Raw genomic sequence first — 55,710 nt, 5'->3', positions numbered from 1 at the left:
GCCATCCGCCGCCTTCCGGACCCAGAGGAATGGGAGCGGTTTTTCTGCGCTTGGAAGCAGTGGGAGGAAGGAGCGGCCGGCCGCACGGTCGTCTGGATCGGGACAGACGTAACGCAAGGCGTCGTTCCGACTGACCGGCAAGAACGGCGCTGGCGCGACGCTGTCGGCCTGTGCTATCAACGGCTTGCCGCCGTATGCCATCGCGTCGACCGGCTTTGGTGCGGGTTGGCGGAACGATTAAAATAAAGGGGAGAAGAATTATGAAATTGTATACGCGGACTGGAGACAAAGGAAAAACAAGCTTAATCGGCGGGCTCGTCGATAAAGATCATTTGCGCGTCGAGGCGTATGGGACGATCGATGAGGCGAACTCGTTCATTGGCTGGGCGCTGGCTCTGCTCGCTGACGATGAACGGTTTCACGATCTTTGCGCCGAATTGCAAAAAATTCAGCATGAACTGTTTGACTGCGGCGGCGACTTGGCCATCGTCAACGGCAAGCTGCCGTATAAAGCGACCGAGGAGATGGTCGCCTTTTTGGAGCAGCGCATTGACGCCTATGTCCAAGAGGCGCCGCCGCTTGAAAAGTTTATTTTGCCGGGAGGGTCGAAGGCGGCTGCCGCGCTTCATCTGGCGCGCACGGTGATGAGAAGGGCGGAGCGCTGCATCGTTTCGTTGCAAAAAGCGGAGCCGATCAACGATGTTGTGCTCAAATATATGAACCGCCTGTCCGATTATTTGTTCGCCGCTGCCCGGGTCGTGAACGCGCGTTTAGGGGTGAAGGACATCGAGTATGAACGGAGCGCGATTGTGTTCCGCGACAAGGAGGAGAAGCAATGAGCCGCCGCCTGGCTTGGATGGCTGTTTGTTTGGCGCTTTCGGTCGCCGGGTCGTTCATCAAGCTGCCGACGTTTGTCGGCAGCATCGCGTTAGACAGCGCTCCGGCGCTCGTTGCCGCCGCCATTCTTGGTCCGCGCGCCGGAGCGGCGGTTGCAGGGCTGGGGCACCTTATTTCGGCGGTGGTCGGCGGGTGGCCGCTCGGCCCGTTCCATTGGCTTGTCGCATTGGAAATGGCCGGGCTTGGCGCGCTGTTCGCCGTACTGCATCAGCGGGGATGGAAAATAGGCAGCGCCGCCGCCTTTTTCATCGGCAATGCGTTGTTAGCCCCGCTGCCGCTAGTGGGTTCGTTCGGCTGGCCGTTTGTGCTTGCCGTCATTCCGCCGCTTTCCGCCGCCGCTTTGGTCAACGTGTTGATCGCGCTGGCCGTTGCCCCGGCGGTTGCCCGTTTGATGGCGAAGGCGGGGGCGCCGCATGCGTGATGTGCTCTTCCTTCCATTGACCGAAGGCAGAGAGCTCGCCATTGCCGTCGACGGCTCGGCGGCGGTCGGGGACAAGCCGGGTGATACGGTGCATGCTCCGGCGGAGACGGTCGCATATTTTGCCGCCCGCGTCGCCTTGATGGAATTGCTGAGTGTCGGGGCGGAAGCAAACGCCGTCGTCTTGCAAAACTTTATGGGGGATGACCGATGGGAAGCGCTTTGCCGCGGCATTGAACGAGTCTGCCATGAACTTTCTCTTCGCCTTCCGGTCACCGGCAGCACGGAATCGAATTTTTCCACCGTCCAGTCGGCGCTTGGCGTGATGGCGGTCGGAACGGTGGCGGCCGAACGGAAGCGGATCGGCGTCACGCCGGAGGGAGCGAAGTTTGCCGTCATCGGCCGCCCGCTCGTCGGCCCGGCCGTGCTGGCGCATCCGGAATGGGTCGCGCCGCTTTCGCTGTTTGTTGAGCTTCTCGCCTCTCCGTCTGTTTATGAGCTCGTCCCGATCGGTTCCAAAGGCATTTACTACGAATGGATGCAGCTGTCGGCCGCCAACGGCCGCCAAGGGCGGGCCTGCGCCTGCCCGCTGCCGCTCTTTGCCTCTGGTGGTCCGGCGACGTCGTTTTTGATCAGCTATGACCGGGCGGCAGAGGGCGCATTGCGGAAGCGAGCCGGCCGCCTCTTTTTTCCGCTCTTTGCCGAGCGATAGCCGGTTCGCTCGGCCTTCTTCCTTTTTCGTCCAAAAAAATGGTTCCCTTTTTGCATGAGACCCGTTATCATGAAGATAATGGAATGGTTCGGCTTTGGTCCATGGAAACGAATAGGGGGAGAGACACGATGGACCCCGTTTTTGAACAGTTGTACGAACAATATCACGATGATTTGTTTAATTTTTTATATTACATGGTGCGAAATCGAGAGCATGCCGAAGATTTAGTGCAAGAAGTGTATGTGAAAGTGCTGCGTTCGTACAAACGGTTTAAAGGGCAATGTAGTGAAAAGACGTGGCTGCTGTCCATTGCGCGCCATGTGGCGATCGATTTTTTTCGCAAGCAAAAACGACGCCAGTGGGTGAAGGCATCGGAGTGGAGCGAGGAGCAGCTCGGCGCTGACGAGCCGATGCCGGAGGAAATCGCGATTCAAAACGAGGAAATTCAACTCATGTACCGCTGCTTGGCGCGCTGCACGGTCGACCAACAGCTTGTGCTCGTCCTCCGATTCATCCAGTCGCTGTCGATTGCTGAAACGGCAGCCGCGCTCGGCTGGACGGAAAGCAAAGTGAAAACGACGCAGCACCGCGCGCTGAAGGCGCTGAAACAACATATGGAGGAAGAGGCCGAACGGGAGGAGTGGCGGCATGAAAAAATTTCCCTGGAATGAGCGATGCATCGAACATAGCCTTGAGCAGCTGCCCATGGTGAAAGACCGGTGCACAAAAGAAGATGTTTACGAACGGCTTCAGCGCACCCAGCGCAAGATGCGCTGGAGACGGCGCTGGCTTTCGGCGGCATCGATGGCCCTCTTTCTTGCGGTTGTTGCTGTCGGAATGAATGCGGCCGCTCCGGAGCGCGCGGAACAGCAGCAGCGATCCTCTACCGTCAAAACGCTAGGAGCCGAGAGCGCTCCCCCCCAAGTTGAGACGATAATGGCCGCTGATGCGGCGCCGGCGCAGGAAGATGCCGGCGTCATGGTGGTCGGCTTGCCTGATGCGGCAAACGGCCGGGTGGTGCCAGTGGCGGTTCCGCTCAGCGGCCGATTGGCCCCCGAAGAGCGGTTCACGGCAGCGCTGCGCGTGCTTGGGCGCTCTCCGCTGCGGGCGGCGTCCGCTTGGTTTGATGGAGTGGTCATTCAGCCGGCCGCCGGGGGGAAGGGGGAATGGATGGTGCACGTCCCGGCTCAGCACCGCGTGTTTTCGGCCAGCCGCAAAGAGCAGAAGCTGTTTGTCGACGCCCTCGTCGAAACAGCGCGGCAAATGGGGGAGCGGCGCCTCCGCTTTTTCACCGGAGAGAAGGAAGGGCTTGAGTTGCCGGCGCTCGGAATGGTAAAAGCGACAAAAATCAAGGAGCGGCAGCGAATGTATTATAAAAACAGCGCTTCGTTCGGCTATACAGTGCTCGTCCCGGCGCCGGGCAGCGCCCGCACGTTTTCGGAGGCGCTGAAGCAGATGAAAACATCGACGATCCGCGGGCTCGAGCCGGCCATTCCGCCGGGAGTAAACGTGGAGCTGGCTGATATGGATGCGCGGCATGCGACGGTCCGGATTCAGCTGACCGCTCAGCCACATGAAGAGGACGCGGCGCGCATGGCGGAGGCTGTGCTGCTGACAGCGAAAGAGTTTGGCTTCCGTGAGGTGACGTTTGCGGCTGACGGGTTGTCGAACTTGGGCCCGTATCCGGTTGGAATGCGAATCCGCGTGCCGGCCGGGCCGAACGCTCTGTTGATGGCGGCCGGCTGGTAGCCGCCGCCGTTTGCGTCGTTTTGTTACGATCTTCACTTTGTTGTTCTATCGGAGATGATATTGGCATAAGACATATATGGCGCAAAGAAGGCAAGGAGGGGTGGCAGATGGATGATCTCATGACACGGCTCTTGGCGGTCGCCGGCGTCGCGGTATGCGTCGGGCTGTTGTTTCTCGTCGGCGCGAACGGATGATTGGGTGATGATTCGCCAAACGGTTGTCCTTTCTTGCGGTGATGCGTTATAATGAAAAAAACAGCAGGAGGGGAGAAACACTGTGCTGACTGATTATCACAACCATTTGGAGCGGGGGACGCTGACGCTCGATTATTTGCGCCAGTTCACCGATGAAGCCGCGAAAAAAGGCATTCAGCATTTTGGCATTTCCGAGCATGCGTATCATTTTTACCAAACGAAAAACATTTTGTCCAACCCGTGGGTGGAGGCGCGCCGGTGCTACGATATGGCCGACTATGTCCGCTTGTTCCACGAAGCGTGGGATGCCGGAATCGACGTGAAAATGTCGATTGAAATGGATTACACTCCCGGCAAACATGAGGAAATGGCTGCGTTTATCCGCTCGTACGAGTTTGACTATGTCATCGGTTCGATCCATTGGGTCGACGATTTCGGCATCGACTTAGTCGAGTTCCGCCGTGAATGGGAACGGCGCGATTTGTATGATACATATCGCAAATACTTTGACCAAGTCGTAACGCTCGCCGAGTCGAACTTATTTGATATTATCGGCCATTTGGATTTGGTGAAAATTTTTAAATACGTTCCGGAAGATGAAGAGTTTTTGCTTGAGCAATACGACCGGGCGACGACAGCGCTCGCCAATTCGAAGACGTGCGTCGAGATCAGCACGGCCGGGCTGCGCAAGCCGGTCGGCGAGCTGTATCCCGATCCGCGGCTGCTGCAAATGTGCTATGACAAAGGCATTCCGATCGTGTTGTCCTCGGACGCGCACGTGCCGGGCGATGTCGGCGCCGACTTTGACAAGGCGGTTGAACTCGCCCGCAGCGTCGGCTATACCGAACTCATGACGTTCTCGAAAGGCGAGCGGAAAGCGGTGCCGCTCGGTTAAGCAGCTCACATTTCGCACCTTGAATAAAAATTCGAAATAAGCCCGATTTGACCGAATAAAAATTAGTTATTTTACAATTTTTGTATAAAAATTATTTTGATGCGAATATCCGGGGTGTTTTTTTGTATATTATGCAAAGGTTGCGAAATATGAGAAGCAGAATGGACGGCGGAAACAGGCCGCCATGCACAGAAGGCAGCCATGGGCGCCTGTTGCAAGGCGTTGCGCCGCCAACGATGAAAAAAAGCAGGCTTCCCGTTTGGGAACCCTGCTTTTTTTGTTTTCGTTACGCTTCGAGCCGTTTGACGGTTTCAATATCGTCAATTTGCGCCAGCGCTTTTAATACCGCGTCATCGACTGGTTTGTCGAGCGATAGGATCATCATGGCTTTTCCGCCCGCTTCTTGGCGGCCGACTTGCATTGTGGCGATGTTGACGTTATGCGCCCCGAGCACGTTCCCGACTTTCCCGATCATCCCCGGGCGGTCGTGGTGCTGAATGTAAAGGAGATGGCCTTCCGGCGCGAAATCGATCGTGACGCCGTCAAAATGGACGATGCGGTCGCCGTAGTTCGGCACATGCGTTCCTTTGATCGTAAACGTTTTGTTCTCGCCATGGACAGTGAGCGAAATGCAGTTTGCATAGCCGTGCGTCTCATCAGAGAATTTTTCGCCGTATGTGATGCCGCGCTCTTTGGCGACCATGGCGGCGTTTACCTCATTGACGGTGGAAGCGACGCGCGGCCGCAGGAAGCCGGCAAGCAAGCTGCGAGTGATGTACGTCGTTTCCAAATCGGCGACCGTGCCGGCGTAGGTGACCGACAGCTCTTGAACCGGAATGTTCATAAACTGCGAAGCAATTAAACCGAGCTTTCGGCCTAAATGATAGAATGCTTGAATTTTCTCATAGACGTCTTTCGACAGCGCCGGCAGGTTGATCGAGGATGTGACCGGCTGCCCTTCAAAAAAGTGGAGCAGCTCTTCAGCGACTTGGGTGGCGACGTTCAGTTGCGCTTCAACCGTCGACGCCCCTAAATGCGGCGTAACGATGACATTATCAAACGCCAGCAGCGGGTGGTCGCCCGGGGGCTCCTGTTCAAAGACGTCGAGAGCGACACCGGCGACATGGCCGCTTTCCAAAAACGGAATGAGCGCCTGCTCATCAATAATGCCGCCGCGAGCACAGTTGATTAAGTATACCCCTTTTTTCGTCTTCGCCAAATTTTCCGTGCCAAGCAAGCCTCTTGTTTCTTTCGTCAGCGGTGTATGAACGGTGATGATGTCGGCGACTGCCAGCACCTCATCAAGTGAATGGATGGAGACGCCGAGCTTCTCCGCCCGCTCTTTCGTCAAAAACGGGTCGTAGACGTGCACGGTCATGCCGAACGCCCGTGCCCGCTTTGCTACTTCTGATCCGATGCGGCCGAAGCCGATGATGCCCAATTTCTTGCCGAACAGCTCGTTGCCGACAAACGCCGAGCGGTTCCATTCCCGCGATTTGACCGAAATGTGCGCTTGCGGGATGCGGCGGACGAGCGCAGCCATCATGGCAAACGTATGCTCTGCGGCGGAAATCGTATTGCCGTTCGGCGCGTTAATGACGACAATGCCGCGTTTCGTCGCGGCGTCGACGTCAATGTTGTCGACGCCGACCCCGGCGCGGCCGACAATTTTCAGCTTCGGCATTTTCGCCAACAATTCTTCCGTCACTTTCGTTGCGCTGCGCACAAGCAAGGCGTCAAACGTGTGCAATTCGTCCTCCGCTTCGCTCACGTTTTTTTGAACGATGTCGATGTGCGCCGATGTGCGGAGCGGCGCCAAGCCTTCTTCGCTAATGGCGTCGGAAACGAGTACGCGAACCACAGCAGGTGCCCCTTTCTGTTTCGAAGATGTTAAATTTCTGATAATTTAACATAGAAAAGCGCTTTCTGTCAATGGAAAGCGAAGAAGTCATACCAATGACAACGCTTTCTGTTTTGGGGAATGTTCGTGTTTCCAAAAGAAAACCGCCTATATCCAAAGATATAGGCGGGATTGTTCGGAAATAGCTGAGGTTCGCATTGGATGTACAACGTTTTAGGCGATTATTTTTTGTTTTGTTCGTTGTAGCGGGCGATGCACTCATCGATCAGTTTTGCCGCAGCTTCCGGCCCTTCCCATGTGCCGATTTCCGTCCGCTTGCCTTGCAAGTCTTTGTACCGTTCAAAGAAGTGGGCGATTTCTTTCAGCTTGTGCTGCGGCAGGTCTTCAATCGAGCGGACTTCATCAAAGCGCGGGTCTTCGACTGGCACGCCGATGAGCTTCGCGTCCTCCTCACCGCTGTCGACCATGTTCAAAAAGCCGATGACGCGCGTATCGATGACGCAGCCCGGGAATGTCGGATTCGTTGTGATGACCAAAATGTCGAGCGGGTCGCCATCGAGCGCCAGCGTATTTTGCAAGTAGCCGTACTCAGCCGGGTAAAACATCGGGGAGTACAAGACGCGGTCGAGTTTGAAAACGCCCCGCTCTTTGTCGAACTCGTATTTGTTTTGGCTGCCGGTTGGAATTTCGATAAACGCTTCGACAATTTTATTTTCGAATGCCACAACCCGTTCCTCCTTTTTTGGTTGTTATGTACGCATGAAAACTCGCCCGCCGGCGCCCAGGGCGGGCAAGACAATCTTATTGTAGCATGTTCCCTTGCGGCGCGCCACTTGTCAAATGGCATTTTTTCACGCTTTCGTCAAAAAACCCTCTTGCCGATTCGGCAAGAGGGGAGATTTCAGTCGAATTTATTTGGATCGCCGTCAAACGGCTCGTCAGCGACTTTGATCGACTCGGTCGGGCAGCCTTCAAACGCATCCATCATATCGTCGATTAAAATGTCCGGCACTTCGACAATCCCTTGGTTGTCGTCAAGCGTGACGTAGGCAATGCCGTCCTCGTCATAATCGTAAATATCCGGAGCTGCCGCGCCGCATGCTCCGCAGGCAATACATGTTTCTTTATCGACAATCGTATACTTTGGCATAAAAATCGAACCTCCCCAATTTTTTGGAAACGGATGGGTCATCTCCGTGTTACCTGCTCGGAAATGAACTTTTCACTTTTTTATAATAAGACCGTTCGCCCCGCTTTTCAACTAAAAAATCGCTCTCCTGTATTTTTACACATATGTCCCTTGTTTATTTTTGTTCCAAAATCGTTTTTTCATTGCAAACGGCTTGTGCGATTTTTGTTACAATAGAGGCGGGGAGGAATCAAAGATGCGGCACGGTTACGCCTCGTTTTTGCTTGCCCACTGCTTGCGCCGCCTAAACGGTGAACGGACGCTGGCAGCGGTGTACCATTTGTTGTCTGGAAAAAAATCAGCCCAGACGCTGCAAGACTGCAAATGGTTTCAACTTGCGCCGTTTTTCGGCACATGGAAAGACGTGACGATGGACCGATTGGAGGAGGCGGCCCTCGTGCTCGTTCGGAAGCAGCGGGCCGCGCCCGTCCATGACCGGACATATATATTGACGGAAAAAGGGCGGCATTGGCTCGATGAACAGGCGGCATCGTTCCCCCGCTATGTGAACGGCTGGCGCTACCATGAGGTCGAGCCGCTTTTTTGGCAGCGGCTGTCGCTCATTGGGCAGACGCTGTCCAACCTCTCCCATGGACAGCGTTTTATCCCCATTTGCCGCGACGAGCGGACGCTGTTATGGGTGAAGCAGTATTTGCTGGGCAAGGGATCGCGCCAAACGTTGGCGCGGGCGCTTTATGACGAGCTCATCCGGCTGCTTGCGGCTGTTTCTGAAGAAGCGGCGACGGTGTTTGCGCTCCGGCTGACAAGCGCCCGCCGCATCGGCTGGACGGCGGAGCAAATTGCCGCTTGGCTGCAAAAGGATGTGCTGTATGTGCAGTTTCAGTTTCGCAACGCGCTTCATTATATGATGGCTGAAGCCGAAGCCGGGCGCGCCCCGGTGATGGCCGAGCTGATGGCCGGGCTGGCGCCGGTGCAGCTGACACAATCGGCGCAAAAAACGTACGAATGGCTGCAAAAAGGAAAGACAATCGACGAAATCGCCGCCCTTCGGCGCTTGAAAAAAAGTACAATCGAGGATCATGTCGTCGAGTTGGCCGCCAATGTGCCCGATTTTTCGATCGACCCGTTTGTCGCCGCTGAAAGGGCGGCGGCGATCCAGGCCGCGGCGCGGGCGCTCGGGACGCGCAAGCTGAAGCGTATTCGCGAGGCGCTTGGCGGAATAGCGAGTTATTTTGAAATTCGGCTCGTGTTGGCAAAGGAAGTGGGACGTTGGATGAATTAACGAAAACATTGCATGAGCGGTTCGGGCACGCGTCGTTTCGGCCCGGACAGCGCGATGTGATCGAAGACGTGCTCAGCGGGCGCGATGTGCTGGCGATGCTGCCGACTGGAAGCGGCAAATCGCTTTGCTATCAGCTGCCGGCGTATTTCCTCCCGGGGAGCGTGCTCATTGTCTCGCCGCTCGTCTCCTTAATGGAAGATCAAGTCGAGCAGCTGCGCCGGCGCGGTGAAAAGCGCGTTGTCGCGTTCCATAGTTTGCTCGATGCGGAAGAAAAATGGCAAGCCCTCGCCTCGCTTCCAGATTTTCGCTTTATTTATGCCTCACCGGAAATGCTGCAATCTGAAACGTTTTTGGCGGCGCTCCGGCGCGCGCGTGTTTCGTTGTTTGTCGTCGATGAGGCGCATTGCATTTCGCAGTGGGGTTATGATTTTCGCCCGGACTTTTTGAAGCTCGGAGCGGTCCGCCATGCGCTCGGTTCGCCGCCGTGTCTGGCGCTGACGGCGACGGCTACGCCGGAAGTGCAGGAGGACATCATCCGCACGCTCGGGATGGAGCGGACGCGCCGCCATATTTATTCCGTCGACCGCCCGAACATCGCCTTGGCGGTGGAACATTGCTTATCGGTTGAGGACAAAGCTGCGCGCTTGGCCGAATGCGCGAAACGGCTCCGAGGACCGGGGATCGTGTACTTTTCAAGCCGGCAGTGGGCTGAAGAAATGGCGCGCCGGCTGGCGCAAAACGGGGCGGGGCGGGTCGCCTATTACCACGCCGGCATGGATGGGGAACAACGGCTGCTTGTGCAGCAGCAGTTTTTATATGACGAGCTCGACATCGTTTGTTGCACAAGCGCGTTCGGCATGGGGGTGGACAAAGGAAACGTCCGTTTTGTGCTTCACTTTCATATGCCGGCCCAGCTTGAGGCGTATGTGCAGGAAATCGGGCGCGCCGGGCGTGATGGGGCGCCAAGCCTTGCGGTATTGTTTTACGCGGACGGCGACCGGGCGATCGCCCAGGCGGTCGCCGAAGCGGAGCTTCCCGACTCGACTGCGCTCCGCGAGTGGTGCCGGCGGCTGCCGGAAGACGCCGTCGGCGGTGGATGGCGCGCTATGGTTGATGCCGGCGGATTTACGGACATACAAAAACGGCTGTTGGCGTACTTTTTAGAATGGGGACAAACAGCGGCGCCCGAACAGCTGACGGCCGCGGCGAAGGAGCGGCTGTATGAACGGATGGCCGCTGCCATCGAGGCGCGGCGGCGTTGGAAGCGAAAAAAATTGCGCGAAATGGAGGAATGGGTGCACGCCTCTTCATGCCGGCGCGCGGCGATTGTCCGCGCGTTCGGGGAGGAGCTATCGGACAAACCGGATGCTTGCTGCGACAACTGCGGCCTGGAGACGGACCGTTTCATGGCGGACGGCCGCCGTCCCGAGCCGGCGCCCGTCCGGCCTTGGCGCGAGGAGCTATGGCATATGTTTTTTGGCGGGAGGCGGCGCGATGAGGCGGCAAAGTGAACAAATCAAACAGATGACAGACCGCGAAGTGCTCATCCATCTTTATATCACGCAAGGGTTGCTGCTGCTTTTGGCCGGCGGCAGCTCGCTGTTTTTATTTGCTCGGGAGGAGTGGCGTCGGCTTTGGCAGTTTGAGCTGCGCGATGTGCTCGTGTACGGAGCCGGCGGGGCGGCGTTCGTGCTCGCTGCCGAGTTTTTGGCGATGCGCTATTTGCCGGACGATTGGCATGATGACGGCGGCGTCAATGAAAAAATATTCCGCGGCCGCTCGATTCCGCATCTCTTTTTTTTATGTGCGCTCATTGCGGTGACGGAAGAATGGCTGTTTCGCGGCATTGTGCAGACGCATTGGGGGCTCTGGGCGGCAAGCGCCATTTTTGCCGTGCTGCACGTCCGGTATTTGGAAAAATGGTTTTTGTTTATGGTCGTCGTGCTGCTCAGTCTCTTTCTCGGCGTCCTTTACGAGCAGACTGACAGCTTATGGGCCGCCATCACCGCTCACTTTTTGATCGATTTTGTGCTTGCCTTACATGTTCGGTTCAAACGGGGGGCAGAGGAAGAAAGGGAGTGAAGCGATGGAAGAGGCATCGGGGCGCCTGGCGCGGAAAAAACGCCCGGCGTCAAGCGCGGGGGCGCCGCCATCGCGCCTAAAACGGCGGCGGCAAAAAGAGGAGCAAAAACGAAAATACATTCCCGTCCGTTTGCTCGCGTTTTTGTTTTTAACGCTGCCGGCTGCGGTGACGGCTGTTTACTATGCCCAGTCAAAGCCTGGAACGGTCACAGTCGTCCGCCATGAAGAAAGCGGCAGCCGGGAGACGGTGCGCATTATTCAAGAAGATGGCGCGAAGGCGGAACAAACATCAGAGCCGAAGCGCGCCGCGGGTGACGGGGCAAAAAGCGAATCCGACGCGCAGACCATCACCCATGTGGTGGCGGCGAACGAAACGCTCTATAGCATTGCGATGAAATATTACGGCACGCCTGCCGCCATGGAGATCATCAAAAAAGAAAACGGCTTGTCAACGAGCCGGCTCGAGCCGGGGCAAACGCTGCGCATTCCGTTCCCCGCTCAGACGGAATAAGCGGTTGCGCCCGCCGTTCCCCTTTGTTCTAATCTGTCTGTTGCCCGCATATGATGGACAATAGAATACGGACAAGGGGAGAGCGCCATGACCCGGTTTCCGGATGAATTTTCCCTCGATGAAGTGACAAAAGAAATGTTGCTTGCCGTCATTGAAAAAAAGAAAAAATGGGAGCGGCTTGAAAAGCGGTCCAGGCTTTTGCAGGCGGCCGCGTTGGCCGGCTTGGCCGCGTTCCTTCTTTATATCATTGCCAACGCTGCAGCGATCACGGCGTGGAGCGAACGATTCGCCTGGTTTTTTGCCGCCCCGGCCCACCTTTTCATCTTGCTCCTGTTATGTACGGTGTATTGGCTGGCTGTTTATTATTATAAAGGAAAAAGTGAAAAGGCGGAAGACGACTTTCATGCCCTCCGTTGCGAAATTATCCAGAAAAGCATCGATTTATGGAAAAATGAAGAACAATGGAATGGGCGTCACCGGCTGTTTGAATGGCTGAAGCGGGAGTACGACATCAACCTATATTATGAAAACAGCTGAATGGGGGCCCATCCAGCTGTGCTTTGATCACCTTTTCCCTTCGTTTCGTAAGGGCTGTAGTAAGGATCGTAAAACACTTGCCAGAGCGTTCCTTTCATCAACGCCTCGCGCAGCGGAAACTGCGGCAAATTCGGCGGTTGGAAGCCGACATACAAGTTGGGCGCGGTGACGTACGTTTTGACGCGGATCGGCGGGCACGGGTCAAACGGGCTGATGTACGGCTCATATTGTTTGCGCGTCGTAAACATAAAACCCCCCCCTTTTTTGGCAAAGTTCAGTCTATATGTATGATGGAGCCATGTCGTTCATGCCTGTTTGCCATGACGAATAATGAGGATCGGGCTAAGGAGGAAACCATGGGCCGTCTATCGATGACCGCCATGGCCGCTGTTTTGTGCACGTATTTGTTTTTTCGCTGGCTGCCGCCGCTCGAGCCGTTCTCGCTGGAGCGGTTTTTGACCGATTTGCTGTTTGCCCCGCTGCGGACATGGCTTGCGCTCGTTTGCTTTTGGTTCGGGACGGCTGCCAACGGGGCGCTCATCCGCGCGGCAGTCGGCGGGACGGTGCGCCTGTTGTCCGGCCGGCGGTTTCGTGTCGGGGAATGGGTGGCTAGTTTGGCGGCGCTCGGCCATTTTTATTGGGCGTTTCGGTTTCATTGGCCGCTGGCGGCGCTTTTTTTCGTTTTTTCCTTTTTTTATGGTATGATGACGATGAGAGACCGCCGGTTGACCAAAGATGATCGGCTTTAGCAGGAGGGAGTATGATCATCGGGGGAATGATCACGAGTTTTCTTGTTTTGCTTGGTTATATGTGGAAAGAAGCGCACAGCAACCGGGTTCGTCACGTGATCCTGTCGTTTCCTCATTTTCTCGATCATTGGCCGCCGCTTACGATTTTTTTTATTTCTGATATTCATCGGCGGATCGTTTCGTCACGCATGCTTGAGGAAGTAAGGGGAAAAGCGGATCTTGTCGTGATTGGCGGGGATTTGGCCGAAAGAGGGGTGCCCGAAGCGCGCGTCCGTGAAAATGTGCGTCGGTTGCGCGAGGTCGCTCCTGTTTATTTTGTTTGGGGAAACAATGATGACGAAGTCGACTACGATCTTCAATCAGTGTTTGAGGAAGAGCGCGTCCACGTGCTCAAAAACAAAGCGAAAGTATGGGAGCACGGCGGTGTGCCGGTCGCGCTCATCGGCGTCGGCGACGTAAGCCGAAAGGAGGCGGATATCGATCGGGCGCTCGAACACGTTCCGCCTCAATCATTTCGTATATTAGCCTGCCATAACCCAGCGATCGTCGCTCGCCTAAGAGAGGAGCAGCACATTTCACTCGTGCTGAGCGGCCATACGCATGGAGGACAAATTCGCTTCTTTTCCATTGGGTTGTATGAAAAAGGAGGGCTCAAATGGCAGGGCAGCACGGCGGTGTTGACGAGTAACGGCTACGGGACGACCGGGGTGCCGCTTCGCCTCGGAGCGCCGGCAGAGACTCATCTCATCACGATTGTGCCCGGAAAACCGACACCCGAGAAAAAATGCTTGTCTAAAACCGGGAAAACGATGTAAACTCATTAATAACAATAAACACAATAAACGAACCAATTGCCGATTGCGTCATACAATAACGGTAAGAGATGGCTCTGTAGGTAAGGAGGGGTGCCGATGCGTCTTGAGCGCTTGACCCACAACAAAATTAAAATTTTCTTGACGTTTGACGATTTGCTGGACCGCGGGTTGACGAAAGACGATTTGTGGAAGGACACGTTTAAAGTCCATCAGCTGTTCCGCGATATGATCGAGGAAGCGAGCGAAGAGCTCGGCTTTGAGGTGAACGGATCGATCGCGGTCGAAGTCTACTCTTTACCGGCACAGGGCATGGTCGTTATCGTCACGAATGAAGGTGACTACGACGACATGGAAGAAGAATTCGCCGACGATTACATTGAGATGCAGGTAACGCTCGATGAGAGCGATGACATATTTTACGAATTCCAAGCGTTCGAAGATGTCATCCAGCTTGCTCATCGCCTGCATGCGGTCGGCTGCCTCGACGGCACGCTTTATTCGTACCAAGGCCGCTTTTACTTGCACGTTGCCGAGGAACCGCCGATTCCGCTCGACAACTTTGTCGCCTTGCTGGCCGAGTTTGGCAACCCGGCCACGATAACGATACACCGTGTGCAAGAATATGGAAAACAGTTGATCGAACGGCGCGCCATTGCGCAGCTCGTTCACTATTTTCGGGCCAACTAGGGCGCAGCCAAGACTCCTTTATATGGACAAGGAGTCTATTTTTTCGCGCGAAAGGCTTCCATAAAGCGGTTCGCGCGTTTCATCATTTTTCCTTTGCAGATGCCGACAGAAGGTGTATACTATGACATGGAAGGCGACAAACTATTATAGCGAGCTTATAGGAGGTTTACGTATGGCAGCCGATAAGCATACGGAAGAGAAGGGGCAACAATACGACGTGCTGGCGTCGACACAAATTGTTATACATAGAGCGTTGGAAAAGCTCGGCTATCCGGAAGAGGTGTATGAGCTCTTGAAAGAGCCGATCCGCGTGCTGACCGTTCGCATTCCGGTGCGCATGGATGACGGATCGGTGAAAATTTTTACCGGCTACCGGGCGCAGCATAACGATGCCGTCGGCCCGACGAAAGGCGGGGTGCGCTTCCATCCAGACGTCACCGAGCGCGAAGTGAAAGCGCTGTCGATTTGGATGAGCTTAAAGTGCGGCATCGTCGACTTGCCGTATGGCGGCGGCAAAGGCGGGATCGTCTGCGACCCGCGCACGATGTCGTTCCGCGAACTGGAGCGTTTAAGCCGCGGCTACGTGCGCGCTATCAGCCAAATCGTAGGGCCGACAAAAGACATTCCGGCGCCGGATGTGTTTACAAACTCGCAAATTATGGCGTGGATGATGGATGAGTACAGCCGCATCCGCGAGTTCGATTCGCCGGGCTTCATCACCGGGAAACCGCTTGTCCTCGGCGGTTCGCATGGCCGGGAAACGGCGACGGCCAAAGGAGTGACGATTTGCATTCGTGAAGCGGCGAAAAAACGCGGCCTGTCGCTCGAAGGCGCGCGCGTCGTCGTCCAAGGGTTCGGCAACGCCGGCAGCTATTTGGCCAAATTTTTGCACGACGCCGGAGCGAAAGTCGTCGGCATTTCTGATGTGTACGGCGCGCTGTACGATCCGAACGGCCTTGACATCGACTATCTGCTCGAACGGCGCGACAGCTTTGGCACGGTGACGAAGCTGTTTAAAAATACGATTTCGAACAAAGAGCTTCTTGAGCTCGATTGCGATATTTTAGTGCCGGCGGCCATCGAAAACCAAATTACGGCTGAAAACGCCCCGCGCATTAAGGCGAGCATCGTCGTCGAGGCGGCGAACGGGCCGACGACGCTCGAGGCGACGGAAATTTTGACGCAACGTGGCATTTTGCTCGTCCCGGACGTGCTGGCGAGCGCCGGCGGCGTGACGGTGTCGTACTTCGAATGGGTGCAAAACAACCAAGGGTACTATTGGACGGAAGAAGAAGTGGAACAGCGGCTTGAAAAAGTGATGGTCAAAGCGTTCAATAACGTGTATGAAATGGCGCAGACGCGCCGCGTCGACATGCGCCTTGCCGCTTACATGGTCGGCGTTCGCAAAATGGCGGAAGCGTGCCGATTCCGCGGCTGGGTGTGAGGCGAGCAAGCAAGTGATGTTTGCAAGCTTTCGCGAAATCCCCTATCATAAGATAGGGGATTTTTTGCTTCGTGCGAGGTGACAAAAACATGAGGAAAGAAACAATCATCATCGTCGGCGGCGGACCGTGCGGGCTGGCGGCGGCGATTGCCTTGCAAGACGCCGGGTTTTCGCCGCTTGTAATCGAAAAAGGGAACATCGTCCATTCGATTTACCGTTTTCCGACGCATCAGACGTTTTTCAGTACGAGCGACCGGCTCGAGATCGGCGGGGTGCCGTTTATTACAGAAAACCGGAAGCCGACGCGAAATCAAGCGCTCGCTTATTACCGGGAAGTCGTGGTTCGCAAGCAAGTGCGCGTCAATGCTTTTGAAGAAGTAAAAACCGTCAAGCCGCAGGAAGATGGAGCATTTCTGATTGAAACGACAAAAGGGACGTACCGCGCGCAGTACGTCGTCATCGCCACCGGCTATTACGACCATCCGAACTATATGAACGTGCCGGGGGAAGAGCTGCCGAAAGTGATGCATTACTTTAAAGAAGCGCATCCGTACTTCAACACGGACTGTGTTGTCATCGGCGGCAAAAACTCGAGCGTCGATGCGGCGATGGAGCTCGTCAAAGCCGGGGCGCGCGTGACGGTTCTCTACCGGGGCGGGGAATATTCCAAAAGCATTAAGCCGTGGATTTTGCCGGAATTTGACGCCCTTGTGAAAAAAGGCGTCATTCGCATGGAATTTCATGCCCATGTGAAAGAGATCACGGAAGATGCGGTCATTTACGAAGTGAACGGGGAGACGAAAACGATCAAAAATGATTTCGTGTTCGCTATGACCGGCTACCATCCGGACCATCGCTTTTTAATGAACATCGGCGTCGGCGTCGATCCGGACAGCGGCCGGCCGCACTACGACCCGGAAACGATGGAAACGAACGTCCCAGGGGTGTTTATCGCCGGGGTGATTGCGGCCGGCAATAATGCGAACGAAATTTTTATCGAAAACGGCCGTTTCCATGGGGACGCTATCGCCGCCTGCATCGCCCGGCGCGAGCGGGAAGCGGCGGCCCGAAAGCCGCTATACTTGCATCCGCACGGCGGAAACGGGCGCTGTGATGGAAAACGGGAAAGTGAGGGTGACGAATGTGGCTGAACGGAAAGTTGTGCTGCTGACGACTGGCGGCACGATTGCCAGCAAACGAAATGAGCGCTCCGGCCGCCTAACGGCCGGAGCATTGAGCGGCGAAGAGCTCGCTTCGCTCTGCCATTTGCCAAAGGAAATTGAAGTGGTGGTTGAGAGCGTGTTTCAGCTCCCGAGCATGCATTTGACGTTTTCGCATTGGCTTGAATTGAAAAGGCGGATTGAGGCGCATTTCGCCGATCCGTCTGTGGATGGCATCGTCGTCACCCACGGGACGGACGCGCTCGAGGAAACAGCGTATTTTCTTGATTTGACCATTGACGATCCGCGGACGATCGTCGTCACCGGCTCGCAGCGGGCGCCGTTTGATTTAGGGAGCGATGTGTATATCAACATCCGCCATGCCATTTATGCCGCGTGCGCTGAAACGCTGCGCGGGGCGGGGACGGTTGTCGTATTCAACGAGCGCATTTTTGCTGCGAAATATGTGAAAAAGGAGCATGCTTCCAACATTCAAGGGTTCAACGCATTCGGGTTCGGCTATTTGGGCATTATCGACAACGATGAAGTGCACGTGTACCAAAAGCCGATCCGGCGCGAGCATTTCCGGCTCGTGCATCCGCTTCCGCCTGTCGACATTGTGAAATGTTACGTGGAGGCGGACGGCAAGTTTATTAAAGCGGCCCGGGAAAGCGGCGTCGCCGGAATCGTGCTTGAAGGAGTCGGCCGCGGGCAAGTGGCGCCGAACATGGTGGATGAAATCGTCAAGGCCGTCAACGACGGGATTAAGGTCGTGGTGACGACGAGCGCTGAGGAGGGGGCGGTGTATACAACGTACGATTACGTGGGAAGCGCCTATGATTTGCATAAAAAAGGGGTCATTCTCGGCAGCGACTATGACGCGAAAAAAGCGCGCATCAAGCTCGCCGTCGCTCTCGCCGCCGGCGCCGCCGTTGACGGCTTGTTCGCCTATTAGGTCGGCGGGCCGCTTGGCAATTTCGTCTTTTTCATCGCTCTGTTTCGTGGTACGATAGAGATAAACCGACAAAGAAACGGGGATCGGCATGTTTTCGTTGATTTCTGCCGGCGTCGCCCCCGGGGTGGCGCTGCTTAGCTATTTTTATTTAAAGGACGAGTATGAGGCCGAGCCGCTCTCCTTTGTGCTGCGCATGTTTTTTTTCGGCGCCTTGCTCGTTTTTCCGATTATGTTTATTGAGTATGTGCTCGCTGCCGAAGGGATCGTCTCCTCGCCGGCTGCCGAGGCGTTTTTCTCGGCGGCGCTGCTTGAGGAGTTCGTCAAATGGTTTGTCGTCTATTTTTTTGTCTACGACCATGACGAATTTGATGAGCCGTATGACGGCATTGTGTACAGCGCCAGCGTTTCGCTCGGATTTGCGACGCTCGAAAACATTTTGTATTTGCTCGCCAACGGAGTGGACACGGCAATCGCCCGGGCGCTCTTGCCGGTCTCAAGCCATGCCCTGTTTGCCGTCATTATGGGGTTTTATTTTGGCAAAGCCAAATTTGCCGGCCGAAAGCGCCGCTATTATTTATGGGCGTCGTTTTTGCTGCCGTTTTTCCTTCACGGCGTTTACGACTGGATTCTGCTCGCCCAAAAGCAGTGGGGGTATTACATGGGGCCGTTCATGCTCATCTTATGGTGGGTGGCGTTGCGCAAAGTGAAACAAGTGAAAGAATCCGTCCGCGTTGAGAAGATGCCATCCGTGAAAAGCCAGGCGTAACATGCTTGGCTTTTTTTGTTTTTTCTGCATAAAAAGGAGAAGTTGAAGAAAAATAGGGGTAAAAATGACGAGGGTTGACAGGAGGTTTGCATATGGCAAGGAAATTGGTCATGCTCATGTTGATCGGCCTGATGACATGGATGCATCCAGCCGGCCATGCGGTTGCTTTTTCCCCGCAGGTGATTCAGCGTGGCGCGGTTGGCGACGATGTCATTGAATTGCAGGCGCGGCTGCAGTATCTCGGCTTTTACAACGGAAAGATTGACGGCGTGTTCGGCTGGCGCACGTATTGGGCGCTGCGCAACTTTCAATACGAATACGGGCTGCCGGTCGATGGTCTGGCCGGCCCCAAGACGAAACGAAAGCTCGTGAACGCATCGAAATATTACGAGTCGTTTGTGAAAGAGCAAATCCGTCAAGGAAACGAGTTCACCCATTACGGCGGCATTCCGCTCAGCCAGCAGGTGAAAAAGCGCGGCGGAGGCGGCAGGCGAACGGTGAAAACGACAGCATCCAATGTGCCGAAAGGGTTTTCGCAAAATGACATTCGACTCATGGCGAATGCTGTCTACGGCGAGGCGCGCGGTGAGCCGTACATCGGGCAAGTAGCCGTCGCGGCCGTCATTTTGAATCGGCTCGAACACCCGTCGTTTCCGGACACGGTTGCCGGGGTGATCTTTCAGCCTGGGGCGTTCACCGCAGTGGCCGACGGACAAATTTGGCTGACGCCGAACGAAACGGCGAAAAAAGCGGTGCTCGATGCCATCAACGGCTGGGACCCGACCGGCGGGGCCATTTACTACTTTAATCCGGCGACGGCGACAAGCGCTTGGATTTGGAGCCGGCCGCAAATCAAGCGGATTGGAAACCATATTTTTTGCAAATAAAAGGAGGGAGACGAGATGGTGCGAAACTTACTGATTGCAGCGCTTGTCGTCGCTGTCGTCGGCACTGGTTACTGGGGCTATCGCGAGCATCAAGAGAAAAATGCGATCTTGATTCATGCGGAGAACAACTATCAGCGCGCCTTTCACGATCTGGCCTATCAAATTGACTTGCTTCACGATAAACTGGGCGCCACGCTGGCGATGAACTCGCATGCGTCATTGTCGCCGGCGCTCGCTGAAATATGGAAAATTGCCTCGGAAGCTCATTCCGATGTCGGCCAGCTGCCGCTGTCGCTTTTGCCGTTTAACAAAACGCAAGAATTTTTGTCGCAAATCGGTGAATTCACCTACCGGACCGCAGTGCGTGATTTGCAAGAGGAGCCGTTGACAAAAGAAGAGTATAAGACGCTGCAAGGGCTGTATAAAAGTGCCGGGGCGATCCGCCAAGAGCTGCGCAATGTGCAGCATTTAGTCTTGGAAAACAATTTGCGCTGGATGGACGTCGAACTGGCGCTGGCAACGAACGATCAAAAAGAAGACAACATCATCATTGACGGCTTCAAAGCGGTCGAAAAAAATGTTAATACGTTCTCAAGTTCGTCCGAGTTTGGTCCGTCATTCATCGGCCTGGCCAACGAGGAAAAAGGGTTCGTCCGCGCGAAGGGCCGCCCGGTTTCCAAAGATGAAGCAAAGCGGATCGCACGCGATTTTCTCGGCTTGAAAGGAACGGAGAAGATCAAGGTGACGGAAAGCGGCAAAGGGGCCGACGAACGCTTTTACAGTTTGACGATTCACGATCCGAAAACAAAAGGCGATATTTACATGGATATAACGAAAAACGGCGGCTATCCAATTTGGGTGTTAAACAGCCGGCCGGTTGGCAAACCGACGATCAGCCTGCATGAGGCGACCAACCGCGGAATGGCGTTTTTGAAGCGGCACAAATTCACCGGGTTTGAGCTGTATGACAGCACACAGTACGATAACGTCGCCGTGCTCACGTTTGTGAAAAGCGAAAACGGCGTCCGCATCTACCCGGAAGCGATCCAAATGAAAGTGGCGCTTGACAACGGCCATGTCGTCGGCTTTACGGCGCGCGACTATTTGTCGTCGTCCATCCCGCGCCCGCTGCCGAAACCGGCGATCACTGCCGAAGAAGTGAAGAAAAAGTTGAATCCGCATCTAAAGGTAATGGAACAGCGCCAGGCGGTCATTATGAACGACTTGCAAAAGCCAGTGCTTTGCTACGAGTTTTTAGGGACGCTCGGTGATGATACGTATCAGCTGTTTATGAACGCGTCAACCGGCATAGAGGAAAAAGTGGAAAAGCTTGAAAGCGTCGAACCGAATTACGAATGAAAACAGAGGGAGGCCTGAAACATGGCTTCCTTTTTGTTTCCGTCCGCCTCAAGCGCCCACTCTGTGGTATAATGATCGTACAAAAACGGCATCCAGCTGAAAAGGGGAAGCGGAAACATGATGATCAAAATTGGGGATCCGATTCGGCTCGAGCCGCTTGATGGCTCGGCACGCCAATACCGAAGCAAAGTGCTTGCCGTCGACGGCGGGGCGATCCATATTGGCTACCCCGTTGACGAGCAGACGGGAAAAACAGTGTATTTGTTAAACGGGATGCAGTTTAAGGCAAGTTTTGTCAGCCAAGAAGGAACGTTATACATGTTTGACACCGAGGTAAAAGGGAAAGTGCATGATCCGTTGCCAATGGTGGTCTTGGATTACCGAGGCGACGAATATGTCATCCGCATTCAGCGCCGCCGCTATGTGCGGGTGAGAGCGAATGTTGACGCTGCCGTCCACCCGCTTGGTGGAGGCGAGTTTGCCCCGTTTGTGACGATGACAGCCGATATTAGCGCAGGCGGGGCCGCTCTTTACATTCCGATGACGCACGCGCCGCTTCTGCGCCCCGGCATGTCAGTCGAGCTTTGGCTCGTGCTGACGATGCGCTCCGGCGACTGTCATTATGTGCGCACGAAGGCGACGGTCGTCCGCATGGCTGTCGACGAGCACAGCGGGGCGAGAATGTCGGTCGAGTTTGCCGGCCTCGCCTCGCAAGATCGCGTCCGGCTCATCCGCTACAGCTTCGAACGGCAGCTTGAAGAGAAGAGAAGGGAATAAATAAGGCGACGGCGTGGAATACTGCTAGAAAAAACGGAAGGCGGGGTTGTTCGCCATGAAGCGGATCGAAGAGCTGTTATGGAAGCTTGTCGCGATTCAGGCGATTTGTCTGCTCATCGCCCAATGGCTTGTTCTGTACACGCCGGCGGCGCTTTATATCGGCAAAGTATATGAGTATGAGGGAGTCGCCAAGCCGACAAAAACAGAAACGATCGAAACGGCCGTCGACCGCTGACGGCGGATATGGTACAATGAACATGAGAATATGCAGGAGTTTCCTGCATTTTTCTTTGTGCCCTGATCAAATGATTTAGACAAAGCAGGAGGAACTATGAAACAACGGATTAACATCGCCATTGACGGACCTGCGGCAGCCGGAAAAAGCACGGTTGCCAAACTGATCGCCCGACGCCTCTCCTACGTGTATATTGATACGGGCGCGATGTACCGCGCGCTGACGTACCGGGCGCTCCAATGCGGCGTCGATGTCCATGATGAGCAAGCGCTCTTGTCGCTCCTTCGCCATACGCATATTGAACTGCAGCCTTCGCCGCAAGGGCAGCTCGTGTTTGTCAACGGCGAAGACGTCACGGACATCATTCGCGGCGAGGCGGTGACGAATGCGGTGTCGTTCGTCGCCCAGCATCCGCTGGTGCGCGAGGAGATGGTCGCCCGCCAGCGCGCCATGGCCAAAGGCGGCGGCGTCGTCATGGATGGGCGCGACATCGGAACGAACGTGCTGCCGAATGCCGAGGTGAAAATTTTCTTAAAAGCTTCGGTTGAGGAGCGGGCGCGGCGCCGGCATGAGGAAAACATCGCCCGCGGCTTTCCGTCCGACTTTGAAACGTTGAAAGAAGAGATCGCCCGCCGCGACCGCCTTGACTCGGAGCGGGAAACGGCGCCGCTGCGCAAGGCGCCGGATGCCGTGGAAATCGACACGACGTCGTTGTCGGTCGAAGAAGTGGCGGCGCGCATTATGGAAGTTGTCAATGAAAGGATTGGATGACGGTGGATTTTTATTCCTTCGCCAAAGGAATCGTCAAAGGAGTGCTCACCCCTTTGTACCGCATTCAAACGATCGGGGTTGACCGCTTTCCAAAAGAAGGCGCGGTGCTTCTTTGCGCCAACCATATCAGCAACCTAGATCCGCCGGTCGTCGGCATTACGGCGCCGCGGCCGATTCGGTTTATGGCGAAAGAAGAATTGTTTCGCGTTCCGGTGGTGAAAACGCTCGTCAAAAACTTGCACGCGTTTCCCGTAAAGCGCGGCATGAACGACCGCCAGGCGTTGCGCATAGGGCTTGAGGTGCTGAAACAAGGCGAAGTGCTCGGCATTTTTCCCGAGGGGACGCGCAGCAAAGATGGCCGGCTGAAAAAGGCGCTGCCCGGCGTCGGCTTTTTCGCTTTGCGCACCGATGCGGCTGTCGTTCCATGTGCGATCATTGGCCCGTACCGGCCGTTTGTGCCGCTCAAAGTCGTGTACGGGGCGCCGATTGATATGGCGCCGCTGCGCGCGCGGAAGGCGAGCCCGGAGGAGGCGGCCGACTACATTATGGATCATATCCGCCAACTGCTTGAACAACATCAGTAAGCATTATAGTACATGTTGATTGAGAAAATATGGTATACTAATTAGAAAAGCGTCCTTATTTTGCCGACAGCCGGCCGCGGCCTCGGCGCGAGGCGCGCTTTTGGCAGGATCGCCAGTCGATGAAGGAGGGGTTTTTACGATGACAGAAGAAATGAATGTGCAAGTGAATGTGTATGGAGTGGGCGATATCGTCCGCGGCAAAGTGGTGAAGCTTGAGGACAAGCAAGTGCTTGTCGAAGTCGAAAACAGCAAGCAAAATGGCATCATCCCAATCAGCGAGCTGTCGAATTTGCATATCGAGAAGCCGAGCGATGCCGTTGCTGTTGGGGATGAAGTGACGGCGAAAGTCAAAAAAGTGGAAGAAGGCAAAGACGGGGAAGAAGGGCTGCTCATTTTATCGAAAAAGGCAGTCGATGCCGAGCGGGCGTGGGAAGAGCTTGAGCGCAAGTTCGCAAACGGCGAGGCGTTTGAAACGGTCATCAAAGACATCGTCAAAGGCGGGCTTGTCGCCGATGTCGGCGTGCGCGGCTTCATTCCGGCGTCGCTTGTTGAACCGCACTATGTTGAAGATTTTTCCGATTACAAAGGAAAAACGCTCGCCGTCAAAGTGGTGGAGCTCGACCGCGAGAAAAACCGCGTCATTTTGTCGCACCGCGCTGTTGTTGAGGAAGAGCAAGAGCGGCAGCAGAAAGAGCTGCTTTCCCACATTGAGCCGGGCCAAGTGCTCGAGGGCGTCGTCCGCCGCATTGCCGATTTCGGCGTCTTTGTCGATGTCGGCGGGTTTGATGGGCTCGTACATATTTCCCAGCTTTCCCATACGCGTGTCGCCCATCCGTCCGAGGCGGTGAAAGAAGGCGATGCGGTGAAAGTGAAAGTGCTGGCCGTCGACCCGGAGAACGGGCGTCTGTCATTGTCCATCAAAGAGGCGCTTCCGGGTCCGTGGGAAGGCATCAGCGAAAAAGTGAAGCCGGGCGATGTCGTCACCGGGACTGTGAAGCGGCTTGCTTCATTCGGCGCGTTCGTGGAGATTTTCCCGGGCGTCGAAGGATTGGTCCACGTATCGCAAATTGCCAACCGCCGCATCGGTTCGCCGCATGAAGTGCTGAAAGAAGGCGATGAAGTGAAAGCGAAAGTGCTCGATGTCAACGAGGCCGAGCACCGCATTTCCTTAAGCATCCGCGCGCTGCTTGAGGAAGAAACGGCCGCTCCGGCGGAAGATTACAGCCAGTATACGAAAACGGCGGAATCGCGCGGCTTCCAGCTCGGCGAAGTGATCGGCGAGCAGTTGAAAAAATTGAAATAACCTAAGTGTAAAAAAAGGGTGTCCGAGAAAGGCCGGAACACCCTTTTCTTATTATGATCGCGTATAGCGAGGTTTTCCACAGGCGGCCGCGTTGTTACTGCCCGTTCCGTTCGCGCGCTTCTTCCGGCGTATCAAGCCGGGCTGCGCCTTTGTAGGCGAATGACTGGTCGCGGTCGGACTCGACGCGCCGCGATTGTTTCAGCTTTTTCTCCTGACGGTCTTTTCCCATACACCCCGCTCCTTTCTTGATGAATATCATTTTTACTATGACCGGGCGTTCTTTTTTCTATGCATGAATGAACGGCCATAAAAGATGACATAATGGACATAATAAGGGGTGGAAAAGATGGAAGGGACTTATTTTTATCTCTTTTTTTGGTTCATATGGATTGTCGCCACCTTTTTGATGAAAAAGACGGGCGAACGGACGAGGCTGGCGGCGTTCGCTCTTGTGATGATCAGTTCCGCGTCGTTGACGGTGGAAATCGGTGTTGTCCGCGCCACGTTGGCGTTTTTCGTTCTTTTTTTATGTTCATGTTATGCGGCCATCGAGCGGCGGCCATGCCGCCTTCCGTTTCTGGCGCTGTCGGCGTCCGGCTTGGCGTTTGCCTATGCCGCCTTCCGCCTGCTTGCCTTGTTTGATCCGGTTTGGATTTGGCTTGACGGCCAGTGGATGCTCGCTTGGTGGCTCGTTATCGTCAGCAGTTTGTTTCATCGCCGCTTTGCCGCCCGCCTTCTTTGTCTGGCGCTTGGCGGCTGCCAAGGGGAAGCGGTATACGCCATGGCCATTCACCGCATGGCGCCCGACTATGTGCTCGGTTCGTTCTCGTTTTTCGACGCGGCGGCGATCAGCGCGTCGTGTTTGCTTATTTGGGAAATGATCCGCTTCCTGTCGCTTCAGCTCGAGGAAAAACGGCCTGTAAGGGGGGCGAGACAGCCGTGAACGAATATACGTTTCCCATTTTATACGGCGTCGCTGTCGGAGTGCTGACCCGCCTTTATTTGTTGCGCACCGATTACCGGCAGTATCCGACATACTTGCACGGGCGGACGATCCATATCGCATTGGGGGCGATCGCTGCCGGTCTAGGGACGGTCGCCGTGCCGGCGATCATGGAAAAGGAGTTTGCCGCCATCACGTTTTTGGCGTTGGCCGCCTCACAGTTTCGCGATGTGCGCAACATGGAGCGCAACACGTTGAACGAGCTTGACCAGTATGAATTAGTGCCGCGCGGAAAAACATACATTGAAGGCATTGCGATTGTGTTTGAAGGGCGGAACTATTTGGTCATTTTCGTTTCGTTTTTATCGACTCTTTTTTATTTAGTGTGGAACGTTTGGGCGGCGCTCGCGGCCAGCGCCATCGGCATGATGGTGGCGCGGCGATTTATGAGCGGGAGCCGGTTGAAAGATATCGCCGATGTGAAATATGTCAAACCCCATTTTGAGGGGGCAGGGCTGTATGTGGACAACATTTACATTATGAATATCGGCTTGCCGGCGCGGAGGGAAGAAATTTTGCGCTACGGGATGGGGTTTATTTTGACGCCGAAAAACTTCAACGCCCGAACAACGATCGCCAACCTTGGGCAGCGGCAGGCGATTTTGCACGATGTGTCGACGGCGCTCGGCATTTACCGCGACTCCGGGACGCCGGCGCTCGTGCCGCTCGCCAAACGTGATTTAAACGACGGGCGCGTCGGCATTTTCATTTTGCCGCAAGTGGAGGATATCGAGAAGGCGAAAGCGGTCATTGAGAATGTTCCGGTGTTGGAGAGCGCGATCCGCATGCCGGGCGAGCGGAGTTGGAAACGGAGAGGGGGCAGCGGTGATGACGCATGAAAAAATGATTTTGGCGGTCATTACGATCAACGGTGAAGCCGTCGCTGGGGGTGCGCCGATCTTTGTTTGCCGCACGAAGGAGGAGATGGAGCGAATCGCCGCCAATTTGGAGGCGATTTTGGACGGCATCGCCCATGAGCTCAGCGACGGGCTGCTTGTGATCGTCAAGCATTAGGCGGTTGTTGGGTGTTTCACTTTTTGATAAAATAAAGCAGTTGCAGCACGTTTTGGTTCATCGCCCAGCGCCTTCCCCGCTTTTCAAGCCGGGTGGGCGGCAAAGGCGCGGATCGCCCAAGCGTGCTTGGCAGGGATGGATGTCTGGTCTGGAAAAAGGCGCCTCTTCAAGAGCAAACGAAACAAAAATGAGGATCAAAAGGGTGGTAGCATGGCAAATCCAGTTGTAGCGATTGTCGGCCGTCCGAATGTGGGGAAATCAACGATTTTCAACCGCATTGTCGGAGAGCGCATTTCCATTGTGGAAGACGTGCCTGGGGTGACGCGCGACCGCATTTACAGCAGCGCCGAATGGCTGAACCATACATTTTACTTAATCGACACCGGCGGCATCGACATCGGCGATGAGCCGCTGCTTGTGCAAATTCGCCAACAGGCGGAAATCGCCATCGATGAGGCGGATGTCATCATCTTTATGACGAACGGCCGCGACGGTGTGACTGCGGCTGATGAAGAGGTGGCCAAGCTGCTCCGCCGGTCGAACAAGCCGGTCGTGCTCGCCGTGAACAAAATCGACAATCCGGAAATGCGTGATTTGATTTACGACTTTTACGCGCTTGGATTCGGGGAGCCGTATCCGATTTCCGGGGCGCACGGGACGGGGCTTGGCGATTTGCTTGACGCCGTCGTCCGCCATTTTCCAAAAGGGGCCGCCGAAGAGTATGAAGAGGACGTGATTAAGTTTTGCCTCATCGGCCGTCCGAATGTCGGCAAATCGTCGCTTGTCAACGCCATCTTAGGGGAAGAGCGGGTCATTGTCAGCGACATTGCCGGGACGACAAGGGATGCGGTGGACACGTCGTTTGTGCGTGAAGGGCAGGAATATGTTATTATTGATACGGCAGGAATGCGCAAACGCGGAAAAATTTACGAAAGCACGGAAAAATACAGCGTGCTGCGCGCGTTGCGGGCCATTGAACGGTCGGATGTCGTTCTTGTCGTGCTAAACGCCGAAGAAGGCATTCTCGAGCAAGATAAAAAAATCGCTGGCTATGCGCATGAAGCCGGGCGCGGGGTGATTCTCGTCGTCAACAAATGGGACGCCATCGAAAAGGATGACAAAACGATGGCTGAATTTGAGCGGAAGATTCGCGCCCACTTCCCATTTTTGGACTATGCCCCGATTTTATTTGTGTCGGCGAAGACGAAACAGCGGCTCCATAAGCTGCTGCCGCTCGTGCAGCTTGTCAGCGACAACCATGCGATGCGCGTTCAGACGAACGTGCTCAATGAAGTCATTATGGATGCGGTGGCGATGAACCCGACGCCGACGCATAACGGCAAGCGCTTGAAAATTTATTATATGACGCAAGTCGCCGTCAAGCCGCCGACGTTCGTCGCCTTTGTCAACGATCCGGAATTGATGCACTTTTCGTACGAACGATTTTTGGAAAACCGCATCCGCGATGCGTTTGGCTTCGAGGGTACACCGATCAAAATCATCGCCCGCGGAAATAAGAAAAGCGGAAGGCTGCGACAATCGGATAAAGGAAGTGGGAAACGATGGAGAACATCGCTGTATTGGGCGCCGGAAGCTGGGGGACGGCGCTGGCGCTCGTTCTGGCTGACAACGGGCACCGCGTTCGGCTTTGGGGGCAGCGGGCTGAACAGATCGAGGAAATCAACCAACGGCGGGCGAATGAAAAATATTTGCCGGGCGTCCGCCTGCCGGAAGCGATCATCGGTTATCATGATCTTTGCGCTGCGCTCGACGGCGTGTCCGTAACGGTGCTCGCTGTGCCGACAAAGGCGATCCGCGGCGTGCTGCAAAAAGCGCGCGCGTGCCTGGCGGCGCCGGTCACCGTGGTCGCCGTCAGCAAAGGCATCGAGCCGGGGACGCACAAGCGCGTATCGGAAATTGTCGCTGAGGAAATGGGCGAATGGCTGGAAGACGTTGTCGTTCTTTCGGGGCCGAGCCATGCGGAAGAAGTGGTGCTCCGCCATCCGACGACGGTGGCGGTGTCATCGCCGAATATGGAAGCGGCGCAGCGCATTCAAGATCTATTTATGAACCATCACTATTTCCGCGTGTATACGAACCCGGATTTAGTCGGTGTCGAAGTCGGCGGGGCGCTGAAAAACATCATCGCCTTGGCCGCCGGCATCAGCGACGGGCTCGGCTACGGGGATAATGCGAAAGCAGCCCTCATCACAAGAGGGTTGGCCGAGATTGCCCGGCTCGGCTGCGCGCTTGGCGCCAACCCGCTCACCTTTTCCGGGCTGGCCGGAGTCGGCGACTTGATTGTCACGTGCACAAGCACCCATTCCCGCAACTGGCGGGCCGGTTATATGCTTGGCCAAGGAAAAAAACTTGACGAGGTGCTCGAAAGCATGGGGATGGTTGTCGAAGGGGTGCGGACGACAAAAGCGGCGTACGAGCTGGCGGGAGAACTCGGCGTCAAAATGCCGATTACCGAGGCGCTCTATGAAGTCTTGTTCGAAGGGAAAGAGCCGAAAGAAGCAGTCGATTCGCTCATGGCGCGCGGAAAAAAGCAGGAAATGGACGATGTCATGAACATTTTTGCCGAGCCGTAACGCTGAAAATAGGCGGATGGCGGTACAAGTCGTCCCTGTTTTGCATACAATATGACGAACCATCATCGGCTTGAGCTTCCGGAAGGGTATAAGGTAATGCTGAAGTAAAGAAAGCCCCGCTTTACTTCAGCTTTTTTTATGGCGATGATATAATAGTTGTCGAAAAAAGGAGGAACACGTATGTCACCGGCTTTAGCGAAAATGTGGATCGCCATCGCCTCAATGGTGTTCATGTTTATTTCCGTCGGTTTCATTTATTTGAGCCGCTACAAGCTCAAGATTCGCTGGCTTCGCTTTTTGCTGGCGGTTATCGCTTACGTCCTGTTGATTCTCGCTGGCATCATCATTATTTTTGTCGTGTTCAGCGGACCGACGCCGCAATAGGCAAAGGATGGAGGAACTGTCAACTACCCCCACTTCGCTCACGCTTGAAGTGGGGGCTTGCAACTCCCCAGAAGTGCAAACGGACTTCGTCCTCCTTCCTTGACTTGGGGTTGCATCAGGGGGCAGGTTGACGACTACCCAACGACGCAGGTCATGCCTGCATCGTTACCGATTCTCTCGGTGTGTCTGTTGGCAGTACTTGGCTTCCACACACAACAGACGGACCTACGCTCGATGTTTTACGGTTACAACGTTTCCTGTAACCAACTCCATACATCGAGTAGCCGTGATTGGAGTGCCTTTATTGAACGGTTTTCTCCACGCCTTTATTATATCATACACAAAAGAAAGGGGGGAACGCGCATTCCTCTCCCACTTACTCCCTTTGGTCGTTGAAGTGGGAGTCTCCTGCGCGAAATAGGATGAAACGGATTGCTCGCTTTCTTTTAGCCTGTTTGTTTCTCGTGCCGCTTTCCGGCTGCTTGTATCCGCAAGAGCGGCTTAAGCAAAACCAAATTCCATACAAAGACCAAGTGGCGGCCGTCCAATCGGCGGTTGACGAATACCGGAAGGCGACCGGCGGATTGCTGCCGATCAAGACGCGCGACATGAAAACACCGATGTATTTAAAATATCCGGTTGACTTTCAAAAGCTCGTTCCCCGCTACATGCAGGAACCGCCGGGAAACGCCTATGAAAGCGGGGGTGTTTTCCAGTATATGATCATCGATGCGGAAACGAACCCGACGGTCAAGCTTCTTGACCTGCGTCTCGCTGAGCGCATCCGCGATTTGAAGCTGCGGCTTTCGATGTATACGGATCGGCACGGTTATCCGCCATTTCAAGATGTCGTCGCACCGGGCGTATTTACGCTCGATTACAAAAAGCTCGGCTATAAAGAGCCGCCTTATGTCGTCAGCCCGTTTTCCGGCAACAACTTGCCGTTTGTCATCGACGGGAATGGAGAAATTTACATTGACTACCGTTCTGATTTGTATGCGGCGTTGAAAAAATATCCGCACCACTACAAGCCGGGTGACGATATTCGCCCGATTTTGACCGACCATTCGCTGTTCGTGCCGGCGTACTCCCTTCCGTACACGATCGACGCCAAGACGAACGAGCCGATTTTTTTCACGAAATGAGTCATCATCCCTTCTCTGGAAAAATACATTCTAGAGAAGGGATTTTTATTTATGGTTTTTAGTCATAACCGAATCGGACAACATCATATGCATATAGTGTCCGACTATGCTAGCTCATTCCAATGTTTCTTATAACGACCGAAAGACTGGAGGGGAGTCATTTGGAAAAGGTCGATATTTTTAAAGATATCGCCGAGCGGACCGGCGGCGACATTTACTTAGGGGTCGTCGGCGCTGTCCGCACCGGGAAATCGACGTTTATTAAGCGGTTTATGGAGCTTGTCGTCATTCCGAACATTCAAAACGAAGCCGACAAGGCGCGCGCCCAGGACGAACTGCCGCAAAGCGCCGCGGGCAAAACGATCATGACGACGGAGCCAAAGTTCGTGCCCAACCAGGCGGTGACGGTGAAAGTCGACGAGGGGCTTGAAGTGAACATCCGACTTGTCGATTGCGTCGGCTATGCTGTTTCCGGCGCGAAAGGGTACGAAGACGAAAACGGGCCGCGGATGATCCACACGCCTTGGTATGAAGAGCCGATCCCGTTCCAAGAGGCGGCGGAAATCGGGACAAGAAAAGTCATTCAAGAACATTCGACGATCGGGGTCGTCATCACAACGGACGGCACGATCGGGGAAATTCCGCGCCAAGCCTATGTAGAAGCGGAAGAACGGGTCATTAGCGAGCTCAAAGAAGTCGGCAAGCCGTTCATTATGATCGTCAACACCGTTCGGCCGCACCATCCGGAAACCGAGGCGCTTCGCCGCGAGCTCGCCGAAAAGTACGACATTCCGGTGCTCGCCATGAGTGTGGAAAGCATGCGCGAAGCCGACGTGTATAACGTGCTTCGTGAAGCATTATATGAATTCCCGGTGCTTGAAGTGAACGTCAACTTGCCGAGCTGGGTGATGGTGCTGCGCGAAGATCATTGGCTGCGCGAAAGCTATCAAGAAGCGGTGCGCGACACCGTCAAAGACATCAAACGGCTGCGCGACGTCGACCAGGTTGTGCAGCAGTTTGCCGAGTACGATTTCATCGAAAAAGCGGCGCTTGCCGGCATCGAAATGGGGCAAGGGATCGCCGAAATTGACTTGTATGCACCGGATGAGCTGTACGATCAAATTTTAAAAGAAATCGTCGGCGTCGAGATTCGCGGCAAAGACCATCTGCTTCAGCTCATGCAAGACTTCGCCCATGCGAAAGCGGAATATGACCAAATCGCCGACGCGCTGAAAATGGTCAAACAAACCGGCTACGGCATCGCTGCGCCCGCTTTGTCTGACATGAGTCTTGACGAACCGGAAATCATCCGCCAAGGGTCGCGCTTTGGCGTCCGCCTCAAGGCGGTGGCTCCGTCCATCCATATGATCAAAGTCGACGTCGAATCCGAATTTTCTCCCATTATTGGAACGGAAAAACAGAGCGAAGAGCTTGTCCGCTATTTGATGCAAGATTTTGAAGACGATCCGCTGTCGATTTGGAACTCCGACATTTTCGGCCGTTCGCTCAGCTCGATCGTCCGCGAAGGCATTCAGGCGAAACTCGCGCTCATGCCGGAAAACGCCCGCTACAAGCTGAAAGAAACGCTTGAACGCATCATCAACGAAGGCTCCGGCGGCCTCATCGCGATTATTTTATAGAAAAGCGGCGGCGAGCCGGAGCTAGACAATAAGAAAAGCGGAGGCGTCGATATAGATGCAACGAAGAAGTTTAACATATCCTTGACGGAAAAGCGGTTTGTCCATTTTCGACTGTCGAAGGCAAGCCATAGGCTTGCCCCGTCACGCCAAGGCGTGACGGAAGACCGAACAACCACCTGCTTCACAGACCCATATATGGGTCTGTGAAGCGGCGTTGTTCGGTCGCCTGACAGTCGATAAAAGCTGCAAATGGTAAATCTTCAAATTGCATCTATAGAGATTTGCTCCCCGGTCGGGGGCTTTTTTTTGTTTTTTTGAATCAAGGATCTTTCATGGGGGAAAAATCGTTGAAACCCTTGAGAAATAAGGATTGGCACTTGATTATGCGCATGGCGTTATGGTAATCTTTTATCTGAAATCGTTGTTTTGGTGAAATATGCCTAAAATTGGCCGCTTTGGCGAAAAAAATGTTGAATTATCGCGATAAATTGGTTAAGATTAGGCATGTCACCGCATCTTGGCGGAATCAAGGCAGTTCCGCCTAAAAGCGGCGGGCGGCGCTGAACGGTCAAGGGGACGCTTCCATCGGCGGCGCGGGCGCATGTTCTGTCTGTCTTTCTGAACGAAGGCAGAATCATTGGCTGCACCGGTGCGACGCCTTTCATGCGCCGGCCTTTTCGCCGCCGAAGCCGTCAACGTCTATGTATAGAAAAGCAGAAAAGTGTGCACAAATGGTAGTAAACAAGAACAGCTCCTTGGGAGGAGGTGAATGGCATGAACAAGACGGAATTGATCAACGCGGTAGCTGAAACAAGCGGTCTTTCCAAAAAAGATGCAACAAAAGCCGTTGATGCGGTATTTGACTCGATTACAGAAGCGTTGCGAAAAGGCGATAAAGTGCAATTAATCGGCTTTGGGAACTTTGAAGTGCGCGAGCGCGCCGCCCGGAAAGGACGCAACCCGCAAACGGGCGAAGAAATGGAAATTCCGGCGAGCAAAGTTCCTGCATTCAAACCGGGTAAAGCGTTAAAAGATGCCGTAAAATAAGCCTACATAGCTGAGGCAGGAGCTAGGAGGGAAGGGCTGGTGATGCACCGCCCTTCTTTTTTGTTTTTTTTTGCTCTCTATGCTAGAATCGGATTACATGCAGTTTTTCTAATGCAGGAGGATGTTGTTTACATGCCGGAGATCAATTTTGCGCAAATTGAATATGCAGTCCGCTTGATTTTGGAAGCAATTGGGGAAGACCCAAACCGTGAGGGGCTTGTCGACACGCCGAAACGAGTGGCGAAAATGTACGCCGAGGTGTTCGCCGGACTGCACGAAGACCCCAAGGAGCATTTTCAAACCGTATTCAGCGAGGAACATGAGGAGCTTGTGCTCGTTAAAGATATTCCGTTTTACTCGATGTGCGAGCACCATTTAGTGCCGTTTTTCGGCGTTGCCCACGTCGCCTACATCCCGCGGGAAGGAAAAGTGACCGGGCTAAGCAAGCTCGCCCGGGCGGTCGAAGCGGTGGCGCGCCGCCCGCAGCTACAGGAGCGCATTACGGCGACAGTCGCCGATTCGATCGTCGAAGCGCTCGAACCGCACGGGGTGATGGTCGTCGTCGAGGCGGAACATATGTGCATGACGATGCGCGGCGTGAAAAAGCCGGGGGCGAAAACGGTGACAACGGCAGTGCGCGGCGTGTTTGAAACGGATGTTGCCGCCCGTTCGGAAGTGCTTTCGCTCATTAAAGCATAAGGAGGGGGCAAGGATGTATACGAACAGCGACTTTGTTGTCATTAAAGCGCTTGAAGACGGAGTGAACGTCATTGGATTGACGCGCGGGGCGGATACACGGTTCCATCACTCGGAAAAGCTCGATAAAGGCGAAGTGTTGATCGCCCAGTTTACAGAGCACACGTCGGCGATTAAAGTGAGAGGCAAGGCGTATATTCAAACGCGCCATGGCGTCATTGAGTCGGAAGGGAAAAAGTAAGTTGGCAAATGTCTAGCAAACTATATAGATGCAACAAAGAAGTTTAACATATCCTTGACAGAAAAGTGGTTTGCCCATTTTTGACTGTCGAAGGCAAGCGTGTGGCTTGCCTCCGTCACGCCTTAGCGTGACGGAAGACCGAACAACGACTCGCTTCACAGACCCATTCATGGGTCTGGAAGCGGCGTTGTTCGGTCACTCGACAGTCGGATGCAATGACCGGCAAAGACGAAAAATGTTAAAGCTTTAAATTGCATCTATATAGAGCGTTTTCGACAAAATTATGTTATAATGAGTCCGTTATGGTGGTGCGGATATTTTCGGGGACAAGGGTGGTTCATGTGGATGACATCACGGTGAAATTGGCGTCATTGAAAGAACAAATTGAGCAGCTGCTCCATCACCCATATTTGCGCGAGCATTTGCCGGCGCCGGCGATCGATGAAGATCGCCTGCTGCTCTCGCTGTCAATGCTCGAGGGCGCTTCAACGGCGCCGAGTGAGGCGGAGCGGTGCATCATCGCCATGATGCTCATGCAGATCGCCCTTGATACCCACGATGAGGTGACAGATGACGGCGGCGACTTGCGGACGCGGCAGCTTGTCGTCCTGGCCGGCGACTTGTACAGCGGGCTGTACTATGAGTTGTTGGCGCGTTCGGGCGAAACGGCGCTCATCCGCTCGTTCGCCGAGGCGATCCGCGATATTAACGAGCAAAAAGTGCGGCTTTACGAAAAAAAAGCAGAGCGGATCGAGTCGTTGTTTGCGGCGGTCGGCACGATCGAATCGGCGTTGCTTGTCAAGCTCGCCGACCGCATGGCGGCGCCGCAGTGGGGGCAGTTTGCCTATTCGTATTTGCTGATGCGGCGCCTGCTGCTCGAGCAGGAAGCGTTCATCCGCACGGGAGCTTCGGTGCTCTTTGAGCAAATGGCGCAAATCGCGTTCCCGCGCGCGAAAACGTTGACGAAAGAGCAAAAGCGGCATTTGCTCCGCTTTTGCCGCCGCTATATCGACGGCTGCCGGGAGGCGCTGTTTGCGGCGAAACTGCCGGTCAACGGCCTGCTGCAGCTCCGCGTGGCCGAGCTTTCCGGCGGGGTTCAAGCCATCGCCAAAAAGACGGTGGAAGAAGGGTAGAACGATGCATCAATCGAAAGAAGAGCGAGTCCATCGCGTATTTGAAAACATTTCTGCGCATTATGACCGGATGAACTCCGTCATCAGCTTCCGCCGCCACTTGAAGTGGCGCAAAGACGTGATGCGGCGGATGAATGTGCAAAAAGGCAAAAAAGCGCTCGATGTGTGCTGTGGGACGGCTGACTGGACGATCGCCTTGGCGGAGGCGGTCGGTCCGGAAGGGGAAGTGTACGGCCTTGATTTCAGCGAAAACATGCTGAAAGTCGGCGAACAGAAGGTAAAAGCGCTCGGGTTGCATAATGTGAAGCTCATTCACGGCAATGCGATGCAGCTGCCGTTTCCTGACAATTCGTTCGATTATGTGACGATCGGCTTCGGTTTGCGCAACGTCCCTGACTATATGACCGTGCTTAAGGAAATGCACCGGGTGACGAAGCCGGGCGGCATGACCGTCTGCCTGGAAACGTCGCAGCCGACGCTGTTCGGGTTTCGCCAGCTTTACTATTTTTACTTCCGGTTTATTATGCCGCTGTTTGGCAAGCTGCTGGCGAAAAGCTATGAGGAGTACTCGTGGCTGCAGGAATCGGCGCGCGAGTTTCCGGGGCGGGACGAGCTGGCCGAGATGTTCCGCGCCGCCGGTTTTGTCGATGTCGAGGTCAAACCGTACACGTTTGGCGTGGCGGCGATGCACTTGGGCTATAAACGGTGAGTTAAGGTGAACAACATGAAGTTAAAGGCGATGTATTCGTTTTTAAGCGATGATTTAGCGGCGGTCGAAGAGGAGCTTGAGCGGGCGGTTCAGTCGGAATACGGGCCGCTTGGGGAAGCGGCGCTCCATCTGTTGCAGGCGGGCGGAAAGCGGATCCGTCCCGTTTTTGTCTTGCTTGCCGCCCGCTTCGGCCAATATGACCTTGAGCGGATGAAGCATGTTGCCGTTGCGCTCGAGCTCATTCATATGGCTTCGCTCGTCCACGACGATGTGATCGACGACGCCGATTTGCGCCGCGGCCGGCCGACGATCAAGGCGAAATGGAGCAACCGGTTCGCCATGTACACAGGGGATTATTTGTTTGCCCGCTCGCTCGAACGGATGGCGGAGCTCGGCAACCCGCGCGCCCATCAAGTGTTGGCGAAAACGATCGTGGAAGTGTGCCGCGGGGAAATTGAGCAAATTAAAGACAAGTACCGGTTTGATCAGCCGCTGCGCACGTATTTGCGGCGCATCCGTCGGAAAACGGCGCTGCTCATCGCCGCGAGCTGCCAGCTTGGCGCCCTCGCTGCCGGCGCGCCGGAGCCGATTGTGAAGCGGCTGTACTGGTTCGGCCATTATGTCGGCATGTCGTTTCAAATTACCGACGACATTCTCGATTTCACTGGGACGGAGGAACAGCTCGGCAAACCGGCCGGAAGCGACTTGCTGCAAGGAAACGTCACCCTTCCTGTGCTGTATGCCTTGAGCGATGAGCGGGTGAAGGCGGCCATTGCAGCTGTCGGTCCGGAAACGGACGTTGCGGAAATGGCGGCGGTCATTTCCGCCATTAAGCGGACGGACGCCATTGAGCGGTCGTATGCGTTAAGCGACCGTTACCTTGACAAGGCGCTTCACCTTCTTGACGGACTGCCGATGAATGAGGCGCGCGGCCTGTTGCGCGACCTCGCCCTTTACATCGGGAAAAGGGATTATTAACGCTTTCAAGGACGTTGTTGCCAATGGCGCGAAACAATGGTACTATGGTGGTTGGGAACCCGTTTCCTAGTACATACGACAGTAGGGGTGGAGAATGAATGGCAGAACGGACATTTTTAATGGTAAAGCCAGACGGGGTTCAGCGCAATTTGATCGGCGAAATTGTTTCGCGCTTTGAGAAAAAAGGCTTCCAGCTTGTTGGCGCGAAGCTGATGCAAGTGTCGCGCGAGCTGGCTGAGCAGCACTATGCCGAACATAAAGAGCGTCCGTTTTTCGGCGAGCTTGTCGACTTTATTACATCCGGGCCGGTGTTTGCGATGGTGTGGGAGGGCGAAAATGTAATCGCCGCCGCCCGGCAAATGATGGGGAAAACGAACCCGCAGGAAGCCGCACCGGGCACGATTCGCGGCGACTTCGGCTTGACGGTCGGCAAAAACGTCATTCACGGCTCCGATTCGCCGCAAAGCGCGGAACGCGAGATCAACCTGTTTTTCAAAGAAGAAGAGCTTCTCCACTATACAAAACTGATGAACGAATGGCTCTATTAACAAAAAGACCGGCCGCCCATCGGCCGGTTTTTGCCGTTTTTGTACATTGACAGGAGAGAGGAACAGGGGAAGATGGACGATTATGCGCAATTCATTGCCAAAGTGAAGCGAAAAACCGGCATTGACTTATCGCTATATAAGGAAGCCCAGATGAGGCGGCGTTTGGCGTCGTTGTACATGAAAAAAGGGCTAAAGAGCTTTGCCGAGCTGTTTGCAGCGATGGAAAAAGACTTGTCGCTCTGGCATGAATGTCTTGACCGGATGACGATCAACGTGTCCGAGTTTTATCGCAACGCCAAACGATGGGAGGTGCTTGAACGCGTCATTTTGCCGCGGCTGTTGACGAAACATCCGCGCCCGAACGTGTGGAGCGCCGCCTGCTCAACCGGCGAGGAGCCGTACACGCTCGCGATGGTGCTCGCAAAACGATTGCCGCTTCACCGCGTGTCGGTGTTGGCGACCGACATTGATGATAATGCGCTCGCCCGCGCGCGCCTCGGCTTGTACAGCGAACGGTCGCTTGTAGAGTTGCCCGAGGAAATGAGAAAAAAGTTTTTTACGAAAGAAGGCGAGTATTATAAAATAGACGAAAGGCTGAAACAAACGGTCAAGTTTCAAAAGCACAACTTGCTCGCGGATCCGTTTCCGCGCAACATGGATTTGATCGTTTGCCGCAACGTGCTCATTTATTTCACTGAAGAGGCGAAGCGGATGCTGTATCGGAAATTTCATGATGCGCTCCGGCCCGGGGGCGTGCTGTTTGTGGGGAGCACGGAGCAAATTTTTAACCCGTCCTTATACGGTTTCGAAGTCGAGGAGACGTTTTTTTATCGGAGAAAATAGCGGGCGCCGCGCTCTTTTTTTACAGAAACTATTTTCATTTTTCAAATTTATGATATATTTTTACATAAACGCGTTAAAGAGCTGAAGGGAGAGACAAACATGCGCTACTTGACAGCAGGGGAGTCGCACGGGCCGCAATTGACGGCGATTTTGGAAGGAGTGCCGGCTGGGCTTGAGCTGCGCGCCGAGCATATCAACAAGGAGCTGGCGCGCCGGCAAAAAGGGTATGGGCGCGGGCGGCGCATGCAAATCGAAAAGGACGTGGTGAATATCACCGCCGGCGTCCGGCACGGGAAAACGCTCGGCTCGCCGATTGCGCTGGTTGTGGAAAACCGTGATTTTAAACATTGGCAAACGATTATGGCCGTTGAACCGATCGATGATGAAACGGAGATCAAACGAAAAGTGACGCGTCCGCGCCCGGGTCATGCCGATTTAAACGGCGCCCTGAAATACGGACATCGCGATATGCGCAATGTGCTTGAACGCTCATCGGCAAGGGAAACGACGGTGCGCGTGGCGGCCGGAGCGGTGGCGAAGCGCATTTTGGAGGAAGTGGGCATCCGCGTCGCCGGGCATGTCATCGAAATCGGCGGTGTGCGCGCAAAGAAGCTTGATTACCGCTCCCTGGAGGAATTGCAAAATGTGACCGAAGAGTCGCCGGTGCGCTGTTTTGATCCGGAAGCGGGACAAAAAATGATGGAAGCGATCGATTTGGCAAAGAAAAACGGTGATTCGATCGGCGGCATCGTCGAAGTGATTGTCGAAGGCGTTCCCGCCGGGGTCGGCAGCTACGTTCATTACGACCGGAAGCTCGATGCGAAAATCGCGGCGGCGATCGTCAGCATTAACGCCTTTAAAGGCGTCGAATTCGGGATCGGGTTTGAAGCGGCGCGCCGCCCGGGAAGCGAAGTGCACGACGAAATCATTTGGAGCCCGGAACAAGGCTTTTCGCGCCGGACGAACCGGGCGGGCGGCTTTGAAGGCGGGGTGACGACGGGAATGCCGATCGTCGTGCGCGGTGTGATGAAGCCGATTCCGACGCTGTACAAACCGCTGCAAAGCGTCGACATCGACACGAAAGAACCGTTTGCGGCAAGCATCGAGCGGTCGGACAGCTGCGCTGTGCCGGCGGCGAGCGTCGTCGCCGAAGCGGTCGTCGCCTGGGAAGTGGCGGCGGCGATCGTCAGCCAGTTCGGGCAAGACCGGATCGATTTGATTAAAGAAAACATCGAGCGCGCCCGCCGCTATGCAAAGGAGTTTTAACGATGATCGAACGGACGATTGAAACGGCGACGAAGCAATACCCGCTCCTCTTAGGCGACGGAGCGGTCCGCGCGTTGCCATGCCTGCTTCGGGCGCTCTCCTGCCCGCCGGGGACGAAGATGTTGATCATCACCGACGATGTGGTGGCGCCTCTTTATTTGGATGAAGTGCGCGCCACGCTTGCCGCTGCCGGTTATGATGTGTATGCCTACATCATTCCAAACGGCGAGGCGGCGAAGTCGTTTGACAACTATTACGCCTGCCAGACGGCGGCTCTTCAGTGCGGCCTTGACCGCCGCTCGCTCATTGTCGCGCTTGGCGGCGGCGTCGTTGGCGATTTGGCCGGATTTGTGGCCGCCACCTATATGCGCGGCATCCGCTACATTCAAATGCCGACGACGCTTTTGGCCCACGACAGCGCCGTCGGCGGCAAAGTCGCCATCAACCATCCGCTTGGCAAAAATATGATCGGCGCTTTCCACCAGCCGGAAGCGGTCGTCTATGACACCGCCTTTTTGCGCACGCTGCCTGAGCGCGAGCTCCGTTCAGGATTTGCCGAGGTGATCAAACATGCGCTCATCCGCGACCGCCGCTTTTACGACTGGCTGCGCGCAGAAATCAAGACGCTCGCCGACTTGCAGGGCGGCAAGCTCGCCTATTGCATTGAAAAGGGCATTGATATTAAGGCGTCTGTCGTGCGTGAAGATGAAAAAGAAACCGGGGTGCGCGCCCATTTGAATTTCGGCCATACGCTCGGCCATGCGCTCGAGAGCGAGCTCGGCTACGGCGTGCTGACCCATGGGGAGGCGGTGGCGGTCGGCATGCTGTTTGCCATCTTGGTCAGCGAGCGGCTTTACGGCCGGTCATTTGCCGAGCACCGCTTTGCCGAATGGTTCGCTGCGTACGGCTTTCCGGTTTCGCTCCCCGACGGGCTGGGGCCTCACCGATTGCTCGAGAAAATGAAAGGCGACAAAAAGGCGTACGCTGGGACGGTGCGGATGGTTCTTTTGCGTGAAATCGGCGATGTGGAAGTCGTGGAACTCGAAGATGACAAGCTGCTCGCGTGGCTGTGCGAGTTTGCTGGACAAGGGGGAGAGCGATGATCCGCGGCATTCGCGGGGCGATTACAGTGGAGCGAAACGAGGCCGGAGAAATTATAGCGGCAACGGAAACGTTGCTGCGCGAAATGGTCCGCGCCAACGATGTTGCCGCCCATGACGTTTCGTTCGTGCTCATTTCCGTCACTGACGACATCACGGCTGCGTTTCCGGCTCAAGCTTTGCGCCGCCTTGACGGCTGGACGTACGTGCCTGTCATGTGCACGCGAGAAATTCCAGTGCCCGGTTCGCTGCCGCGCTGCATCCGCGTCATGATGACGGTGGAGACAGACAAACGGCAAGATGAGATTTGCCACGTCTATTTAAAGGATGCAGCCATGCTGCGGCCGGATTTGTCGTTGACAAAAAAAACAGAAATGTAATATAGTTAAAATAACTTCTTTGCCCGCCGCCGGCGGGCTGCCAGAAGCCGAGCAAGAGCTGAGAACGAGTGCAGGGTAGATGAGAATGAGCGAGTTTAGCTGAGGTGAGCATTGGTTTCCTTTCGCTTGCATCTGCCCAAAGACGATGGTCTTTGGGCGTTTTCTTTCCCCATTTTCGCCTCATAAACTCTCATTCTCCGCCCGATGAATCAGAAAGGGAGGAGAAAGGGATGTCCATTGATCGGCTAGCCGCTTTTTTAGCGGATGCTCGCCAGTTTCGCACCATCCCGATCATGCGCAAATTTTTAGCCGATGTCATCGAACCGTTGCAAGTGTTTGCCAATTTGCGCGAGGAAGCGGTGTTTCTGCTTGAAAGCAAAGACGACGAATCGCCATGGGCGCGTTATTCGTTTATCGGCGTGGCCCCATTTTTGACGCTTGAGAGCGAGACAGGAGAAACGTTTTTGATCAAAGACGAGAACGGAAATGTCCAAATGACGGCGTCGACGTTGAAAGAAGCGTTTCAAGCGGTCGAACGGGCGCTTTGCGTCAAGCCGCTCGCCGAAGCGGCGCCGTTTACGGGCGGCGCGGTCGGCTTTTTAGGCTATGATTTCATTTCCGCCATTGAAAAGGTGCCGCGCCATCGTGCCCCCGACCTAGCCATGAAAGCCGGGCATTTTGTGTTTTGCGAGTCGCTGTTCGCTTTTGATCACGAAAAACGCGAGCTGTCTCTCATTCATTATATCCGGTTGAAGGGTCATGAAACGATGCAGGAGAAAATCGCGATATACCGAGCCGCCGAAGAACGCATCGCCGCGCTGGCAGCGAAAGCGGCGCGCCCCCGGGCCGAACAGCCGCTGCTGCCGGCCGAAGACGAGGCCGAGCGGGCCGCTTTGTTCTCGAAAGTGTCGTCCAATTACGAAAAAGAGCAATTTTTGCGTGACGTCGAGGCGGTGAAACAGTATATTGCGGCCGGCGATGTGTTTCAGGCGGTGCTGTCGCAGCGGTTTTCCGTCCCGGTGCAAGCGGGTGGGTTCGCCATTTATCGCATCTTGCGCCACATCAACCCGTCGCCGTACATGTTTTATTTTCGGCTTGACGGCATTGAAATTGTCGGCAGTTCGCCGGAAAAGCTCATCCAAGTGCGCGACCGGCGCGCCGAGATCGACCCGATCGCCGGAACAAGGCGGCGCGGACGCTCGCCGGCGGAGGATGAAAAGCTCGCCGACGAGCTGTACCATGACCCGAAAGAGCGGGCGGAGCATTATATGCTCGTCGATTTGGCGCGCAATGACATCGGCCGGGTGGCGAAGTACGGAACGGTTGAGGTGCCGGTGTTGATGGAAATCGGCAAGTTCTCTCATGTGATGCATTTAATTTCCAAAGTCGTCGGTGTGCTTGACGACGACATCCACCCGATCGACGCGCTCTTGGCCGCTTTTCCGGCTGGAACGGTGAGCGGGGCGCCCAAAGTGCGGGCGATGCAAATCTTGCAGGAGCTCGAGCCGACCGCCCGAGGATTGTACGCTGGAGCGATCGCGTACATCGGCTTTGACGGCAGCATTGATTCGTGCATCGCCATCCGGACGGCGGTCATTAAAGACGGTTATGCGTACGTGCAGGCCGGCGCCGGCATTGTCGCCGACTCGGTTCCGGAGCTTGAATGGAAAGAGACGCGCAACAAGGCGAGCGCCCTCATTTACGCCATCGAACAAGCGGAACGATTATTTGCGAAAGGGGAACAGATCGTATGTTAAAGCGGTTGCTTTCCAAATGCGCGGAAGGGGAAACATTGACGGAAGCGGAAGCGTACGAAGCCATGAATGCCGTGATGTCCGGCGAGGCGACGGACAGCCAGATTGCGAGTTTGGTATCCATCTTGCGCGTGCGCGGCGAGACGGTCGATGAGATCGCCGGGTTTGTGCGGGCGATGCGCGATCGGATGACCACGATCGACGTCGGCGATGACGTCATCGACACGTGCGGGACGGGCGGTGACGGGGCGGCGACGTTCAACGTCTCGACAGCGGCGGCCATTGTCGTTTCGTCGCTCGGGGTCAAAGTCGCCAAGCACGGCAATCGCGCCGTTTCCTCGAAAAGCGGAAGCGCCGATGTGCTCGAGCGGCTTGGCATCGACATTCCCGCGTCGCCTGAGGCCGCCAAACAGGCGCTCGAAACAAAAGGATTGGCGTTTTTGTTCGCCCCCTTGTATCATGCGGCGATGAAATATGCTGCCGGCCCGCGGAAAGAGATCGGGTTTCGCACGATCTTCAATTTGATCGGCCCGCTGGCCAATCCGGCGCGCTGCAAGCGGCAAGTTATCGGCGTCTATTCGACCCGCTACGCCGAGAAGCTGGCGGAAACGATGCGCCGTCTCGGCTCTGAGCACGTGGTGTTTGTCACCGGCCGCGACGGGCTCGATGAGTGCAGCATCGCCGCTGAGACGGATGTTGTGGAACTGAAAGACGGTGACATTCGCCGTTTCGTCCTCACTCCGGAAAGCGTCGGCCTGCGGCGCGGCGGGCTCGCTGACGTGCAAGTGCGCAGTTCGGAGGAAAGCGCCGCACTGCTTGAAGCCGTCATGGACGGCACGGCGCCGGCGAGCGCGATCGATATCACCGCCCTCAACGCCGGCGTTGCGCTGTACGCAGCCGGCAAGGCGGAGACGATCGCCGCTGGGGTGGCGATGGCGAAAGACGCCATTTTGGCCAAAACGGCGTACGAGCAGCTGCAGCGCCTGCGCCGAAAGGAAGTGGTCCACGGTGCTTGAGCAAATTTTGGCAACCAAACGGGAAGAACTCGAAACATTGACCATGCCAGAACCGCTGCCGGAGCCGAAGCGCCGGCCGTTCGCCGCGGCGCTCCGGCGGCCGCGGCGGGCGCTCGGTTTGATCGCTGAAGTGAAAAAGGCGTCGCCGTCAAAAGGCCTCATTCGCGCCGATTTTGATCCGGCGGCCATCGCCAAAGCATACGAGCGCGCCGGAGCCGATGCGATCAGCGTGTTGACGGATGAACGTTACTTCCAGGGACACCACAGCTATTTGCGCCTTGTGAAAGAAACGGTGGATATTCCGGTGCTGCGCAAAGATTTCATCATCGACCGCCGGCAAGTGGAAGAAAGCGCCCGGCTCGGGGCTGACGCGATTTTATTGATCGGCGAGGCGCTGGCGCCGGAAACGCTCGAGGCGCTTTACCGCGAGGCGTACGACATCGGGTTGGAATGCCTCGTCGAAGTGCACGCAAAAGAGACGCTCGAGCGGTTGCTTGACCGGTTCACTCCGGAAGTGATCGGCATTAACAACCGCGACTTGCATACGTTTGTGACGGCGCTTGAGGCGACAAAAGCACTGGCGCCGCTTATTCCGCCGTCATGCGTTATCGTCAGCGAAAGCGGGATCGGCTCTTGGCGCGACGTCGAAACGGTCCGCTCGTACGGGGCGCAGGCGATGCTCGTCGGCGAGTCGCTCATGCGCCAGACGGACGTCGAGCGGGCTGTCTACCGGCTGTTCGGGGAGGATGGCGGCCATGATCCGGCTTAAATATTGCGGCAACCGCTCCGCCGAAGATGTGCGGGCCGCCTTGGCAAGCGGGGCGGACTACCTCGGGTTTATTTTTGCGGACAGCAAGCGGCGCGTCTCGCCTGCTGAGGTGAAGCGCTGGCTGGCGTCAGCGCCGCTTGGCGGCAAACAGCTCGTCGGGGTGTTTGTCAATGCCGCGGCGGAGCAGATTGCCGCTGTCACTGCTGAATTGCCGCTTCATATCATCCAATGCCATGGCCGCGAGACGCCAACTGAGGTGGCTGCTGTGAAAGAAGTGACACGGCGCGCTGTTTGGAAGGCGATCCATCACGACGATGGAGCGCTTGAGGCGATGAAGCAGTACGCTGGGGTGGCTGATGGCTATGTTGTCGACAGCCGCGTCGCCGGCTTGTGGGGCGGGACCGGCGTCGCGTTCGACTGGGAGGCGGTGCCGCGCTATTTGGAAGAAGCGGCGCGCCAAGGCGTGCCCTGCTTCATCGCCGGCGGCGTCACACCGGACAATATTGAGCGACTGCTCCTCTACCGCCCGGATGGCATCGATATCAGCAGCGGCATTGAAACGGACGGGCGCAAAGATCCGAAAAAGATGAAACAGATTGAAGAAAAAATAACATATTGGGCTAAAGAAACAAAGGATGTTTTCGAAACCGCAGCGAACACATGCCCAGACAACGTTGGAGCATGTTTCGCGTTTGGAAACAAGAAGGTGGGGATGAGTGATGGAACGCGTTCCGAATGAACATGGGCGGTTTGGCGATTTCGGCGGCAAGTTTGTCCCGGAGACGCTCATGCTTCCGCTTGAGGAAATCGAAGCCGAGCTTGACAAAGCGCTGGCGGACGAATCGTTCAAACAAGAATATATCCGCATTTTGCAGCACTACTCCGGGCGGCCGACTCCGCTCACGTTCGCGCCGAATTTGACACGGCAGCTTGGCGGCGCGAAAATGTATTTAAAGCGCGAAGATTTAAACCATACCGGCGCCCATAAAATCAACAATGCCATCGGCCAGGCGCTTTTGGCGAAACGGATGGGCAAGAAAAAGCTGATCGCAGAAACCGGCGCCGGCCAACATGGGGTGGCGGCCGCGACCGTGGCGGCCCATTTCGGGATGGACTGCATCGTCTTTATGGGAGAGGAAGACATCAAGCGGCAAGAGTTGAACGTATTTCGCATGAAGCTGCTTGGCGCGGAAGTGGTGCCGGTCTCAAGCGGCAACCGGACGTTGAAAGACGCGACAAACGAGGCGATTCGCTATTGGGTCGCCCATTGCGACGACCATTTTTACATGATCGGCTCGGTGGTCGGCCCGCACCCGTACCCGAAAATGGTGCGCGAGTTTCAACGCATCATTGGCGATGAGGCGAAAGAGCAGTTTCTCGCCCGCGAAGGGAAGCTGCCCGATGTCATCGTCGCCTGCGTTGGCGGCGGCAGCAACGCCATCGGCATGTTTTACCCGTTTTTGCAAGATGACGTCCGCCTTGTCGGGGTGGAAGCCGCCGGCAAAGGCATTGACACCCCTTACCATGCCGCGACGATCACGAAAGGGACGAAAGGGGTCATCCACGGGGCGATGACGTACTTGCTGCAGGATGAGTACGGGCAAATTGTCGAGCCGTATTCGATCTCAGCCGGCCTCGATTACCCCGGCGTCGGTCCGGAGCATGCCTATTTAGCGAGCATCGGCCGCGTCCGCTACGAAAGCGTGACCGACGAGGAAGCGGTCGCGGCGTTTCGGCTGCTGGCGCAAACGGAAGGCATCATTCCGGCGATTGAGTCGGCCCATGCGGTGGCGAAAGCCGTGGAGCTCGCCCAAGCGATGTCGCCGGATGAAACGGTGCTCATTTGTCTGTCCGGCCGCGGCGATAAAGACGTGCAAACGATGATGCGCCATCTTGGCGCGAAAGAAGGTGAAGATGTTGCTGCTATCCGTTAATCCGCCGCTGTTTATTCCCTTTATTGTCGCCGGCGATCCGTCGCCTGAGGTGACGGTGGATTTGGCCTTGGCGCTTGAGGAGGCCGGCGCCGATCTATTGGAGCTTGGCGTGCCGTACTCCGACCCGCTCGCCGACGGACCGACGATCCAGCGCGCCGCCGCCCGGGCGCTTGCCGGGAACATGACGTTGCCGAAAGCCATTCATCTCGTCGCCGAAATGCGAAAAAAAGGGGTAACCATTCCGATTATTCTCTTTACGTATTACAATCCTGTGTTACAATTAGGAGAAGAATCCTTTTTTGCTTTAGCGCGGGAAAATGGCGCCAACGGCGTGCTCATTCCCGATTTGCCGTTTGAAGAAAGCGGCCCGCTCCGCGAACTGGGCGAGCGGTTTGGCCTTCCGCTCATTTCGCTCGTCGCGCCGACGTCAAAGCAGCGGATTGAGCGGATCGCTTCGGCAGCGCAAGGGTTTTTGTATTGCGTTTCCTCGCTTGGCGTCACCGGCGTGCGCGAAACGTTGCCGGAGTCGCTTGGCGATTTTGTCAGTGAAGTCAAGCGGCATAGCCGTGTGCCGGTCGCTGTCGGGTTCGGCATCTCCACGCCCGAACAAGTGGCGATGCTGAAAGAGGTGTGCGATGGCGTCGTCATCGGCAGCGCCCTTGTGCAAAAAGTGGAACAGTTGGGGGAACGGCTGCTGGCGCCGGAAGAAAAAGAAGCGGCCATCGCCGAGTTTGCCGCCTACGCCCGCTCGCTCGCCGCGCCGCTTCACGCGCCGTGTTCTTTGCGCTAAAAGTTCCGATGATGAAGGAGTTGGCAACGCGAATGCAAGTGAAAGAGCAGCTTCGGGGGCTTCCCCCATACCAGCCGGGAAAATCGATTGAGGAAGTGAAGCGGGAATACGGCCTTTCTGATATTATTAAACTAGCTTCCAATGAAAATCCGTATGGGTCGTCGCCGGCGGCCAAAGCGGCCATCGCCGCCGAGCTCGACCGCCTTGCCGTTTATCCGGACGGCTACGCCCGCACGCTGCGCGAAAAGGTGGCAACGCATCTTGGCGTCAAGGAAACGCAGCTTTTGTTTGGCAACGGCTCGGATGAAGTTGTGCAAATTTTTTGCCGCGCCTTTTTGGAGCCGGGCACGAATACGGTGATGGCGGCGCCGACATTTCCGCAATATCGCCATAACGCGGTCATCGAGCGGGCGGAAGTGCGCGAAGTGCCGCTTGTCGACGGGCGCCATGACTTAGAGGCGATGCTGTCTGCCATCGATGAACGGACGCGCATCGTTTGGATTTGCAACCCGAACAACCCGACCGGCACGTATGTGAACGAAACGGAATTGCGCGCCTTTTTGGACCGCGTGCCGCCGCATGTGCTTGTCGTGTTGGATGAAGCGTATTATGAATACGTCACGGCTCCCGATTATCCACAGACGGTGCCGCTTTTAAATGAATACAGCCAGCTCGTGGTGATGCGCACGTTTTCAAAGGCGTACGGGCTCGCCGCGCTCCGTATCGGCTACGGCATCGCCAGCGAAGCGCTCATCCGCGCCGTTGAACCGGCGCGCGAGCCGTTTAACACGTCAACCGTCGCTCAAGCGGCCGCGGCGGCTGCGCTCGATGACCAGGCGTTCCTCCGCGCCTGCGTCGAACGAAACCGCGCCGAACTCGAGCGGTATTACCGCTTTTGCGACGAGCACGGCCTCAAGTACTATCCGTCGCAAACAAATTTTGTATTTATCGATTTCGGCATTGATGGCAATGAGGTGTTTCAATATTTGCTCGAGCGGGGCGTGATCGTCCGCTCCGGCCGGGCCCTCGGTTTGCCGACCGGTGTGCGCGTCACGATTGGCACGAAAGAGCAAAACGACCGAGTGTTTGAAACGATTGCCAGCATGCTGCGGGAAAAACAGCTCGCCTGACCGGCTTCGCGGCCGCCCAGGCGGAACGATGAGCCCGTTGCTTTTCAGAAGCAGCGGGCGTATGTTTACATACAAAGAAGGTGAGACCATTGGAAGGAAACGTGTTTATCGTCGGCCTCGGCTTAATCGGCGGGTCGATCGCCTTAGCCATTAAAAAGGCGCATCCAGCAGCAGTCGTCATCGGCTACGATGTCAACGGCCATCAGCTTGGTTTGGCGCGTTCGCTTAAGGTGATTGACGAAACGGCTCGCACGCTTGAGGATGGGTTTGCCGCCGCGGATTTGATTGTTCTTGCCGCTCCGGTCATGCAGACCGAATCGATTTTAGCCGCCATGCCGATTGAGCAGCTGAAGCGCGGCGTGATCGTCACCGATGTTGGCAGCACGAAGCAGCGCATCGTCCAAGGCGCGCGCCGTCTGTTGGAGGCGGGCGTGGCGTTTATCGGCGGCCATCCGATGGCCGGATCGCATAAAAGCGGGGTGGCGGCCGCCCGCGCCCATTTGTTTGAAAACGCCTTTTACATTTTGACGCCGACGGATGATGTGCCGCTCGAACGGGTGGAAACGCTAAAACAATGGCTTTCCGGGACGAAGGCGCAGTTTGTCGTGTTAACGCCGGAAGAGCATGACCGCATCACCGGGGTGATCAGCCATTTTCCGCACTTGATTGCCGCCAGCCTCGTCCATCAGGCGCGCGAGTACGAAAGCAAAAACGCTCTTGTCAGCCGGCTTGCGGCCGGCGGCTTCCGCGATATTACGCGCATTGCATCGAGCAATCCGGAAATGTGGCGCGATATTCTCATTCATAATAAACGCGAGATGCTCGCGCTGTTTGACCGCTGGATGGCGGAGATGGAGCGGCTGCGCTCGTTTGTCGAAGAAGAAAACAGCATCGCCATTTACCATTACTTTCTCGAAGCCAAGCAGTTTCGCGATGGGCTGCCGGCGCGGACGAAAGGAGCGATCCCGTCGTTTTACGATTTGTATGTCGATGTGCCGGACTACCCGGGCGTCATTTCCGAGGTGACCGGCTATTTGGCGCAGGAAAACATCAGCATTACTAACATTCGCATTATTGAGACGCGCGAAGAAATTTACGGGGTGCTCCGCCTCAGCTTCCAAAGCGAAGACGACCGGGCGCGGGCGAAGGCGTGCCTCGCTAAACATACGAACTATGCGACATATGAAGGATAGCAACGAAAAAACAATGGAGGGATGTTGCATGCAGCTGCCAACGAACGTGTCATCGCTCCGGGGGACGCTTGAAGTGCCCGGCGACAAATCGATTTCCCACCGCGCCGTCATGCTTGGGGCGCTCGCTTCCGGCCGGACGGTCATCGATCACTTTTTGCCCGGCGCCGATTGTTTAAGCACGATCGATTGTTTCCGCCGCCTTGGCGTCGACATCCGCCGGGACGGGACGCATGTTGTGGTTGAAGGAGCGGGGCCGGGTGGGCTGCGTGAGCCAAGTGCTGTGCTTGATGTCGGCAACTCCGGCACCACGGCGCGCCTGCTTTTAGGCATTTTGGCCGGGCAGCCGTTTCACGCCTGTCTCATCGGCGACGAGTCGATCGCCAAGCGGCCGATGGCGCGAGTGACGAAGCCGCTTCGCGAAATGGGAGCGCACATTGACGGGCGCGATGGCGGGAATTATACGCCGCTTTCCATCCGCGGTGGTGCTCTCCGTCCGCTTCGCTACACCTCGCCGATCGCAAGCGCTCAAGTGAAATCGGCGATTTTGCTTGCCGGCTTGTTTGCCGACGGGGTGACGTCTGTGACCGAGCCGCACCGCTCGCGCGATCATACGGAGCGGATGGTTCGGCTGTTCGGCGGCGAGATGAAAGTGGATGGCTTGACCGTCTCGGTCGCCGGTCCGCAGCGTTTGCGCGGAACGCACGTTTACGTTCCCGGCGACATTTCCTCGGCCGCCTTTTTCCTTGCCGCAGGGGCCATTGTGCCGAACAGCGAAATTACGCTGAAAAACGTTGGCTTAAATCCGACGAGAACCGGGATTATCGATGTGCTCGAACAAATGGGAGCCGACATTGCGGTTGACCATGTCCGCAATGAGGAAACGGAGCCGATCGGCGATATCACGATTCGCACATCGGCGCTTCAAGCGGTCGAAATTGGCGGCGACTTGATTCCAAGGTTGATCGATGAAATCCCCATCATCGCCTTGCTCGCGACGCAAGCCGAGGGGACGACGGTCATTAAAGACGCCAGTGAATTGAAAGTAAAAGAGACGAACCGAATCGATACAGTTGTTACGGAGCTGAAAAAGTTCGGCGCCGATATTGAAGCGACCGATGACGGCATGATCATCCGCGGCAAAACGCCGCTCGCGGCCGATGGGATCGTCGTAGACAGCCATGGCGACCACCGGATCGGCATGATGCTCGCCATCGCCGCCTGCTGCGCCAAAGGCACGGTCCGTCTTGAGCGTCCGGAGGCGGTCGCTGTCTCGTACCCGGCGTTTTTCTCTGATTTGCGCTCTTTAGTAAACGGGTGAGAACGAACGTCCAAGGATGGAGCGAAAGCGGGAGTGAACCCGCCGGCTGTTGATGCCCCCGCCCCAAGCGGGCGGGCGGTCATATTTTGCATTGTCCGTTCATATGTTGTCAATAAGAGGAATAATTGGCGCCGCTTTTTGAAAGCGGATACATTCCCCAACAGCCGGTGCGGCGCGGTTGGCGAGCGGCTCGGTTGCCGAAACGGCGATTGTCGATTATGATAAAACATGTTCCCGTTGTGCCGGTACATACCAATGCGGACAGCGAGGGCGGGAAGCGCCGCCCTGTCAGGCAACCTACTTGTCGTTGTAAGAGAGGTTTCGAAACCATGACACGTGTTGAACAAATCATTCGTCTAGTGGAAAACGGAAATGTTGACGAAGCGTTGGCGCTTGTGCCAAAAGTGAAAAAGTACGGCAGTGATGAGGAAAAATATACGCTGGCCGACTGTCTATACTCATGGGGGATGCTCGAGGAGGCAAAAGAGCTGCTCGAGGAACTGGCCAGCCGCTATCCGGACGACGGCGACGTCCGTCTGTTTTTGGCGGAAGTGTATACCGAGCTTGAAGCTGAAGACGAAGCGCTCGCCATTTTGATGGACATCAGCGAAGACGATCCGCAATTCGTCCGGGCGTGCCTGCTTGCGGCGGACCTGTATGAAATGCAAGGGCTGACCGAAGTCAGCGAACGGAAGCTAAAACAAGCGTACGAGAAAGCGCCGGATGAACCAGTCGTGCAATTCGCCTTAGCGGAGTTGTACTTTTCGCTCGGCGAGTACGCCAAAAGCGTGCCGCTTTATGAACAAGTGAGGAAAACGAACCGGGAGATCGCCGGCGTTTTGGTCGCTGAACGGCTCGCCGAGTCGCTCAGCCGCATCGGGGAGTTTGAGGCGGCGCTTCCGCACTATGAGGAGGCGCTTAACGAAAAAACGGACAGCCGGACGCTGTTCGCCTATGGGTTCACCGCCTTGCAGGCCGGCTATACGCAAACGGCCATTGACAAGCTTGGCGCCTTAAAAGAGCTTGATCCTGACTATGCTCCGCTTTACTTATATTTGGCCAAAGCGTATGAACAGGAAGGACAGCTTCAAAAAAGCTACGAAACGGTGCGGGAAGGCATCAGCATCGATGAATGGAACAAAGAGCTCCGCCTGTATGCCGGCAAGCTCGCGCTGAAACTGAACAAACCGGCCGAAGCGGAAGAGCAATTGCAAAAGGCGCTTGAAATCGACAATGGCTATGTCGAGGCGCTGACGGTGTTATCGGCGCTTTGGCTTCATGAGCAACGCTATGAGGACGTCGTGTCGCTCCTCGAGCGGGCGATGGCCGACGGCGAGTATGATCCGCAGTTTGAGTGGGATTTAGGGCGCGCCAAACACCGGTTGGAGCTGTATGATGATGCATTAAACCATTACGCCGAGGCATATAATTTCTTTAAGCATAACGTCGATTTTCTCGAAGAGTACGGATATTTTCTCATCGAGGAAGGAAATCGGGCGGCGGCGAAAGAAATATTTCAACAGATCGTCCGTCTCGACCCAACCCATACGGAGGCGGCCGAGATGCTGCTTGAGCTCGAGGAGTAGGGGAGAAGCGGTGATCGAACCTCTTTCTTGGAAACCGATCGAGGGGGAAGCGCACAATGACGCACGTATCCGTCAATGAAAAAAAAGAATTCATCCGTTGGTTTTTAAGCCACTATCAGTTGAAGCGGCGCGAATGCGTCTGGATTTTAAACTATTTGATGAGCCACGACCAATTGATGCAAAAGGTGCACTTTGTCGAGAACGCCCAATATTGCCCGCGCGGCATCGTGATGTCGACCCATTGCGTGGATGACGTGCCGTTTCGCTTCTACAAAGGGAATGTGATGACAACCGATGCAGAGAAATCGTTCCATGACATCCGTTTAAACCGCGACGAAGATATTTACATTCAATTGAATTTCCGCGCTTCTTTTCATTCGCCGCAATATGTCGCCGTGCTTGAGGAAAATCCGTACGCGCCCAAACAGGCGCAAGTGAGCGAAAACGACCAGCGCCTTGCCGAGCAATTTTTGGAGCGGTCCATTTACGAGTTTCAGCGCGGACGGCTCATGAAACTGATTGACGAGGCGCTCGACCGCCATGATGAAGAGGCGTTCCGCCGCCTTACGGATGAATTGAACAACTTGTAACACCTTGCCGCCGGCAAGGTTTTTCTTTTGCCGAAAAATATGGTATGGTGATAAGGAACGAACTTTATGGCAAAGGGGAGTAACGATGAAATGGACAAGCGGGGACGTCGCCATCTACGAAAAAGAGCGCGACTACATTGATACGGCACTCATTCCGCTTTTGCCGGTAGCCATCGGCCAAGGAGCGAGGCGGCTCGCCTCGGGCGGGGAGCTCGTCGGGCTTGTGGCCGCCGAGGCTGAGCGGCAGCTGAGGGGCCGTGTGTTTTTGCTGCCGGCGTTTGTGTATTTTGCCGATGAGCCGCGGCCATCGCTGGCAGAGCGGCTGGCGGGCTGGACAAGCCGGCTTGGACAGGAGGGGATGAAGCATGTGTTTTACGTGACGTGTGACCCGGCGTGGCAAGAGGAAGCGGCGGAGGCCGGCCGCGTTTGGCTCGTTCCGGACGTTCCGCTCGAGAGCATGGAGGAATCGTACAGGCACGAACTCGTCAAGGAGCAGGCGGCCGAGCTGATCCGCTTTTTCGTCAGCTGCTGGACAAAAAGGTAAGCTGGGCAAAGTCCGACGTTTTGCCGCCTGCGATATTGACCTTGTTCAGCAATTGAGCTATCATTAGAATGTCCTAGTTTTCCGTATGTGTTATACATACAATCGTCCGGTGCGGACTTGATTTTGCATAGAGGGGGGAAGACGATGAGCGACAACAAACATCGCGTAACGAGACGTCAGTTTTTAAACTACACGCTGACCGGCGTCGGCGGTTTTATGGCAGCAGGGATGCTCATGCCGATGCTCCGTTTTGCCTTTGACCCGATCTTGAGAGAGACGGCAGGCACGGATATGGTCGCGGTAGCGGACGTCAAAGAGATCACGACCGAACCGAAGCGCTTCGACTTTAAAGTGAAGGTGAAAGACGCTTGGTACGAGTCGGAAGAGCCGAGATCAGCCTGGGTGTACAAGGATGAAAAAGGGGACATTATCGCCCTGTCGCCGATTTGCAAACACCTTGGCTGTACGGTTGACTGGAATACGGACAAGAACAATCCGAATCATTTCTTCTGTCCGTGCCACTACGGGCTTTATACGAAAGACGGCACGAACGTTCCGGGGACGCCGCCGCAAGCGCCGCTTGACCGCTACGAGTACAAAGTGAAAGACGGAAAGCTGTATTTAGGCAAGGCGAAACCACGAGGGGAGGCGTAATGCGTGTTAAACAAGCTGTATGATTGGGTTGATGAGCGCTTGGATATTACGCCTTTATGGCGGGATATCGCCGACCACGAAGTTCCCGAACACGTCAACCCGGCCCACCATTTTTCCGCCTTTGTCTATTGTTTCGGCGGACTGACGTTTTTTGTCACGGTCATTCAAATTTTGTCGGGCATGTTTTTGACGATGTACTACGTCCCGGATATTAAAAACGCATGGGAATCGGTGTATTACTTGCAAAACGAAGTAGCGTTCGGCCAGATCGTGCGCGGCATGCACCACTGGGGGGCAAGCTTGGTCATCGTCATGATGTTCTTACATACGCTGCGCGTCTTTTTCCAAGGGGCGTATAAAAAGCCGCGCGAGATGAACTGGATCGTCGGCGTATTGATCTTCATGGTCATGATGGGGCTTGGCTTTACCGGTTACTTGTTGCCATGGGATATGAAAGCGCTGTTCGCGACGAAAGTCGGTTTGCAAATCGCGGAGGCGACGCCGCTTATCGGTCCGGCGATCAAAACGCTGTTGGCCGGGGATCCGGAAATTGTCGGCGCGCAAACGTTGACGCGCTTCTTTGCGATTCATGTGTTCTTCTTGCCGGCGGCTTTGCTTGGCTTAATGGCAGCGCACTTTTTAATGATTCGCAGACAAGGCATTTCCGGTCCGCTATGATCGGTCGGCCCGCGTTTCGAGGCGATAGAAAAAAGGAGCATTCCCGTTAGGAGCTTTTCCGGGGACTTGATCAAAAAAAGCCCTCTTGGTATGATGCAGGGGTGTCAAACAATACCTACCATCATGCCAAGGAGGACTTCAGATGAATTGTACACAAAACTATAAAATTGATCAAGTTACGGAACAAACGCTTGTCGTGGGCATCGATATCGCGAAACGAACCCACTACGCCTGCTTCGTGGATGACCGGGGG

61 protein-coding genes and 3 pseudogenes (1 of these 64 only partly in view) are annotated in these 55,710 nt (G+C 55.6%); 59 read left to right on the top strand and 5 right to left on the bottom strand.

Annotated elements, in window-relative coordinates; translation table 11 throughout:
* The 7 genes from ETC02_RS06325 to ETC02_RS06295 form a co-directional block, all read left to right on the top strand.
* Positions 1 to 246: the 3' portion of a bifunctional adenosylcobinamide kinase/adenosylcobinamide-phosphate guanylyltransferase gene (locus ETC02_RS06325; RefSeq protein ID WP_050367472.1), read on the top strand. The gene continues 171 nt to the left of window position 1, outside the view; only the last 246 of its 417 coding nucleotides appear in the window; its start codon lies off the left edge, out of view; the stop codon is at positions 244 to 246.
* Between the two features lie 14 nt (positions 247 to 260).
* Entirely contained in the window at positions 261 to 839 is a 579-nt protein-coding gene (locus ETC02_RS06320) for a cob(I)yrinic acid a,c-diamide adenosyltransferase (RefSeq protein ID WP_050367471.1), read from the top strand.
* The gene (locus ETC02_RS06315; RefSeq protein ID WP_033010513.1) at positions 836 to 1,318 is read left to right on the top strand and encodes an ECF transporter S component; all 483 of its coding nucleotides are present in this window, start codon (positions 836 to 838) and stop codon (positions 1,316 to 1,318) included. Before ETC02_RS06320 ends, ETC02_RS06315 begins: the two co-directional genes overlap by 4 nt.
* Positions 1,311 to 2,027 carry an AIR synthase related protein gene (locus tag ETC02_RS06310; RefSeq protein WP_063210276.1) on the top strand — a complete coding sequence of 239 codons (717 nt, stop codon included), beginning with the start codon at positions 1,311 to 1,313 and terminating at the stop codon, positions 2,025 to 2,027. Before ETC02_RS06315 ends, ETC02_RS06310 begins: the two co-directional genes overlap by 8 nt.
* Before the next feature lie 128 nt (positions 2,028 to 2,155).
* Positions 2,156 to 2,698, top strand: coding sequence for an RNA polymerase sigma factor SigX (gene sigX / locus ETC02_RS06305; protein ID WP_050367469.1), 543 nt, complete (start codon positions 2,156 to 2,158; stop codon positions 2,696 to 2,698).
* Complete coding sequence (locus tag ETC02_RS06300; protein WP_050367468.1) at positions 2,676 to 3,776, top strand: hypothetical protein; 1,101 nt, start codon at positions 2,676 to 2,678, stop codon at positions 3,774 to 3,776. The genes sigX and ETC02_RS06300 overlap by 23 nt, the downstream gene beginning before the upstream one ends.
* A 276-nt stretch (positions 3,777 to 4,052) precedes the next feature.
* Positions 4,053 to 4,865 (top strand): histidinol-phosphatase, encoded by an 813-nt coding sequence (locus tag ETC02_RS06295; RefSeq protein ID WP_033010517.1) that lies wholly within the window; start codon positions 4,053 to 4,055, stop codon positions 4,863 to 4,865.
* Between the two features lie 286 nt (positions 4,866 to 5,151).
* On the opposite strand, the gene serA is transcribed toward ETC02_RS06295, so the two are convergent.
* The 3 genes from serA to ETC02_RS06280 form a co-directional block, all read right to left on the bottom strand.
* On the bottom strand, positions 5,152 to 6,726 hold the full coding sequence (serA, locus tag ETC02_RS06290) for a phosphoglycerate dehydrogenase (protein ID WP_047818613.1): 1,575 nt from the start codon (positions 6,724 to 6,726) through the stop codon (positions 5,152 to 5,154).
* Between the two features lie 221 nt (positions 6,727 to 6,947).
* Positions 6,948 to 7,451, bottom strand: coding sequence for an inorganic diphosphatase (locus ETC02_RS06285; protein WP_020754674.1), 504 nt, complete (start codon positions 7,449 to 7,451; stop codon positions 6,948 to 6,950).
* 176 nt (positions 7,452 to 7,627) lie between these two features.
* Positions 7,628 to 7,876 carry a ferredoxin gene (locus ETC02_RS06280; RefSeq protein WP_008879661.1) on the bottom strand — a complete coding sequence of 83 codons (249 nt, stop codon included), beginning with the start codon at positions 7,874 to 7,876 and terminating at the stop codon, positions 7,628 to 7,630.
* A 235-nt stretch (positions 7,877 to 8,111) separates the two neighbouring features.
* Between ETC02_RS06280 and ETC02_RS06275 the strand changes: the two genes are divergently transcribed.
* The 5 genes from ETC02_RS06275 to ETC02_RS06255 all read left to right on the top strand — a co-directional run bounded on the left by ETC02_RS06275 (position 8,112) and on the right by ETC02_RS06255 (position 12,288).
* Positions 8,112 to 9,158: a YpbB family protein gene (locus tag ETC02_RS06275; protein WP_033013972.1), complete on the top strand. Its 1,047-nt coding sequence runs from the start codon at positions 8,112 to 8,114 to the stop codon at positions 9,156 to 9,158.
* Entirely contained in the window at positions 9,146 to 10,669 is a 1,524-nt protein-coding gene (locus tag ETC02_RS06270; RefSeq protein ID WP_050367467.1) for a RecQ family ATP-dependent DNA helicase, read from the top strand. The genes ETC02_RS06275 and ETC02_RS06270 overlap by 13 nt, the downstream gene beginning before the upstream one ends.
* Positions 10,653 to 11,240, top strand: coding sequence for a CPBP family intramembrane glutamic endopeptidase (locus ETC02_RS06265; RefSeq protein WP_033013974.1), 588 nt, complete (start codon positions 10,653 to 10,655; stop codon positions 11,238 to 11,240). Before ETC02_RS06270 ends, ETC02_RS06265 begins: the two co-directional genes overlap by 17 nt.
* A gap of 4 nt (positions 11,241 to 11,244) precedes the next feature.
* On the top strand, positions 11,245 to 11,751 hold the full coding sequence (locus tag ETC02_RS06260) for a LysM peptidoglycan-binding domain-containing protein (protein ID WP_033010522.1): 507 nt from the start codon (positions 11,245 to 11,247) through the stop codon (positions 11,749 to 11,751).
* Positions 11,752 to 11,838: 87 nt separating this feature from the next.
* Entirely contained in the window at positions 11,839 to 12,288 is a 450-nt protein-coding gene (locus ETC02_RS06255) for a YpbF family protein (RefSeq protein WP_050367465.1), read from the top strand.
* Here the strand turns inward: ETC02_RS06255 and ETC02_RS06250 are convergent.
* Positions 12,273 to 12,536 carry a spore coat associated protein CotJA gene (locus ETC02_RS06250; RefSeq protein WP_044744944.1) on the bottom strand — a complete coding sequence of 88 codons (264 nt, stop codon included), beginning with the start codon at positions 12,534 to 12,536 and terminating at the stop codon, positions 12,273 to 12,275. The genes ETC02_RS06255 and ETC02_RS06250 overlap by 16 nt on opposite strands.
* A gap of 108 nt (positions 12,537 to 12,644) precedes the next feature.
* Here ETC02_RS06250 and ETC02_RS06245 point away from each other — a divergent pair, with 108 nt between their 5' ends.
* The 14 genes and pseudogenes from ETC02_RS06245 (at position 12,645) to rpsA (ending at position 24,780) form a co-directional block, all read left to right on the top strand.
* Positions 12,645 to 13,037: a hypothetical protein gene (locus ETC02_RS06245; RefSeq protein ID WP_044730990.1), complete on the top strand. Its 393-nt coding sequence runs from the start codon at positions 12,645 to 12,647 to the stop codon at positions 13,035 to 13,037.
* Between the two features lie 11 nt (positions 13,038 to 13,048).
* Positions 13,049 to 13,852, top strand: a complete 804-nt coding sequence (locus ETC02_RS06240) for a metallophosphoesterase (protein WP_050367464.1) — start codon at positions 13,049 to 13,051, stop codon at positions 13,850 to 13,852.
* Between the two features lie 96 nt (positions 13,853 to 13,948).
* Entirely contained in the window at positions 13,949 to 14,539 is a 591-nt protein-coding gene (locus tag ETC02_RS06235) for a genetic competence negative regulator (RefSeq protein ID WP_033013981.1), read from the top strand.
* Positions 14,540 to 14,711: 172 nt separating this feature from the next.
* Positions 14,712 to 15,983: a Glu/Leu/Phe/Val family dehydrogenase gene (locus ETC02_RS06230; RefSeq protein ID WP_050367463.1), complete on the top strand. Its 1,272-nt coding sequence runs from the start codon at positions 14,712 to 14,714 to the stop codon at positions 15,981 to 15,983.
* Between the two features lie 89 nt (positions 15,984 to 16,072).
* Positions 16,073 to 17,056: pseudogene (locus ETC02_RS06225) on the top strand (YpdA family putative bacillithiol disulfide reductase); the annotation flags it as partial.
* Positions 17,057 to 17,126: 70 nt separating this feature from the next.
* Positions 17,127 to 18,098, top strand: a complete 972-nt coding sequence (locus ETC02_RS06220) for an asparaginase (protein ID WP_044744942.1) — start codon at positions 17,127 to 17,129, stop codon at positions 18,096 to 18,098.
* Between the two features lie 88 nt (positions 18,099 to 18,186).
* Entirely contained in the window at positions 18,187 to 18,864 is a 678-nt protein-coding gene (gene prsW / locus ETC02_RS06215) for a glutamic-type intramembrane protease PrsW (RefSeq protein WP_053532290.1), read from the top strand.
* Between the two features lie 110 nt (positions 18,865 to 18,974).
* Positions 18,975 to 19,751, top strand: coding sequence for a spore cortex-lytic enzyme (gene sleB / locus ETC02_RS06210; protein WP_371810118.1), 777 nt, complete (start codon positions 18,975 to 18,977; stop codon positions 19,749 to 19,751).
* A gap of 15 nt (positions 19,752 to 19,766) precedes the next feature.
* Positions 19,767 to 21,110, top strand: a complete 1,344-nt coding sequence (gene ypeB / locus ETC02_RS06205) for a germination protein YpeB (protein WP_063210401.1) — start codon at positions 19,767 to 19,769, stop codon at positions 21,108 to 21,110.
* Between the two features lie 120 nt (positions 21,111 to 21,230).
* On the top strand, positions 21,231 to 21,887 hold the full coding sequence (locus ETC02_RS06200; protein WP_050368686.1) for a flagellar brake protein: 657 nt from the start codon (positions 21,231 to 21,233) through the stop codon (positions 21,885 to 21,887).
* A 55-nt stretch (positions 21,888 to 21,942) separates the two neighbouring features.
* Entirely contained in the window at positions 21,943 to 22,122 is a 180-nt protein-coding gene (locus tag ETC02_RS06195) for a YpfB family protein (protein WP_033010533.1), read from the top strand.
* A 96-nt stretch (positions 22,123 to 22,218) separates the two neighbouring features.
* Positions 22,219 to 22,893: a (d)CMP kinase gene (gene cmk / locus ETC02_RS06190; protein ID WP_033010534.1), complete on the top strand. Its 675-nt coding sequence runs from the start codon at positions 22,219 to 22,221 to the stop codon at positions 22,891 to 22,893.
* Complete coding sequence (locus ETC02_RS06185) at positions 22,890 to 23,477, top strand: lysophospholipid acyltransferase family protein (protein ID WP_033010535.1); 588 nt, start codon at positions 22,890 to 22,892, stop codon at positions 23,475 to 23,477. Before cmk ends, ETC02_RS06185 begins: the two co-directional genes overlap by 4 nt.
* Positions 23,478 to 23,616: 139 nt before the next feature.
* Positions 23,617 to 24,780, top strand: coding sequence for a 30S ribosomal protein S1 (rpsA, locus tag ETC02_RS06180; protein ID WP_044744936.1), 1,164 nt, complete (start codon positions 23,617 to 23,619; stop codon positions 24,778 to 24,780).
* Positions 24,781 to 24,874: 94 nt separating this feature from the next.
* On the opposite strand, the gene ETC02_RS06175 is transcribed toward rpsA, so the two are convergent.
* The gene (locus tag ETC02_RS06175; RefSeq protein ID WP_064502497.1) at positions 24,875 to 25,009 is read right to left on the bottom strand and encodes a YpzI family protein; all 135 of its coding nucleotides are present in this window, start codon (positions 25,007 to 25,009) and stop codon (positions 24,875 to 24,877) included.
* A 117-nt stretch (positions 25,010 to 25,126) separates the two neighbouring features.
* Here ETC02_RS06175 and ETC02_RS06170 point away from each other — a divergent pair, with 117 nt between their 5' ends.
* From ETC02_RS06170 to qcrB, 33 genes and pseudogenes are all read left to right on the top strand, one after another.
* The gene (locus tag ETC02_RS06170; protein WP_033010539.1) at positions 25,127 to 25,723 is read left to right on the top strand and encodes a YphA family membrane protein; all 597 of its coding nucleotides are present in this window, start codon (positions 25,127 to 25,129) and stop codon (positions 25,721 to 25,723) included.
* A complete protein-coding gene (locus ETC02_RS06165; protein ID WP_050367461.1) occupies positions 25,720 to 26,622 on the top strand; it encodes a YIEGIA family protein in 903 nt (300 codons plus the stop codon). The genes ETC02_RS06170 and ETC02_RS06165 overlap by 4 nt, the downstream gene beginning before the upstream one ends.
* Complete coding sequence (locus ETC02_RS06160; protein ID WP_033010543.1) at positions 26,612 to 26,797, top strand: capping complex subunit for YIEGIA; 186 nt, start codon at positions 26,612 to 26,614, stop codon at positions 26,795 to 26,797. Before ETC02_RS06165 ends, ETC02_RS06160 begins: the two co-directional genes overlap by 11 nt.
* A 210-nt stretch (positions 26,798 to 27,007) precedes the next feature.
* Positions 27,008 to 28,315, top strand: a pseudogene (gene der, locus ETC02_RS06155) (ribosome biogenesis GTPase Der); the annotation flags it as partial.
* Positions 28,316 to 28,359: 44 nt separating this feature from the next.
* Entirely contained in the window at positions 28,360 to 29,391 is a 1,032-nt protein-coding gene (locus ETC02_RS06150; RefSeq protein WP_050367459.1) for an NAD(P)H-dependent glycerol-3-phosphate dehydrogenase, read from the top strand.
* Between the two features lie 180 nt (positions 29,392 to 29,571).
* Complete coding sequence (locus tag ETC02_RS06145; RefSeq protein ID WP_033010547.1) at positions 29,572 to 29,775, top strand: DUF2768 domain-containing protein; 204 nt, start codon at positions 29,572 to 29,574, stop codon at positions 29,773 to 29,775.
* 422 nt (positions 29,776 to 30,197) lie between these two features.
* Positions 30,198 to 30,920 carry a hypothetical protein gene (locus ETC02_RS06140; protein WP_063210397.1) on the top strand — a complete coding sequence of 241 codons (723 nt, stop codon included), beginning with the start codon at positions 30,198 to 30,200 and terminating at the stop codon, positions 30,918 to 30,920.
* A 161-nt stretch (positions 30,921 to 31,081) separates the two neighbouring features.
* On the top strand, positions 31,082 to 32,560 hold the full coding sequence (gene spoIVA, locus ETC02_RS06135; RefSeq protein WP_033013994.1) for a stage IV sporulation protein A: 1,479 nt from the start codon (positions 31,082 to 31,084) through the stop codon (positions 32,558 to 32,560).
* Between the two features lie 774 nt (positions 32,561 to 33,334).
* A complete protein-coding gene (locus tag ETC02_RS06130) occupies positions 33,335 to 33,607 on the top strand; it encodes an HU family DNA-binding protein (protein ID WP_008879623.1) in 273 nt (90 codons plus the stop codon).
* A 132-nt stretch (positions 33,608 to 33,739) separates the two neighbouring features.
* Entirely contained in the window at positions 33,740 to 34,306 is a 567-nt protein-coding gene (gene folE, locus ETC02_RS06125) for a GTP cyclohydrolase I FolE (RefSeq protein WP_033013996.1), read from the top strand.
* Positions 34,307 to 34,319: 13 nt separating this feature from the next.
* Positions 34,320 to 34,544 (top strand): trp RNA-binding attenuation protein MtrB, encoded by a 225-nt coding sequence (gene mtrB / locus ETC02_RS06120; protein ID WP_033013997.1) that lies wholly within the window; start codon positions 34,320 to 34,322, stop codon positions 34,542 to 34,544.
* A gap of 302 nt (positions 34,545 to 34,846) precedes the next feature.
* Positions 34,847 to 35,677 carry a heptaprenyl diphosphate synthase component 1 gene (locus tag ETC02_RS06115; RefSeq protein WP_050367458.1) on the top strand — a complete coding sequence of 277 codons (831 nt, stop codon included), beginning with the start codon at positions 34,847 to 34,849 and terminating at the stop codon, positions 35,675 to 35,677.
* Positions 35,678 to 35,681: 4 nt separating this feature from the next.
* Positions 35,682 to 36,386, top strand: a complete 705-nt coding sequence (gene menG / locus ETC02_RS06110; protein WP_171698131.1) for a demethylmenaquinone methyltransferase — start codon at positions 35,682 to 35,684, stop codon at positions 36,384 to 36,386.
* A gap of 15 nt (positions 36,387 to 36,401) precedes the next feature.
* Positions 36,402 to 37,364 (top strand): heptaprenyl diphosphate synthase component II, encoded by a 963-nt coding sequence (hepT, locus tag ETC02_RS06105; protein WP_033009740.1) that lies wholly within the window; start codon positions 36,402 to 36,404, stop codon positions 37,362 to 37,364.
* A gap of 98 nt (positions 37,365 to 37,462) precedes the next feature.
* Entirely contained in the window at positions 37,463 to 37,912 is a 450-nt protein-coding gene (ndk, locus tag ETC02_RS06100; protein WP_044744929.1) for a nucleoside-diphosphate kinase, read from the top strand.
* 72 nt (positions 37,913 to 37,984) lie between these two features.
* Positions 37,985 to 38,755 (top strand): CheR family methyltransferase, encoded by a 771-nt coding sequence (locus ETC02_RS06095; RefSeq protein ID WP_049624819.1) that lies wholly within the window; start codon positions 37,985 to 37,987, stop codon positions 38,753 to 38,755.
* 99 nt (positions 38,756 to 38,854) lie between these two features.
* Positions 38,855 to 40,021 carry a chorismate synthase gene (gene aroC, locus ETC02_RS06090; protein ID WP_047819336.1) on the top strand — a complete coding sequence of 389 codons (1,167 nt, stop codon included), beginning with the start codon at positions 38,855 to 38,857 and terminating at the stop codon, positions 40,019 to 40,021.
* Positions 40,022 to 40,023: 2 nt separating this feature from the next.
* Positions 40,024 to 41,124 carry a 3-dehydroquinate synthase gene (gene aroB / locus ETC02_RS06085; RefSeq protein ID WP_063210395.1) on the top strand — a complete coding sequence of 367 codons (1,101 nt, stop codon included), beginning with the start codon at positions 40,024 to 40,026 and terminating at the stop codon, positions 41,122 to 41,124.
* Positions 41,121 to 41,501 carry a chorismate mutase gene (gene aroH / locus ETC02_RS06080; RefSeq protein WP_033010070.1) on the top strand — a complete coding sequence of 127 codons (381 nt, stop codon included), beginning with the start codon at positions 41,121 to 41,123 and terminating at the stop codon, positions 41,499 to 41,501. Before aroB ends, aroH begins: the two co-directional genes overlap by 4 nt.
* Before the next feature lie 230 nt (positions 41,502 to 41,731).
* The gene (gene trpE, locus ETC02_RS06075) at positions 41,732 to 43,258 is read left to right on the top strand and encodes an anthranilate synthase component I (RefSeq protein WP_063210394.1); all 1,527 of its coding nucleotides are present in this window, start codon (positions 41,732 to 41,734) and stop codon (positions 43,256 to 43,258) included.
* The gene (trpD, locus tag ETC02_RS06070) at positions 43,252 to 44,271 is read left to right on the top strand and encodes an anthranilate phosphoribosyltransferase (protein ID WP_050367453.1); all 1,020 of its coding nucleotides are present in this window, start codon (positions 43,252 to 43,254) and stop codon (positions 44,269 to 44,271) included. Before trpE ends, trpD begins: the two co-directional genes overlap by 7 nt.
* Positions 44,264 to 45,040, top strand: coding sequence for an indole-3-glycerol phosphate synthase TrpC (trpC, locus tag ETC02_RS06065; protein WP_171698130.1), 777 nt, complete (start codon positions 44,264 to 44,266; stop codon positions 45,038 to 45,040). Before trpD ends, trpC begins: the two co-directional genes overlap by 8 nt.
* A pseudogene (locus ETC02_RS06060) lies at positions 45,027 to 45,650 on the top strand (phosphoribosylanthranilate isomerase); the annotation flags it as partial. The gene trpC and the pseudogene ETC02_RS06060, both read left to right, overlap by 14 nt.
* A gap of 109 nt (positions 45,651 to 45,759) precedes the next feature.
* Positions 45,760 to 46,974 (top strand): tryptophan synthase subunit beta, encoded by a 1,215-nt coding sequence (gene trpB, locus ETC02_RS06055; protein ID WP_050367451.1) that lies wholly within the window; start codon positions 45,760 to 45,762, stop codon positions 46,972 to 46,974.
* Positions 46,955 to 47,764, top strand: coding sequence for a tryptophan synthase subunit alpha (trpA, locus tag ETC02_RS06050; protein WP_171698129.1), 810 nt, complete (start codon positions 46,955 to 46,957; stop codon positions 47,762 to 47,764). Before trpB ends, trpA begins: the two co-directional genes overlap by 20 nt.
* Positions 47,765 to 47,796: 32 nt before the next feature.
* Positions 47,797 to 48,894, top strand: a complete 1,098-nt coding sequence (hisC, locus tag ETC02_RS06045) for a histidinol-phosphate transaminase (RefSeq protein ID WP_033010076.1) — start codon at positions 47,797 to 47,799, stop codon at positions 48,892 to 48,894.
* 89 nt (positions 48,895 to 48,983) lie between these two features.
* Entirely contained in the window at positions 48,984 to 50,087 is a 1,104-nt protein-coding gene (locus ETC02_RS06040) for a prephenate dehydrogenase (RefSeq protein ID WP_050367450.1), read from the top strand.
* Positions 50,088 to 50,115: 28 nt separating this feature from the next.
* A complete protein-coding gene (gene aroA, locus ETC02_RS06035; protein ID WP_050367449.1) occupies positions 50,116 to 51,405 on the top strand; it encodes a 3-phosphoshikimate 1-carboxyvinyltransferase in 1,290 nt (429 codons plus the stop codon).
* Positions 51,406 to 51,734: 329 nt separating this feature from the next.
* Positions 51,735 to 52,991: a tetratricopeptide repeat protein gene (locus ETC02_RS06030; protein ID WP_171698128.1), complete on the top strand. Its 1,257-nt coding sequence runs from the start codon at positions 51,735 to 51,737 to the stop codon at positions 52,989 to 52,991.
* Between the two features lie 56 nt (positions 52,992 to 53,047).
* Positions 53,048 to 53,581: a ReoY family proteolytic degradation factor gene (locus tag ETC02_RS06025; protein WP_094238875.1), complete on the top strand. Its 534-nt coding sequence runs from the start codon at positions 53,048 to 53,050 to the stop codon at positions 53,579 to 53,581.
* An 85-nt stretch (positions 53,582 to 53,666) separates the two neighbouring features.
* Positions 53,667 to 54,125 (top strand): YpiF family protein, encoded by a 459-nt coding sequence (locus ETC02_RS06020; RefSeq protein ID WP_171698127.1) that lies wholly within the window; start codon positions 53,667 to 53,669, stop codon positions 54,123 to 54,125.
* A 144-nt stretch (positions 54,126 to 54,269) separates the two neighbouring features.
* Entirely contained in the window at positions 54,270 to 54,779 is a 510-nt protein-coding gene (gene qcrA / locus ETC02_RS06015) for a menaquinol-cytochrome c reductase iron-sulfur subunit (RefSeq protein ID WP_171698126.1), read from the top strand.
* Between the two features lie 3 nt (positions 54,780 to 54,782).
* A complete protein-coding gene (qcrB, locus tag ETC02_RS06010) occupies positions 54,783 to 55,457 on the top strand; it encodes a menaquinol-cytochrome c reductase cytochrome b subunit (protein WP_011231676.1) in 675 nt (224 codons plus the stop codon).
* Positions 55,458 to 55,710 lie beyond the last annotated feature (253 nt).

Source organism: Geobacillus sp. DSP4a, from assembly GCF_013096875.1.
GTDB lineage: Bacteria > Bacillota > Bacilli > Bacillales > Anoxybacillaceae > Geobacillus > Geobacillus thermophilus.
This window is presented reverse-complemented; position numbering and strand designations above follow the sequence as displayed.

Bases quoted from the DNA above. Each gene is read 5' to 3' on its own strand.
- ETC02_RS06320 (WP_050367471.1), top strand. From the start codon at position 261: ATGAAATTGTATACGCGGACTGGAGACAAAGGAAAAACAAGCTTAATC.
- ETC02_RS06315 (WP_033010513.1), top strand. From the start codon at position 836: ATGAGCCGCCGCCTGGCTTGGATGGCTGTTTGTTTGGCGCTTTCGGTC.
- ETC02_RS06310 (WP_063210276.1), top strand. From the start codon at position 1,311: ATGCGTGATGTGCTCTTCCTTCCATTGACCGAAGGCAGAGAGCTCGCC.
- sigX (WP_050367469.1), top strand. From the start codon at position 2,156: ATGGACCCCGTTTTTGAACAGTTGTACGAACAATATCACGATGATTTG.
- ETC02_RS06300 (WP_050367468.1), top strand. From the start codon at position 2,676: ATGAAAAAATTTCCCTGGAATGAGCGATGCATCGAACATAGCCTTGAG.
- ETC02_RS06280 (WP_008879661.1), bottom strand. From the start codon at position 7,876: ATGCCAAAGTATACGATTGTCGATAAAGAAACATGTATTGCCTGCGGA.
- ETC02_RS06275 (WP_033013972.1), top strand. From the start codon at position 8,112: ATGCGGCACGGTTACGCCTCGTTTTTGCTTGCCCACTGCTTGCGCCGC.
- ETC02_RS06265 (WP_033013974.1), top strand. From the start codon at position 10,653: ATGAGGCGGCAAAGTGAACAAATCAAACAGATGACAGACCGCGAAGTG.
- ETC02_RS06260 (WP_033010522.1), top strand. From the start codon at position 11,245: ATGGAAGAGGCATCGGGGCGCCTGGCGCGGAAAAAACGCCCGGCGTCA.
- ETC02_RS06255 (WP_050367465.1), top strand. From the start codon at position 11,839: ATGACCCGGTTTCCGGATGAATTTTCCCTCGATGAAGTGACAAAAGAA.
- ETC02_RS06250 (WP_044744944.1), bottom strand. From the start codon at position 12,536: ATGTTTACGACGCGCAAACAATATGAGCCGTACATCAGCCCGTTTGAC.
- ETC02_RS06245 (WP_044730990.1), top strand. From the start codon at position 12,645: ATGGGCCGTCTATCGATGACCGCCATGGCCGCTGTTTTGTGCACGTAT.
- ETC02_RS06240 (WP_050367464.1), top strand. From the start codon at position 13,049: ATGATCATCGGGGGAATGATCACGAGTTTTCTTGTTTTGCTTGGTTAT.
- ETC02_RS06235 (WP_033013981.1), top strand. From the start codon at position 13,949: ATGCGTCTTGAGCGCTTGACCCACAACAAAATTAAAATTTTCTTGACG.
- ETC02_RS06230 (WP_050367463.1), top strand. From the start codon at position 14,712: ATGGCAGCCGATAAGCATACGGAAGAGAAGGGGCAACAATACGACGTG.
- prsW (WP_053532290.1), top strand. From the start codon at position 18,187: ATGTTTTCGTTGATTTCTGCCGGCGTCGCCCCCGGGGTGGCGCTGCTT.
- sleB (WP_371810118.1), top strand. From the start codon at position 18,975: ATGCTCATGTTGATCGGCCTGATGACATGGATGCATCCAGCCGGCCAT.
- ypeB (WP_063210401.1), top strand. From the start codon at position 19,767: ATGGTGCGAAACTTACTGATTGCAGCGCTTGTCGTCGCTGTCGTCGGC.
- ETC02_RS06200 (WP_050368686.1), top strand. From the start codon at position 21,231: ATGATCAAAATTGGGGATCCGATTCGGCTCGAGCCGCTTGATGGCTCG.
- ETC02_RS06195 (WP_033010533.1), top strand. From the start codon at position 21,943: ATGAAGCGGATCGAAGAGCTGTTATGGAAGCTTGTCGCGATTCAGGCG.
- cmk (WP_033010534.1), top strand. From the start codon at position 22,219: ATGAAACAACGGATTAACATCGCCATTGACGGACCTGCGGCAGCCGGA.
- ETC02_RS06185 (WP_033010535.1), top strand. From the start codon at position 22,890: ATGACGGTGGATTTTTATTCCTTCGCCAAAGGAATCGTCAAAGGAGTG.
- rpsA (WP_044744936.1), top strand. From the start codon at position 23,617: ATGACAGAAGAAATGAATGTGCAAGTGAATGTGTATGGAGTGGGCGAT.
- ETC02_RS06175 (WP_064502497.1), bottom strand. From the start codon at position 25,009: ATGGGAAAAGACCGTCAGGAGAAAAAGCTGAAACAATCGCGGCGCGTC.
- ETC02_RS06170 (WP_033010539.1), top strand. From the start codon at position 25,127: ATGGAAGGGACTTATTTTTATCTCTTTTTTTGGTTCATATGGATTGTC.
- ETC02_RS06160 (WP_033010543.1), top strand. From the start codon at position 26,612: ATGACGCATGAAAAAATGATTTTGGCGGTCATTACGATCAACGGTGAA.
- ETC02_RS06150 (WP_050367459.1), top strand. From the start codon at position 28,360: ATGGAGAACATCGCTGTATTGGGCGCCGGAAGCTGGGGGACGGCGCTG.
- ETC02_RS06145 (WP_033010547.1), top strand. From the start codon at position 29,572: ATGTCACCGGCTTTAGCGAAAATGTGGATCGCCATCGCCTCAATGGTG.
- ETC02_RS06140 (WP_063210397.1), top strand. From the start codon at position 30,198: ATGAAACGGATTGCTCGCTTTCTTTTAGCCTGTTTGTTTCTCGTGCCG.
- ETC02_RS06130 (WP_008879623.1), top strand. From the start codon at position 33,335: ATGAACAAGACGGAATTGATCAACGCGGTAGCTGAAACAAGCGGTCTT.
- folE (WP_033013996.1), top strand. From the start codon at position 33,740: ATGCCGGAGATCAATTTTGCGCAAATTGAATATGCAGTCCGCTTGATT.
- mtrB (WP_033013997.1), top strand. From the start codon at position 34,320: ATGTATACGAACAGCGACTTTGTTGTCATTAAAGCGCTTGAAGACGGA.
- ETC02_RS06115 (WP_050367458.1), top strand. From the start codon at position 34,847: ATGGTGGTGCGGATATTTTCGGGGACAAGGGTGGTTCATGTGGATGAC.
- menG (WP_171698131.1), top strand. From the start codon at position 35,682: ATGCATCAATCGAAAGAAGAGCGAGTCCATCGCGTATTTGAAAACATT.
- hepT (WP_033009740.1), top strand. From the start codon at position 36,402: ATGAAGTTAAAGGCGATGTATTCGTTTTTAAGCGATGATTTAGCGGCG.
- ndk (WP_044744929.1), top strand. From the start codon at position 37,463: ATGGCAGAACGGACATTTTTAATGGTAAAGCCAGACGGGGTTCAGCGC.
- ETC02_RS06095 (WP_049624819.1), top strand. From the start codon at position 37,985: ATGGACGATTATGCGCAATTCATTGCCAAAGTGAAGCGAAAAACCGGC.
- aroC (WP_047819336.1), top strand. From the start codon at position 38,855: ATGCGCTACTTGACAGCAGGGGAGTCGCACGGGCCGCAATTGACGGCG.
- aroB (WP_063210395.1), top strand. From the start codon at position 40,024: ATGATCGAACGGACGATTGAAACGGCGACGAAGCAATACCCGCTCCTC.
- aroH (WP_033010070.1), top strand. From the start codon at position 41,121: ATGATCCGCGGCATTCGCGGGGCGATTACAGTGGAGCGAAACGAGGCC.
- trpE (WP_063210394.1), top strand. From the start codon at position 41,732: ATGTCCATTGATCGGCTAGCCGCTTTTTTAGCGGATGCTCGCCAGTTT.
- trpD (WP_050367453.1), top strand. From the start codon at position 43,252: ATGTTAAAGCGGTTGCTTTCCAAATGCGCGGAAGGGGAAACATTGACG.
- trpB (WP_050367451.1), top strand. From the start codon at position 45,760: ATGGAACGCGTTCCGAATGAACATGGGCGGTTTGGCGATTTCGGCGGC.
- trpA (WP_171698129.1), top strand. From the start codon at position 46,955: ATGTTGCTGCTATCCGTTAATCCGCCGCTGTTTATTCCCTTTATTGTC.
- hisC (WP_033010076.1), top strand. From the start codon at position 47,797: ATGCAAGTGAAAGAGCAGCTTCGGGGGCTTCCCCCATACCAGCCGGGA.
- aroA (WP_050367449.1), top strand. From the start codon at position 50,116: ATGCAGCTGCCAACGAACGTGTCATCGCTCCGGGGGACGCTTGAAGTG.
- ETC02_RS06030 (WP_171698128.1), top strand. From the start codon at position 51,735: ATGACACGTGTTGAACAAATCATTCGTCTAGTGGAAAACGGAAATGTT.
- ETC02_RS06025 (WP_094238875.1), top strand. From the start codon at position 53,048: ATGACGCACGTATCCGTCAATGAAAAAAAAGAATTCATCCGTTGGTTT.
- ETC02_RS06020 (WP_171698127.1), top strand. From the start codon at position 53,667: ATGAAATGGACAAGCGGGGACGTCGCCATCTACGAAAAAGAGCGCGAC.
- qcrA (WP_171698126.1), top strand. From the start codon at position 54,270: ATGAGCGACAACAAACATCGCGTAACGAGACGTCAGTTTTTAAACTAC.